Source organism: Nocardia sp. BSTN01 (assembly GCF_015354405.1).
In the GTDB taxonomy this organism is placed as follows: Bacteria; Actinomycetota; Actinomycetes; order Mycobacteriales; family Mycobacteriaceae; genus Nocardia.
In genome coordinates this window covers 1-57,671 of sequence record NZ_JADKYP010000045.1, presented here as the reverse complement: position 1 = coordinate 57,671, position 57,671 = coordinate 1, and the positions used below count along the sequence as shown (strand labels likewise).

Below are 57,671 nucleotides of genomic sequence, written 5' to 3'. Positions count from 1 at the left end.
CCGAGTCCCGCGTACACCCATCCCGCGGCGGTCCACGCGGCGCGCTCGAGACAGTTGCGTCCGTCGATGATGGAACGCCCGCGCACCACCGGCTCGAGGTCGCGCGGCGAGAGTGCGGTGAACTCGTCCCATTCGGTGAGAACGAGCACGACATCCGCCCGATCACACGCCTCCGCCACCGAGGTCGCGTAATTCAGCGTCGGAAAGACGCGACGGGAGTTCTCCAGCGCTTTCGGGTCGTAGACCGTGACCACCGCGCCATGCAGCTGGATCATTCCGGCCACGTTCAGCGCGGGCGAATCGCGCACATCGTCGGATTCCGGTTTGAAGGCCGCGCCCAGCACCGCCACGTTGGCGCCCAGCAGCGAACCGCCGCACGCCTTGGCCGCCATATCGACCACCTTGGTGCGCCGGCGCATATTGATGTTGTCGACCTCACGCAGGAACGCGACCGCGTGATCGGCGCCGAGCTCCCCCGCGCGGGCCATGAACGCGCGGATGTCCTTGGGCAGGCAACCCCCGCCGAAACCCAGCCCGGCGTTGAGGAATCGCCGGCCGATGCGGGCGTCGTGGCCCAGCGCGTCGGCCAGCATCGTGACATCGGCCCCGGTGGCCTCGCAGACCTCGGAGACGGCGTTGATGAACGAGATCTTGGTGGCCAGGAACGCGTTGGCCGACACCTTCACCAGTTCCGCGGTGGCGAGATCGGTGAGCAGGAACGGCACCTGCGCCGCGATCAGGTCGGCGTAGATCTCGCGCACCTGCGCTCGCACCCAGTCGGCGCGCTCGCGTTCGCCGTCGACACCGAGTACCAGCCGGTCGGGCCGCAGGGTGTCGCGCACCGCGAACCCCTCCCGCAGGAATTCCGGATTCCAGGCGACCTCGACATCGGTGCGGGCCCGGGATCGCATCCGGCGGCCCAGTTCCGCGGCCGTGCCGACGGGCACCGTCGACTTGCCGATCAGCACCGACGGCCGCTCCAGCAGCGGCGCCAGCGAATCGGCCACGGCGTGGACATATTTCAGGTCCGCGCCGTATTCCCCCTTCTTCTGCGGGGTGCCGACGCCGAGGAAGTGGGCGTCGGCATGCGCGGCCGCCTCCTCGTAGGAGGTGGTGAAGCGCAGTCGCCCGGCGTCGAGGTTGCGGCGCAGCACCGCTTCCAGGCCGGGTTCGTAGAACGGCACGACGCCGTCGGACAATTTGGCCACCTTGCCGGGGTCGATGTCCACCCCGAGCACCTCGTGACCGAGCTCGGCCATGCAGGCGGCATGGGTGGCTCCCAGATATCCCGTCCCGAATACCGTCAGACGCATAGTCGATTGATACGCGCCGGGTATGGCCGGTCCGCGTCCACGAGGCGAGGGCGCAGGCAACAGTGGGTGTACAGGGAGAAACCGCCGCCGATCAGCGCATTCGCCGACCACTTACCATCGCAGAGTGCGAAAACGGTGGTGGTTGCGCGGTGCGGTGGGAGTGGTGCTCGTGCTCGCCGTCGCGGTGGCGGCGCTGTGGCCGGTGTACGTGCGGCCGCGAACCGACGCACCGCGCCCGGCCGATGCCATCCTGGTCCTCGGCGGCGCGCACGACGGCCGCGAGGAGCTGGCGCTGCGCCTGGCCCACGACGGTTACGCCCCGCAGGTGGTGTTCTCCGATCCCTACGACCACTCCCCGCTGATCAATCGAATCTGTCACGGCGGATACAGCTTCCGCGTGAGCTGCTTCGACCCCGACCCGCGCACCACGCGCGGCGAGGGACGCGAACTGGCCGCCCGCGCGGCACGGGAGAACTGGCGGCGCGTGATCGTGGTGACCTTCACTCCGCACATCTCCCGCGCCCGATATGTGCTCGGAAAGTGCTGGGGCGGTGAGGTTCTGCTCGTCGACGCGCATCCGCGCATCGGGGTGGCACGGTGGGCCTATCAGTACCTGTACCAGTCCTCGGGATACGTCAAAGCCGCCTTCGAGGACTGCTGAACCGGCGACGCCCGTCGATCCCCGGCACCGGCTCCACGACCTCCGGCTCACTCACCGGCCGATCCGCCACCTCACCGATCGGGCCTCGGAAAAAATTGTGTAGCACCACCTTCGGGAAGCACCGGCCCGGAATGGCCGGCGATACGCACCCGCTCGTCCATGCGGTCACGGATGTGGCGGACCCGCTCGTCGACCGCGGTGCGCGGCGCGTACGCGGACACCGAGAGTGCGTAGAGCGCCGCCGCGTCGTCGGACTCCGCCCGGCGTTCCTGCAGCGCCACACCGAGATCCGTACCGTAGCCCAGGTCGACGGCCGCCCGGTCGGCCCGGTAGTCGATGCGGCGCACGACCGGCACGAGAGCGCAGGCCGCCACCTCCGGAGCGATACGCAGCAGCAGCGCGGCCGGAAGCCCCACGATCACGGTGGTCGCCGCGATCGCCGGGCAGGCGACCAGCACCCGGCTGACCGCACTCCAGCCGATACCGAAGATCCGGGCCGCCGGTGGTGTCATCCGCCGCGTCAGCCATGCTCCGACCGCGGCAGGGCCCGAGAGCAACACCCGCTCCAGCCACACCAGCGGCAGATTGAAGTACCGGAACACGAACTGGCACAACGCCACCCGCCCCTCGGACCGATACCCGAGCTCGCGGGCGAGCACCGCTTCGAGTTCCCGGGGCGGCGCACCGAGTACGGCCGCGGGGACCGCGATCATCCGCCGGGGCAGCAGCAGTTCACGCTCGCTCTCCCGGATCCACAGCGAATGAGACGAGGAGGCGATGCCGGATCGCCGGGACACCCGCTCCCACGCCGTCGTCAGCGCGTGCCGCTCGCCGGGGGTGGGCGCGCGCACTCCGAAACGCGCCGACACCCACCGCCGCTCGGCGCCCAGGAAGCACACCACCGCGACGAGCACACACACCACCAACCACACGATGGCGAGAATGCCGAGGGTGCCGAAGCCCATCGCCAAACCGAGCCCGTAGAGCACCACCGTGAGGATCGCCGCGGTGGGTGCGGCGGCCAGTACCAGCGCCGTCCAGGAGCGGATCCGGTCGGTCGCTGAGGGCCGGATGGCCGCGCCCGCACCGGGGTCGTTCGCCTTCGCTGTCGAGTCAAAGGTCATGCACCACGGTAAAGGGAGAGCGCAAAACCGCACGTCGCGGGGCGTTACACGGCGGTAACCGAGCGGCAAAACGGACACCACATCGGGCCTGCACCCTCGAAAGGCCGCGCCGAGCGCGGGAACGATGAGGAGTAGATCGTGGTTGATGTGCAAACCCGTCCGGCGACCGCCGCCGCCGCGACGAAGGAAACCCTCGAGGACTACACGCTGCGCTTCGCGCCCCGCAGCTATCGCAAATGGAGTCCGGCCGTGGTCGGCGTCTCCGCGCTGGGTGGTATCGCCTATCTCGCGGATTTCTCCATCGGCGCCAACATCGGTATCGCGAATGGCACCGGAAATGCGTTGCTGGGCATCGGCATCTTCGCGATCATCATCATGATCACCGGATTTCCGCTGGCCTACTATGCCGCCCGCTACAACATCGATCTGGATCTGATCACCCGCGGCAGCGGATTCGGTTACTACGGTTCGGTGATCACCAACCTGGTGTTCGCCTCGTTCACCTTCATCTTCTTCGCCACCGAGGGATCGATCATGGCGCAGGGCCTGAATCTGGGCCTGCACATTCCGCTGTGGCTGGGTTATCTGCTCTCCACGGTGCTGATCTTCCCGCTGGTCGTCTACGGCATGAATACGCTGGCGAAACTACAGGTCTGGACGACGCCGCTGTGGCTGCTGCTGATGGTGTTGCCGTTCGCGTTCCTGCTGATCCGCCACCCCGAATCGATCGACTCGTTCTTCGCCTACGGCGGTAAGGACGGTGCGGGCGTGAGCCTTTCCGGTGCGCTGCTGGCCGCTGGTGTCTGTCTGTCACTGATCGCGCAGATCGCCGAGCAGATCGACTATCTGCGGTTCATGCCACCGAAAACCCCGGATAACGCGCGCAAATGGTGGGGCTGGATGCTGCTGGCCGGCCCGGGCTGGGTGGTCTTCGGCGCCGTCAAACAGGTCGTCGGCCTGTTCCTCGCCGTCTATCTGATCGCGAATCTGCCGGGAGCACAGGACATCGCGAATCAGCCGGTGCATCAGTTCCTGGAGATCTATCGCGATATGGTTCCGTCCTGGCTGGCGATGACGCTCGCGGTGGTGCTGGTGGTCATCTCACAGATCAAAATCAATGTGACCAACGCCTATTCGGGCTCGCTGGCGTGGACCAACTCGTTCACCCGCGTCACCAAGACCTATCCGGGCCGGCTGGTTTTCCTCGGGGTGAATCTGGCGATCGCGCTGATCCTGATGGAAGCCAATATGTTCGACTTCCTCAACGACATCCTCGGCTTCTACGCCAACTGCGGTATCGCCTGGATCGTCACCGTCGCAACGGATATCGCGGTCAACAAGTATCTGCTGAAGCTCTCGCCCAAACAGCCCGAATTCCGGCGCGGCATGCTCTACAACTTCAATCCGGTGGGCCTGGTCGGCTTCGGATTGTCGGCGGTGCTGTCGATCATGACCTTCTTCGGCGTCTTCGGTGCGGCGTTGAAACCGTATTCGCCGATCGTCGCCGTCGTGATCGCCTTCGTCGCCACCCCGCTCACCGCCGTCCTCACCCGGGGTAAGTACTACCTGCGCCGCGGCGACGACGGAATCGAGCTGGACATGTTCGACGAACACGGCAACCCCTCCGGTGAAACCCTCACCTGCCACGTCACCGGAATGGACTTCGAACGCCCCGACATGATCGCCTCCGCGGTCCCCGGGCCGGAGGGCGAAATCCAATACATCAGCTCACTGGCATTGTCGACGGACAAGTCGGGCGCGCACGTGCTGCCGCCGAGCTGACGCCCGGCCCGGTCGGCGACATGCCCGCCGATCCGGGTTCGGCATGGCTGAATCAATCGTGCAAACCTCACCGATTCCGACGTTTTTCGCCGATTTCCGGCGAGGTTTGCACGAAAAGTTCAGGCCCCAGCCCAACCACGCTTCCAGCAAGGGTGCTGTTCAGGACTCCGCGGGTTGCGGAATCGAATCCTCCGGCAGCGGGAAGTTCATATACGCCCGCGAGGGTGTGGGCCCGCGCTGACCCTGATATTTCGAGCCGGCCGCCGCGCTGCCGTAGGGGTGTTCCGAGGGGCTGCTCAGGCGGAACAGGCACAGCTGGCCGATTTTCATCCCCGGCCACAGCGTGATCGGCAGATTCGCGACATTCGACAACTCCAGCGTGATGTGACCGCTGAAACCCGGGTCGATGAATCCCGCCGTGGAATGAGTGAGCAGGCCGAGCCGGCCGAGGCTCGATTTACCCTCCAGGCGTCCGGCCAGATCGTCGGGCAGGGTGCAGACCTCGAGCGTCGAACCGAGGACGAATTCGCCCGGATGCAGGACGAACGGTTCACCCTGGTCGGGTTCGACCAGGGTGGTCAGTTCGTCCTGGCGTTGCGCGGGATCGATATGGGTGTAGCGAGTGTTGTTGAACACTCGAAACATTCGATCCAGCCGCACATCGATACTCGACGGCTGAACCAATTTCTCGTCGAACGGTTCCAGCCCGAGCCGCCCGGCGGCCAGCTCGGCACGGATGTCGCGATCGGAAAGCAGCACGGCGGTCAGCCTAGTAACCCGTGTTCGCGGGCCCGCACCCGCACAGCGAACCGCGCCGCGCCGCCTCTCTACAACCGCGCCGATTCGCGGTCGTCCTCGCTTCGCGACGCCCCCACATACGCCCGCCACAGCGCCGCGTAGGTTCCGTCCGCGCGCAGCAGTTCCGCGTGCGGGCCGACCTCCGCCAATCGGCCGCCCACCATCACCGCGACGAGGTCGGAATCCGCCGCGGTCGCCAGCCGATGTGCCACCACGATCGTGGTGCGGCCGGCGGTAAGCACGTCGATGGCCGCGCGGACCCGGGCCTCGGTGGCGAGGTCGAGGGAGGCGGTGGCCTCGTCGAGGATGAGGATGTCGGGTTCGACGAGTTGCGCTCGGGCCAGGGCGAGCAGTTGCCGCTGCCCGGAGGACAGCAGCCTGCCCTGCGGTCCGATCGGGTGGTGATAGCCGTGGTCGAGTCCGGCGATCATCTCGTGGGCTCCGACCGCCCGGGCCGCCCATTCGATCTCCGCCGGATCGGCGTCCGCTTTTCCGTAGGCGATGGCGTCGCGCACGGTGTCGCCGAACAGGTACGGCTCCTGCGGCACCACGCCGAGTCGTTTGCGGTAGTCCTCGAGCCGGAACTCGCGAATATCGGTGCCGTCCACCAGGATTCGCCCGCCGCTCGGGTCGTAGTAGCGGGCCAGGAGTTTGACCAGCGTGGACTTTCCGGCTCCGGTCTCGCCCACCAGCGCGACCCGCTGCCCGGGTTCGATACGCAACGTCACGTCGTGCAGGACGGCGGCGTCCTCGGGCCGGTACCGGAAGCTCACGTCCCGGACCTCGATCGCACCGTCGACGCGGTGCACCGCCTGCGGCCGCGCCGCCTGCGGGGTGGCGACCTCGACCGCGAACAACCGGCCGAGCCGATCGACACCCACGACCGCCTGTTGATAACTGTCGAACACCTGCGAGAGCTGCTGAATCGGGGCGAAGAGCAGATCGATGTAGAGCAGGAACGCGATGAGCGTCCCAGCGCTCAGCGCCGCGCCGCGCACCTGATGCACGCCCACGGCGAGGACGGCGGCCGTCGCGACCACCGACAGGAATTCGATGAACGGGAAGAACACGGCCATCAGGGTCTGGCTGCGTAGCCGCGCGTCGCGGTACTCCCACGACAGCCGGTCGAACCTGGCCTGGTTCAACCCTTCCCTGCGATAGGCCTGCGTGACCTTGATGTTGTCGACGTTCTCCTGCAGATAGGCGTTGACCGCGCTGACCTTGTCCCGCGCCGTGTTGTAGGCGGGCACCGACAGCCGGCGGAACCACACCGTGGCGGCGAGGAGGATCGGCATCAGCGCCAGCACCACCACGGCCAGCCGGGCGTCGATCACCAGCAGTGCGATCACCACGCCGCCTATGGTCAGCGAGGAGGTCAGCGCGGTCGACAGTCCGGTCTGCAGGAAGGTGGACAGACCGTCGACATCGGTGGTCATGCGGGTCATGATCCGGCCACCCAGTTCGCGTTCGTAGTACTGCAGGCCGAGCCGTTGCAGCTGGGCGAACGTCTTCACCCGCAGGCCGAACAGCAGCCGTTCCCCGGCTCGCCCGGTCACCCGCACCTGCGCGACGCTGATCGCCCAGTCGACGAGTACCACCGCGGCCGCGAGCGCCGCCGCGCCGAGCAGGACGTCCCGCGCGCCGACCAGAACACCCCGATCGATGCCGTAGCGCACCAGGACCGGGATCAGAATCTGCGCGATCGCGTCCAATGCGACCAGGCCCAGGCCGGCCAGCAGCGGACCGGCGAACGGCCGCAGCAACCGGCGCAGCCCGAAATCCGGATCGGCTGTGCGAGTGAATGTTGCGGACACCTCGGGTTCACCGGTTACCGGTGGCAGCGCGTCGATGAGGGCCTGCACATCACCGCTGGGCGGTGCGGAGGTCATCATGCCGCCGCCGCGCGCGAAACCGCCCGCCCCGGCCGCATGGTGGGAGAACGCCCGCGCCATCTGCTCCAGGGTGCGGCTCTCGTCGCCGTACTCGGCGGGTTCGGCCCACAGGATCTCGGTCGGCACACCGTCGGTCGTACTGCGCAGTGTCGCACCGATGTCCGCGACATCCGGCGGTGTGAACAGCGTCGCGAACAGGGCTCCGGATTCCTGGAGCTCGGCCAAGGTGCCCGATTCCGCGACCCGGCCCTCGTCCAGTATCACCACCCGATCGGCCAGGGCGAGTGTCGACACTCGGTGTGCCACAACAACTGTCGTCCGGTGTTGAACCTCGGCGGCGATGCGTTCGAAGATGGTCTGCTCCACCTTCGCATCGATCGCGGACGTCGCATCGTCGAGCACCAGCACGGGGGCGTCGGTGATCAGCGCCCGCGCCAGCGCGAGTCGCTGCCGCTGCCCGCCCGAAAGTCGTTGCCCCCGTTCGCCGATCGGGGTGTCGAGCTGTTCGGGCAGCCGCCGGACGAAGTCGTCGGCCGCGGCCAGATACAGCGCGTGCCAGACCTGATCGTCGGTGGCCTCCGGACGGCCGTAGGCCACATTCGCCCGGATGGTATCGGCCATCAGGTGCGTGTCCTCGAAGACGATGGCCACCCGGCCGCGCAGATCCGGCATCTCGCGCACATCCACGCCGTCGAGCCGCACCACCCCGGCATCCGGATCGATCAGCCGCGGCAGCAGTGCGGTCAGAGTCGATTTCCCGGATCCGGCGCCGCCCGCCAGCGCCACCGTCGCACCGGCGGTGATGGTCAGGTCCAGGTGGTCGAGAACCGCGGTGTCGCCGATTCGCACGCTCACCCCGGACAGGTCGATCCGCGGCGGCGCGGCGGCCGCGGCGATCGGGGGGACCACGGCCGCCTCCCGGCCCGGGCCCGCATCGATGACCTCGCGCACCCGATCCAGTGACGCCTTCCCCTGCTGGCTCACCGTGAGCAGTGTCGAGAACTGCCGCACCGGGCTCACGAACGAACCCAGATACGTCATGAACGCCAGAAACGTGCCCAGGCTGATGCTCTGGTGGAGGGCGAGCAGACCTCCCACCACCAAGATGAACACCTGGCCCAGCGCCGGCAGCGCCGCCATCGCGGGCGTGAACCGGCTGGTGAGCCGCACGACGCGCAGCCGTGACCGGAACAGGTCACGGGCGCGCCGCTCCAGCTCACCGGTCTCCCGGCGCTCCTGCCCGAACCCCTTGACCACGCGGACACCGGCGACCGCGGACTCCACCCGCATCGCCACCTCCGCCGCCTGGGCCTGCGCGTCCCAGTTGGCGGGGAACAACTCTCGCTGCGAGCGCCGGGTGACGAACCACAGGGCCGGCAGCAGCACCAGCGCGATACCCGCCAGCGGCAACGACATCGTCGCCATCAACACCAGTGCCGCCCCCAGCAGCGCGGCGTTGCCGGTGACGATCGGAATCAGTTGCAGGAACATCTGAATCAGCGTGATGTCGCTGATCGCGCGGCTCACCACCTGTCCGGTGGACACCGCCATCTGTTCGCGCCCGGGCATCCCCACGAGCGCGGCGAACAGATCCGACCGCAGATCGAACTGGACGCCCAGCGACAGCGTCGACGAGCACACCCTGCGCAGCATCGACAGCCCGAACCGGAGCACACCGATGACGATCAGGACGGTGACGGCGGCGGCCAGCGGTACCCGGGAATCGCCCAGCGTATCGACGACGTGGCGCACCACCAGAGGAAGTGCCGCGGTCAGCACGGCACTACCGAGGGCGCCGGCGACCGCACCCGCGACGGCACGCGGATGCGACAGACATCGATGCAGCAGATATCGCACCCACCCCTGATCGGCAGCCGAATCCGTCCGGCTCACTGCGCGATCGCCGCATCGGCGGCCACGGCGAACCGGTTCTCCGGACGCGCCAATCCATAGTGCCCGCGCAAGGTGGTCGCCTCGTATTCGGTACGGAACAGGCCGCGTTCCTGCAGGATCGGCACCACCTCGTCCACGAACCGCTCCAGCCCGGAGGGCAGGGCGGCCGGCATCACGTTGAATCCGTCGGCGGCGCCGTCGGTGAACCATTCCTGGATGGTGTCGGCGACCTGTTCCGCGGTGCCCGCGAAGGTCCGGTGCCCGCGACCGCCACCGAGGCGCGCGATCAGCTGACGGACCGTGAGTCGTTCGCGGCGAGCGAGGTTGACGATCAGCGTGAACCGGCTCTTCGCGCCCTGGATCTCGTCCTCGGTCGGGAGATCCGCGGGCAGTTCGCTGTCCAGATCCAGCGCCTCCACCGGCAGCTTGAACCGCTCGGCGAGGGTGCGGCGCTGGTATTCCGGCTGGATGAGGCGGGTCAGTTCGTCGTCGAGTTCCCGCGCGTGCGCTTCGGTGTCGCCGATCACCGGGACGATGCCCGGCAGGATCTTGACGGTGTCGGGGTCGCGTCCGAGCCGGCGCGCCCGCTCCTTCAGATCGGCGTAGAACTGCTTGCCGTCCTCGAGGGTCTGCTGCGCGGTGAAGACCGCCTCGGCGTAGCGGGCGGCGAACCCCTTCCCGTCCTCGGACGAACCGGCCTGCACCAGAACGGGATACCCCTGCGGCGACCGCGGCACATTGAGCGGCCCCGCCACCCGGAAGAACTCGCCGATATGGTTGATCTCGCGCACCTTGTCCGGGTCGGAGTGAATGCCGAGTTCCTTGTCGCCGATGAAGGCGTCGTCCTCCCAACTGTCCCAGAGCTTTGTTGCCACATCGACGAATTCGGCGGCCTTCTCGTAGCGCAGCCGGTGGTCGGGAACGTCGTCGAGGCCGAAGTTGCGGGCCGCGTCGGCACCCGCGGTGGTGACGATATTCCAGCCCACCCGGCCGCCGGACACCCAGTCCACCGAGGCGAATCGCCGCGCCAGATTGTAGGGATCGTTGTAGCTGGTCGAGGCCGTGGCGATGAGGCCGATGCGGCGGGTGCGCAATGCGATCGCGGTCAGCAGAATCGTCGGCTCCAGCTTGCCGACCGGCCGGCGGCCGGGATCACCCTGCAGCACCGGCGAATCCGCGAAGAAGATCGAGTCGAAGAGGCCGCGCTCGGCCGTTTCCGCCAGATGGATGTAGTGCTCGATATTCAGGTGCGCCAACGGGTCCGATTCCGGCAGCCGCCACGACGCCTCATGGTGGCCGGTCGACATCAGGAATGCGTTCAAGTGCAGGGTTCTGCTCATCGGGGTTCGACAGTCTTTCCGGTAGTGGATGATCGGCGCTCAGGCCGCGATCGGATCGGCGCCCAGCGCGCTCAGCAGCGAGCGGCGGATCCGCTGGAACTGCGGTTGCGCCGGATCGCGCGGGCCGTCGATATCGATATCGATATCGACGTCGATGCGCCCGCGGTCCAGAATCAGCACCCGCTGCGCGAGGGTGATGGCCTCGTCGACGTCGTGGGTCACCAGCAGCACGGTCGGGCGATGAGCCGCGACGAGGCGGCGCAGCAGGGCGTGCATGCGGATGCGGGTCAGCGCGTCCAGGGCGCCGAAGGGTTCGTCGGCCAGCAACAGTTCCGGCTCGCCCACCAGGGCGCGAGCCAGCGCGGCACGCTGCTGCTCGCCGCCGGAAAGCTCGCCCGGCCATGCCTTTTCGCGTCCGGCGAGGCCGACCTCGCCGAGCAGCGCGGAGGCCGCGGCCCGACGGGAACGGGGCTGACCGTAGAGCACATTGGGCAGCACCCGCTTCCACGGCAGCAACCGGGAATCCTGGAACACCATGGACGTCCGGTCCGGCACCCGCAACAGGCCTTCGCCCGCCACACCGTGATCGATGCCGGCCAGCGCCCGCAGCAGCGTGGACTTGCCGGATCCGCTCTTGCCCAGCAGCGCCACGAATTGGCCCTCGGGGATGGTCAGATCGACGGTGTCGAGTACGGCTCGGCCGCCGAATCTGCGAGTCAGCCCGTTCAGTTGCACCCCCGCACCGGGGTCGGGGGTCAGTCCGCCAGTGTTTGCCGCCACGACAGCACCTTTCGCTCCAGGATCCGGATTCCGGAATCGCATGCCAGGCCGAAAATTCCGTAGACGGCGAGCGCGACGAGGATGACGTCGGCCTGGCCGTAGTTCTGGGCGTCCTGCATCATCTTTCCCAGACCGTCGGTCGCGTTGACCGACTCGACCACCACCAGCACCAGCCACGACGTATTCACCGCGAGCCGCAGTCCGAGGAAGAACCCCGGCAGCGATCCGGGAATCACGACCTGCCGGATGAAGTCGAAGCGGGAAACGCCCTGGATCTCCGACAGTTCGACGAGCCGCCGGTCGATACCGGTCAGTGCGGAATGCGCGGGCACGTAGAGGGTCACCGCGGCAGCGAGCATGATCAGCACGATCTTGAAACCGTTGCCGATACCGAGCCAGAGAATCATCAGCGGAACCAGGCCCAGCGTGGGAATCGAGCGTTTGAGCTGAACCACGCCGTCCACCAACGAATCTCCGACCCGCGACAGGCCGGCGATCAGCGCGAGGGTGGTGCCGATCAGAATGCCCAGGAACACCCCGGTGGCCACGCGCTGCATGGACACCGCGATATCGGTGAGCAGTCGACCGTCGGTGAGCAAGTCCCACCCGGTCGTCACCACCGTCCACGGGGCGGACAATTTGCGTGGATCGAGGAGTCCGAGATAGGCCCCCGCCGACCAGGCGGCGAGCAGCAGAACCACACCGACCAGCCGCGCGAACGGGATCTGCCGGCGCAGGCCGAGACGGCGGCGCGCGGGCCGGGCGGTGAAGCCCGCGGCGACGGCGGGGCGCGCGCCGAGAGCGGGAAGATGTGCGGAGACGACGGTCATCGGGTCACCCCTGTGCCTTGGTGCGATATTGCGGAGCCACCGCGTCGGCGGCGATCTTCTCGAATCGCCGATCGAACAACTGATGGGCGTCGAAGGATTTTCCGAAGGCACCCGAGGAGGTGATCAAGTCGATCGTCTGCTGTTCCCAGTCGATCGACTTGTCCCAGTTATCCGGGAAATACGGCCGTTCGGTCGTGGCCATGATGCGGCGGCCGTCGGCCTCGCTCACGCCCTGATTCTTGACGTAGTAGTCGGCGATCCAGCGGTCCTGGTTCTCCCATTCCCAGACCTTCGCGCGCGCCCAGAATTTGACGAATTCCGTGACGGCCGCGAGCTTGTTGTCGTCGGCCAGCACCGCGGTCGGCGCCCAGAGAATGCTCAACGCGTCGACCGCGTCGGACGGCACCGTCCCGGCACCCTCGGATCGATACTGCGCGAGGTATTTCGTCAGCGACGGCTCGGCCAGCGGCGCCACATCGACCTGTTTGCCCTGCAGCGCGGTGAGGAATTGCGGGCTGTTGAGCTGCACGAGTGTGACGTCGGAGGTTGTCAGCCCGGCCTGCTGCAAAGTCCGCAGCACCACACCGCCCTGGGCTTGGCCGGGTGAGAAGGCGATCTTCTTACCGCGCAGGTCCTGCAGGCTGTGGATAGTGCTGCCCGGGGCGGTGGCCAGGCCGTAGTTGGGGGTGCTGCGCCACAGCACGGCGACGATGCGGGTGTCGAGGCCCTGCGCGTGTGCCTGGATGGACGGTATTCCGGCATTACTGGCCAACTCGACCGCGCCGCCCTTGAAGGCCTGGATCACATCCGGGCCGGCGGAGACATTCGGCCAATCGGGCACGGTGAAGGGCAGTTTGTCGATCTGGCCGCTACTGGTCAGGGCGACCTTCATATCCGTGGCCGAGATCTTCAGCGAGGTGCCCGGCGGCACGCTGGTCGGTAGCGGTTTGCTGAAGTCGGCGGACCCTCCGGAGGTCGCACAGGCCGACGAGGCACAGGCGGCGACCAGCACCACGAACGACGCCGCACCGACCCTGCGGGTGAGGCGCATCCTACGCGTGGACGGTCGCGTTTCGATGAGCTTTCTCATCTATCGATCGTCGCGAATTCTCTTGCGGCCCACAATATTCGGTCTACTTAAAATTACCGAGACTCGAACTGCGGTGACTCGAACCGCGACCCGGACTCCTCCTTCCGGTGCGCACCGAACCCGTCCGGTGCGACGGCGAGCGGATCGGCGTAGAGGCGATGCAGCAGCACCGCCGCGGCGGCGGTCTCCAGCGAGCGGTCGGGAAACGACGTGCCGATGATGCGGTGCCGCGCGGAACGCACCTGCGCTCGCGCGGCGATCGCGTCGAAGTAGGTGGCGCGCACCGCCGGCAGGCCGGTGAAGGCCCGGTCGGTGATGATCAGCGTCTCCGGATTCAGCACATCGAGCAGCGCGGCGGCCACCGCGGCCAGTCCGCGAGCCCGATCCTCGAACAGGGCATGGGCCCGTGGATCGGTTTCGGCGGCGGCGATGAGCGCCGGAATCGTGGGCTGCGCAGTGAGCCCCAAACCGGCCGCGCGCCGTTCGAGCGAACGGTCGGAATAGGTGTCGAGCGGGCCCGGGCCATCCGGACCGAGGTCGGACGGTACGAGCGTGGCCAGCGAGCCGGCCGAGGAACCGGGGCCGTAGTGGACCCGGCCGTCGACGGCGAAGGCCGCATCGATGACATTGCCGACGAACAGCACGGCGGCCGAGGCATCGAAATCCAGAGCGCCGAACAGTTGTTCCGCGTGCACCATCGCGCGGGCATGGCTGTCCAGTTCGACCGGCAGGCCGGTGAGCCGCACCAGCACGTCCCGGACGGGCGTGTCTTCGAGCCGCAGCAGCGGGTGCGAGAGCACCACGCCGGCTTCCGGATCGACCCAGCCCCCGGTCGCGACGCCGACCCCGGACAGGCGAGTGCCCTCCGGAAGATCGCGGCGCAGCGCGGCGAGTGCGTCGGCGGCGTCGGCGACCAGATCCGCTCCCTCGAGCGTGCGATGCGGGACCAGCGCACCGGCGACGATGGCGCCGGCGATGTCGACTACCGCCACCCGGGTCTGGGTGGCCGCGAAATGGATGGCCGCCACCGCATTCCGGCGATCGAGCTCCAGCGGCGAATGCGGCCGGCCCACCCGCTGCGAGCGGTCCACCGGGGGCGATTCGCGCAGCAGACCCGCCTCGAGCAGCGCCCGGGTCTGACTCGTCACCGTCGCCGGGGACAGCCCCGCGTGGGCGGCGACGACCGAACGCGATGCGCCACCCAATCCCAAGATCGCGCGGAGTACCGCGCCCGCGGCCGTCGGCCACCCTCTCGCCGGTCTCATAGGCCTCGGTCCCGTCTGGTCCCCATACGTCTCCGGCCGACCCTACGAGACCGGGCGACGTTCGGCACCGTTCCGCATCAGCGTGATCCGAACTAGGACAAATCGGCCGAGCAGCGCGCCGGGATGCCATTGTAGAACCGCCCGGAATTTCTTTGCCGGGAAAAATAAATAACGCGGATATTTGAAATCACGGCGACGGCAACAAGTGCGGCGGAAGTGGTTCCGAAATTATCATCGGAGCCGTCGTGGGGATCGGAAATCATTGCGCCCCACGATATCTCCCGCACCAATGGCGACTCCCGGCCCGGTGCATCCGAATGCGATGGAGTGTAGTGACATGACACTGGCTGTCGAAAAGAACGAAACGACCGAAAGTAATGACGGCGCCTTCACCGTGCAACGGGTGGCCGGGCATATCGGCGCGGAAATCGGTGGATTGGATCTGAGCAAGCCACTCGACGACGAGACCGTCGCGCGGCTGCGCCGCAAACTGCTGAAGTACAAGGTGCTGTTCTTCCGCGACCAGCACCTCGGCCACGCCGAGCAGATCGAGTTCGGCCGCCGCTTCGGCGAGCTCACCCACGCGCATCCGCACGAGGACGCGCCGCCCAGCGATGCCCCGCAGATCCTGACCATCGATCCCCAGGTCTACGAGCGGCGCTACGGCTCGGCACGACCGGACTCCCAGGAGCGCCAGTACAGCTACTACAGCGGCTGGCACACCGATGTGACGGCCTCGGTGAACCCGCCGGCCATCTCCATCCTCCGCTCGGAGGTGGTTCCGGAATTCGGCGGCGACACCACCTGGACGAATCTCGTTGCGGCATACGAGGGTCTGTCCGAGCCGCTGCGGGCGTTCGCCGACGGACTCACCGCGGTGCACCGGTTCTCGGCGGGCCGCAAGTTCGACGACAACGAGGCCTACGCGCGCCGGATCAACGACAATCTGCTGATCTCGGAACATCCGGTGGTGCGCGTGCATCCCGAAACGGGTGAGCGGGCGCTGTTCGTCAACCCCGGCTTCACCGACCACATCGCCGGGGTCTCTCCCGTCGAGAGCGCCAAGATCCTCGAGCTGTTCTTCGGCCACCTCAGCAGCCCCCGGTACACGGTCCGGTTCCGCTGGGACGCCAACAGCGTCGCCGTCTGGGACAACCGCTCGACCGCCCACCTCGGCCCCCAAGACCTCGGCCACCTCGACGTGACCCGGACCCTGCACCGGGTGACCGTGGTCGGCGACCGCCCGGTGGGCCCGGACGGCTTCGTCTCGCAGATCATCGCGGGCGAGGAGTTCACGACCGAGGCCAACGTCAAGGTCTCCTGAGGAATCGGCGGCCCACCCCGCCCGGTGGGCCGCCGCAGCCCCGCATCCCGGCGGATGTTTCGTGCGCCGTGGGCGGGTAGCCACCCCTTGACACCGGCCGACACCGACCGGGTCGGCTTCCGTCGTACGAGGAGTGGTGACCGATGACATCGACCAACGTCCAGCCGATGAGCGCCTCGGGTCCCGACGCCGAACCGTTCGAGACGATCGACGCCTATACCGGCGAAACCCTCGCGGAACTGCCCTATCTGGCGACCGAGCAACTCGATGCCCTGCTCGAACGCGCGGACCAGGCGTACCGGTCGTGGCGCGCGACACCGGTCGAGCAGCGCGCTCGGGTGGTGTCCGCGGCGGCCGATCTGATGCGCGAACGCAAGGACGACCTCGCCCGGCTGATCACCCGCGAGATGGGCAAACGTATTTCCGAGAGCGAGTTCGAGGTCGACCTCGCGGCGAGCATCCTGCAGTACTACGGCGAGAACGGACCGCGAATTCTGCAGCCCACCGCGCTGCCGGTGGACGAGGGTGAAGCCCAGGTCGTCAACGCGCCGCTGGGAGTGCTGCTCGGTATCGAGCCGTGGAACTTCCCGCTCTATCAGGTGGTGCGGTTCGCTGCGCCGAATCTGGTGCTGGGCAACACGATTCTGCTCAAACACGCGAAGATCTGCGCCCTCACCGCGATCGAGATGCACAAGATCTTCACCGACGCCGGCGCACCCGAAGGGGTCTACACCAACGTCTTCCTGCGGATCTCGGATGTCGAGCACGTCCTCGCCCACCCCGCTGTCCAGGGGGTATCCCTCACCGGCAGCGACGCCGCCGGTGCGTCGGTGGCCGAGATCGCCGGGCGGCACGTCAAGAAATGCGTGCTCGAACTCGGCGGCAGCGACCCGTTCATCGTGCTCGATGCCGACGATCTGGACGACACGATCGATGCGGCGACCACCGGGCGAATGGCGAACACCGGTCAAAGTTGCGTCGCCGCAAAGCGTTTCATCGTTCCGGACGAACTCTGCGACCGCTTCGTGGCCGGTCTGGCCGAACGGTTCGGCGCATTGCGCCCCGGCGATCCGTCGGATCCGGAAACCACACTCGGACCGCTGTCCTCGACGAAGGCCGCCGACGACCTGCTGGAACAGGTTCAGGATGCGCGCGAGAAGGGCGCCACGGTGGTCACCGGCGGCGGCCGACCGGACGTACCCGCGCCGGGGCGGCGGGACGCCTTCGTCGAGGCGACGGTGCTGACCGATGTGACCCCCGAGATGCGCGCCTATTCCGAGGAGCTGTTCGGCCCGGTCGCGGTGGTGTACCGCGTCGGCGGCGAACGCGAGGCGATCGAGCTGGCGAACACCTCGAAGTTCGGTCTCGGCGCCACCGTGTACAGCAGTGACCCGGACCGCGCGCGAGCGGTGGCCGAGCAGATCGACAGCGGCATGGTGTGGATCAACCATCCGACCTCCTCGCAGGCCGATCTGCCCTTCGGCGGGGTGAAGCAGTCCGGTTTCGGCCGCGAACTGTCCGAACTCGGCATGTTCGGCTTCGCCAATCGCAAACTGATCCGCTCCTTGCCCCGCAAGGCCGCATCCGCCGGTGTCGCGGGCTGACCGTTCGAAGGAGGAGATGCGCATATGCGTGCAGCGGTGCTGCGGGAATTCGGTGGTCCGGACGCGCTGGCCGTTCGGGACGTCGACACGCCGCGTCCGGGACCGGGTGAGGTGCTGGTGCGAGTCCGGGCGTCGAGCGCGAACCCGGTGGACGGAATCATCCGCCGCGGACTGGCGAATCCGAACCTGGCGCTACCGGCCGTGATCGGCAGCGATGTCGCCGGCGAGGTGGAACAGGTCGGCGACGGAGTCACCGACGTGGCGGTCGGCGATGCCGTGTACTACACGTCGGAACTGGCCTCGGGCGGCGGCGCCTATGCCCAGTACCACGTGGCGTCCGCGGCGATCGTGGCGCCGAAACCCACGACCCTGTCGTTCGCGGAGGCCGCCGCGATTCCGCTGGCCGGCGGCACCGCATGGGAGGCGATCGTGCGCCGGCTCGCTGTGCGCCCGGGACAGACGGTGCTGGTCCACGGTGGATCCGGCGGTGTCGGCACGTTCGCGGTGCAGTTCGCCCGCGCGGCCGGCGCCACCGTGCTGGCCACCGCGGGAGCCGATCATCATGGGCTGCTGCGGGATCTCGGCGTAACCCCGATCGACTACAAGAGCGAGGATTTCGTCGAGGTCTCCCGTGCGCACACCGACGGCCTCGGCGTCGACGCGGTTCTCGACACCGTGGGTGGTGAGAATGTCGGCCGCAGTTGCGCCGCCACCCGCGGCGGCGGGCGCATCGCCACCATTCTGGGACCGGAAGGCCGGCTCGACGATCTCTACCAGCGCAACCAGACGCTCTACGGCATCTTCCTCAGCCGTGAACGCCGTCGGCTCACCGAGATGACGCCGCTGTTCGAGCGCGGCCTCGTCCACCCGCGCATCGCGAAGACGATGCCGCTCGACGACATCGTCGCGATCCACGAACAGCTCGACGAGGGGCACAACGCCGGCAAGCTCGTCGTCGACGTGCCGTGACGGCTCCCGCAGCACACCCTGTGTCCCGTGTCCCCGGCGAGGAGCCGACCGCGTGTCCTCAGTTCTGACGCGGCAGCAGTTCGGTGACAAACCGGTCCACGAATTCCGCCGATATCGTGCCGTCGGCCGGCACCACCACGAATTTGCTCAGTCCGGCCGTGAGATACCCGTCCACGAGCCGGTGCAGGTCCGCCCAGCTCCCGGCGATCACATCGCCCGGATCGGCACCCGGTCGCTGCGCACGGATCCGTGCCGCCAGTTCGGGCGGGATGCCGTTCTCCGCGAGCAACAGCGTGATGCCGAAGTGGTCGGCTTCGATCTCCCGGCCCGCCGCGGCCGCCGCCGCGTTGATCGCCGTGACTCCGGCCGCCGCCTCGGCCGGGGTCACGAAGCTGCCCAGCCAGCCGTCGCCGTATCGGCCGATGCGGCGGAAGGCGCCCGGCGCGCGACCACCGAGCCAGATGTCGAGCGGGCGGGCCGGCCGCTTTCCGACCGTCGCCGCGCGAACGGTGAAGTAGTCACCGTCGAAATCGACCTCGTCGGCGCGCAATACGTCTCGCAGCAGGCGCAGCGATTCGTCGAAGACGGCGCCGCGCGGCCCCGGCACCGGGAACAGTTCCTTCTCCCCGGGCCCCGCGGGCTGTAACCCGAACACCGGCAGCACCCGCTTCGGAGCCAGGACGGCCAGGGACGCCAGCTGCTTGGCGACGAGCACGGGATGGCGACCGGGCAGAATCGCGACCGAGGTACCGACTTTCAGACGGCTCGTGCGGGCCAGCGCGAACGCCATCCCCACCGTCGGATCGACGGCCGGCGCGAAGACCAGTTCGGAGAACCACAGCGAGTCCACCCGCGCCGCCTCGAGCCGATCCACCAGCGCCGCCAGATCGTCCGGATCGGCGGCCGCACCCGTCCCGACCCCGAACCGGATCTTCACCTCGCCATTGCTCACAACCCTGCACAACAGCCGCTGCCGGACCGATATTTCGGCCCGCAGCGGTGGACGATCAGCGCGGCCCGAAGCGCCGCCGACCCCGCGCCGATATCGCGCGCATCGCCGCCTCCATGAAGCCGAACTTGGACGGGGAGTACGGGAACCAGAGCATTTCCTTCTTCTGGGTCGGCAGCGACGGCGCGGTGATCGCCTTCGCGCGGCAGTACTTGCGCAGGCCGTTCGCGCCGCCCCAGCGGTAGCCGGTACCGGACTGTCCCCAACCACCGTGCGGGATGGTCGGATTGAACAGATTGATGACCGAATCGTTGATGTTCACCGCACCGGCCTCGAGCTCGCGCGCGATGCGTTGACCGCGGGCGCGATTTCCGGTCCACACCGACGCCGACAGCCCGAAGATCGAATCATTCGACAGCCGAACGGCTTCGGCCTCGTCGGCCACCTTCACCACCGGAATGGTGGGTCCGAAGGTTTCCTCGGTGATGCACGACATCGATTGGTCGACGTCGACGAGGACCGTCGGCTCGAAGAAAGTGCCTGTGCCGGTGGGCTTTCCACCGGTCAGCGCGGTCGCCCCGGCGGCGATCGCCTCGTCCACGTGCCGCTTCACGATCTGCATCTGGGCGGCCGTGGCGAGCGGGCCGAGATCGAAGGAGTTGCTGCGATCGTCCTGGCCCTGACGCAGCTCCTTCACGTGGGCGACCAGCTTGCCGACGAATTCGTCGTGGACCGCCGCCTCGACGTACACCCGCTCGATCGAGATACACAGCTGCCCGCCGTTGACCAGCGCGCCGTAGGCGATGCCGTAGGCGGCGCGGTCCAGATCGGCGTCCGCGAGCACGATCGCCGGATCCTTACCACCCAGCTCGAGGCTGTAGGGCGTCATCCGCTCGGCGCAGGCGACGCCGATCTTGCGGCCCGTGGGCACCGAACCGGTGAACTGCACGTAGTCGACATTGTCGATGAGGGCCGCACCCGTGGCACCGGCCCCGGAGACCACGGCGAGCACCGCCGGCGCACCGATCTCGGACCAGCCGCGCTGCAGCACCAGCGGCGTCAGCGGCGTGACCTCCGAGGGCTTGTGCAGGACCGCGGCGCCGGCCGCCAGCGCGGGCACGACGTCCGCGATGCCCATGCCGAGCGGGAAGTTCCACGGCGTGATCACACCGACGACCTGGTACGGCTGGTACACCGTGGTCAGCTGCTTCACCCGCATCAGCGGCGTATGCGGGGGCGCGGACTGGTCGGCGAGGAATTTCGCGGCGTTGCGCGCCCAGTATCCGAGTTGGTCGACGGTGAAGGCGATTTCGACTCGGGCGTCGATGCGCGGCTTGCCGGTTTCGGACTGGATGGCGTCGGCCAGTTCCTCGGCGTTGTCGATCACCCAGTCCTGCAATTTCAGCAGCCACTTCTTCCGGCCGCCCGGACCGATGGCCTCCCAGGCCGGCTGGGCCCGGCGCAGCGCCCGGGTCGCCTCGGCCACATCCTCGGCCGACGCGATCGCCACCGTTCCCACCAGCTCACCGGATGCCGGATTCCGCACTTCGATTTCGGTCGCGGGTGTCGCCGGCGCCTTTCCGTTCACACCGTCGACCCCGGGCGTGGCTTCGATCTTCGACACGTCTGCTCCTGTGCGCCATATCGCGGGCAATCGGCTCGGTCCTCGTAGCCGTGCCGTTCGGGCGAGCCTGGCATGGATGCGCGGACATCGGCTTGGATGAATCGGCCCAATTCCGGGCGCCGATCTTGGACTGAAGGCACATGCCTTCACACGGGAGTCGCAGCTTGGTAAGCTGCCTGACATTCGAAAGCGAGTCCCGCACACTCCTTTCGGCAATGGCTGCTGCGAGCCGGTTCGCATCGACACGACTCGCGGATGGGGGTGTGATGACCGGTGCGACGATCGGACGCGAGGCCCGCGCATGGCTGGACAGCCTGATCCCGGACCTACTCGATCACAAGCAACTCGAGTCGATCGTCGCCTACACCGACGGCCACATCCTGCGGGACGTGCCGGAGATGGATACGCCCGCGCTGCGCGCCAATCTGCACGCGAGCACGCTGGCCCTGGGCCGGATCATGCTGCCCAACCTCGCGACGGGCGCCACCCCCACCGAACTCCCGGACGAGGCGTACGTGCTCGCGGAGTCGATCGCGCACAACGGCATGGACCTGCGGGTCCTGCTGCGCATCTACCGTTCCGGACAGCAGGCGATGATCCGGGTCCTGACCGATCAGATCAGCCTGGCCTCCCTCGACGCCGACGCCACCCGTGAGCTGGTCCGGCACGCGGCCGGATGCGTCACCGACTGGGCAGGCACCTGCGTCGAACAACTCAGCCCGACCTTCGCCACCCAGCACGCCCCCGACCAGTCCGGCCGGTTCGCCCGCCGCCGCGAGACGGTGCGCGCGATCGTGTCCGGGTCGGTCATCGATCCCGCGGTGGCCGAACTGCGGCTCGGATATTGCCTCGACGACGTCCACCTGGCCTATCTGCTGTGGCTCGACGACGACGCGCCCGGCAGCCTCGCCGACCTCGAACGGGCCGCCCAGCGCATCGCGGCACAGCTCGACGCGCGCGGCAGTTTCGCCCTGGCGGGCGGAAGCCGCACCGTGTGGGCCTGGGCCCGCACCAACCGGTGCGCCACCCCGGAGTTGTCCGGCCTGGCCGCGACCGGTTCGATGCGACTCGCCTTCGGCCGCCCCGCGTCCGGACTGGCCGGATTTCGCCGCAGTCATCTCGAATCTCTGGCGGCGCAACGCATTCAGCGTATGCGGCGACGCACCGGCCGGATGGTGCTCTACGACTCGGTCGAACTCGACTACCTGGTCAGCCAGGACGCCGAGGCGATGCACGCCTTCGTCGAGCGCGAACTCAGTGCCCTGTCGGGGCCGGGGGCGGCGCTGGCCCGGCTCCGCGAGACCCTCGGGTGCTATCTGGAGCGGATGTGCAGTGTGGAATCCACCGCCCGCGAACTGGGGGTGCATCGCAACACCGTCCGGTACCGCCTCGAACGCATCGAACACCTACTCGGTCATCCCATCGAGGCGCGGCGCCTGGAGCTCGAGGTCGCATTGCGATGCGCGGCATCGCTGGGCATCGACGAATCCGCCGGCGACACCGGCCCCGGATAGCGATGCATCACGGAAAAGACTGTGGCACTGGATGTTCGGTCCAATAACGCGGCGCGCGGATCGGCCGACTCCGCCATGGCGCCGCCCACGCCGCGGCCGTAGCGTCGCCGCCCATGGATGTGAACACGGTCGCCATCGTGGGATCCACCGGCCGGCTCGGTAGTGCCGTCGCCCGCGAATGCGCGCGGTGCGGGCTGCCGATCGTGGCCGAGGTGTGGTCCCGCGGCCGGCGGATCGGCGTCGAGCGTCCGGATGTCGTCGTGGACGCGAGCAGCCCTGCGGCACTGGATGTTACGGCGGAACTGTGCCGGCGCACCGGTTCTCCCCTGCTGTACTGCGTCTCGAATCCCGGCAGTGAGCGGCTGCGCCTGCTGCGCGAACTGAGCGCCGAGATTCCCGTCGCCCTGGCCACGAATCTCAGTCCGCTGCACTGGATTCAGATGCGGACGGCGGCGTTGGCGGCGCAGCTGGCGGGGGCGATCAGCGACGATATGGAGACGACGATCCTCGATCGTCACCCCACCACCAAACGCGATGCCCCGTCCGGAACCGCACGCCTGCTCCGGGAGACGATGGGCGGGCACGCCGACATCACCTCCGTGCGGTATGGACCGATGGTCAGCGACCATCACGTCGTCTTCACCGCGGGCCCGGAAACGTTGGAGCTCAACCATTCCGTGCGCGACATCCGGGCGGCGGCACTGGGGGCCTTGCGGCTGGCCGGGGAGTTGGTGCGGCTGCCCGCGGGCTGGTTCACCGCCGCACAACTCTACGAACGCATCGCCGAGCGGCCGTCCCCGGAATCGGCGCCCGACTCGTCGGCGGCCTCCCCCCACATCCCGACCCGATCCAGATGAGCGAGCAGGCGCTGAGCCGCGTCGGCGAACAGCACCCGCGTCTCGGCGTCGATTTCGTCCATATCGGCGCGCCGTATCGCGGCGACCAGCCGCTCGTGACTGGCGACGGCGAACTCACCCCAGGAACGATCGGCCGAATACAGGCGATGCGGTGCGTACCAGCCCATCTTCAATTGGAACGACGCCAGTTTCGGCGCGCGCGCCAGATGGTTGAGTTCGCGGTGGAAGGCGAACTCGGCATCGGAGATCGCCTCGGCATCACCGCCGGCGACCGCCGCGCGCAACGAGCCGATCCGGTCGTCGAGCCGTTGTGACACCTCCGGAGTGAGCCGGCGCGCCGCGCGGCGGGCCAATTCGTTCGCGATCTGCCGCTGCAGCCAGAACACATCCATGACGTCGTCGCGGCTGAGTTCGCTGACGACGAAGCCGCGGCGCGCGCCGGGTTCGACGAAACCCTCGCCGCGCAGGGTCAGCAGCGCGTCGCGCAACGGTGTGATGCTGACGTCGAGTTCGGCAGCGGTGTCCTCCAGGTGGATCGCGTCCCCGGGGCGCAGCGTGCCCGCCATGATCCGGGCCCTGAGTTCGTGAGCGACCTGGTCGGAGAGCTGGGATCGCTGCCTGCGGGACCTGCCCGGCGAGCCCTCACTGCGTACTGCCGCCACCCACCGTTCTCCTGTCCGGTTCCACCGCTCGTCCGACAACTGCCTTCAGCCTAGAGACCGGGGCATGCGGTCTTCGTTACCGGCGGTGCTGGATAGTTCGTCCAGCGGACCGGACGCCGGTTCGTTCACAAGCGACGAGCGGGGCACGGCCGGGGGCTTCGAGAATGGCTGTGATTCGAAGGAGGGAACGATGCCCACCGCGTCGGCAGACCACCATGAACTCACCGCGTTCCGCATTCGTCGCCGTACCGCCGGAACCGGTGACGCCGGGGACCGGATCAGACGTTATCTCGCGCACGAACGCGCGGCCGGTTGGCCCCGGCCGCTGGCGCAGGGGGCCGAATGGTGTGAACTACTGGACGAATTCGCCTCCGGCCCCGAGTTGGCCGATGTCCAGACCAGAGCCTGCTGGATGGGCGGGTACTGGTCCGTCATCGGCACCAAACTGCTCGGCGTCCGCAGGCACGCACCCCGCTGGGGCCTGCTGCTGGCACGCACCGATCCGGCCGCGACCGGATACGACGGCCTCACCTGCTTCATCTGCGATATGACGGCACCCGGCGTGGCCGTCGCCAAGGCCAGGGCCACCCCTCGGGCCGATGTGGACACCGTCCTTCTCGACCGCGTGGAACTTCCGCGCGACTATTGCCTCGGCGGGGTCGGCGACGGCTGGCGCGTACTGCAGGCGATCGGCCGCGACGGCGGTGGCCCCTCCCGCCTGGCGGGAGGAGCCTGACCGCCGCCGATCAGACGCCGACGGGCGCGTTCGCCATGGCTGCCCGCAACTCGGCGCGCCGAGCGGATCCGGCGGTGGCCGCTGCCAGGGATTTCTCGACACCCGCGTGCCAGCCGCGCAGTGCCGGTGCCACCTCGCGAGCGAAGGCGCGCAGACTACGTTCCAGCAGCGGGTTCGGCACCCACCCCGGCACGAACAGGATCAGGGTGTCGAGACCGCCCAGCCGCGTCGACAATTCGGTGATCCGCTCGACACAGCTCTGCGGCGGCCCGACGATGAAGGCCCCGGCGTCGATCAACGCCTCGAGTGCGGACCGGCCCGCGCTCTCCGATCCGGGCACCGGCATGCCGAGCGTGCCCCGGTACAGCTCGAGGCGCTGCCGCATCCAGCCCTCGAAGATCTCGTCGATACCGCTTTCGCGCGAGTCGCTCACGTGCACGAAGACATTCAGGCGGATCGGCCCCGCCGCGCGTTCTCGCAGCACCGACAGTCGCTGTGCCAGTTGACCGATCGGATCGCCGACCATACCGGCCCGCAGCGCACCCCACGGCGGCGTCAGATTCACCAGCGGGTGCGTGCCGGTGCCGGCCAGCTGTTCGATCGCGGGGTCGCCGAGCGAACTCGCCACGACGACCTCGACGGGTTCGCGATACGGCCGCAGCTGCAACTGGGCCTCTCGTGCGGTGAACCATGGTGTGTGCACGTCGACCGTCTCGCCGCGCACCAGCGCCGTCACCGTTTCCAGTGCCGCGGCGAAGTGCGGCCGCACCTGCGCCGGGTCCACGCCGATCATCTCCATGTCCTGCACGAAGGCTCCCGGGCCGCAGCCGAGCAGCGCACGTCCGCGAGTGAGGTTGTCCAGCAGCAGGATTCGTTCGGCCACGTGCACGGGGTGGTGGTACGGCAGCGGCACGACCCCGGTTCCCAGGCGGATGGCGCGGGTTTCCCGGGCGAGCGCCGCGATCAGCAGGTCGGGCGCCGTCAAGGTGCCCCACCCACCGGCGTGGTGCTCGCCGATCCAGATCTCGTCGAAACCGAGATCCTCCGCCAGCAACACCAGGTCGATATCGTCGCCGAGCGAGTGGAAGGGGTCCTGCCGGGGCGGATGGAATGGCAGGGTGAAACATCCGAAAGAGGTGGGCAGCACCGTTGGCTCCTAACGTAATTGCGCCGCGATGGCGATCTTCTGGATTTGCGGCGTGCCCTGAACCACTTCCAGCAGATGCGCTTCGGAAGCCCACCGCAGGACCGGTTCGGCCGCGTCGAAGGCCCGCGAGCCGAGGGTGCCGATGGCGGTGTCGGTGGCCCGCCGGGCCGTGCGGGTCGCGTGCAGTTTCGCCTGGGCGGCAAGCACTTGCGCGTCCGGACGTTGATCTTCGACCGCGGCGCACGCCGCCCGTAGCAGCGCCGCGCTCGCCGCGATATCGGTGCTGATCTCGGCGAGCGGAAACGCGACGCCCTGGAAATCGATGATCGGACTGCCGAATTGGTGGTGTTCGGCCGCATAGGCGCCGGCCCGGCCCATCGCTGCGCGAGCCAGGCCGACCGCGCAGGAGGCCACCCCCAACCGGCCCTGGGTGAACAGGCTCTCGCCGGCGAGCATGCCGCGGTTCACCCGGCCCACCACGCTGTCGGCCGGCAGCGTGACCGAGTCGAAGCGGATATCACCGGACGGGAGGCTGCCGGCGCCGGTCGTTTTCGGGCGGTGCGTGACCGTGATACCGGGCGCATGCGCGTCCACGAGAAAGCAGGTGATCCCGCGCAGACCGCGATCGGCGGTTTTGGCGTAGACGAACAGCAGGTCGGCGATCTGGGCGTGGCCGATCCACTGTTTGGTGCCGTCGAGGACGTAGTCGCCGTCGTCGGTGCGCCGGGCCGAGGTCCGCATCGCCGCCAGATCCGAGCCCGCCCCCGCCTCGTTGAAGCAGTTCGAGGCGATCAGCCGGCCGCGGCACATGGCCTCGAGATAGCGTGAATGCTGGTCGGGCGAGCCCGATTCGGCGAAGGCGCAGATCGACAGCACCTGGTAGTGAATGGATTCCGCCAGGCCGACCCAGCGCTGCGCGAGGTCGGAGATCGCCGAGCAGAAGGCCCAGCGGTCGCCGGACCCCGGCGCACCGGCGATGACGAGTTCGGCAAGCCCGGTGTCGAGCAGCGCGCGGAAGAGTTCGCCCGGGTGGGCCCCGGCGGCTTCCTGGGCGGCGACCTCCTCCGGGTTCAGCGTATCGGCGATGGTGGTGAAGGCCTCGCGGTCGAAGCCCACCTCAGCGCCCCGCTTCGACGAGCCCGGCGCGAGCCCGGAAGAGCCCGGCGAGCACCTGGGGCGAGATCTCGACATCGAGCGCGCCACCGGTGGACGCACCACCACCGACGAACTCCTTCGATACGGTGAAACATGAACCGTAGGAGCGGATTTCGGCATCGCACAACTCTTCCAAGCCGAGGCACGACCCGGTGGACTCGACGTAGTCGGGCGCCGCCATCCGCAGGGCGTCGAAGGCCGCGGCCAGCACCTGGCCCAGGGTGACGGTCCGCGCATTGGTCACGTGGACGACCGGGGCGCCGGCCCCGGAATCGCGGGAGGCGGTGACGATCGCGGCGACCGCCGCATCGACCGGAACCAGATTCAGCTCGAGTGCGGGATCGAGCGCGATCGCCATGGCGCGCATGCTCATCAGCGAGCCGACCAGGGCTTCCACCCCGTGCTTGGTGCGGGCGATCGCGTCCAGCAGACCGTAGAACGGCGAGGTGCCCACGGCCTCGAAGGTGCGGCTGTGACCGGTCACGATGCCGGTCCGCCAGATGCGGCTCGTCAGCGCCGACGCACCCGCGAGCTGTTCGATCGTGATCTGGCTGCGTTCGAATTCGTTACCCGACCCGGACACATAGGCCGTGCCGAGCAGTTCGAACCGGGCCACTCCGGCCGCCTCGGCGGCGGCGAGCAGCGCGCGGGCCGCCTCGACGTCGACGGCGACATTCCCGCCGGGCAGTTCCTCCTCGACGACCACACGCTGCGGGCAGTGCCAGACCTCGCCGATCGTCCCGGAGGCGAGCGCGGCCTGTGCGCTCTCGGCGATATGCAGCCGTTCCGCGTGGCGATCGAGGAAACCGTCGCCGTTCTCGCCGTCGTATCCGTATGCGCTCGCGGCGGCCCGCAACACCGTCGCGACGTCACCGGTATGCGGTGCGGCCGCGGCATGGACGGGCCGATCCGTGCTGTCCAGCAGTTCCAGAATCAATGCGGCTCCGAGCAATTCGGTGGCGCCGTCGACCAGATATCCGGTCACGATGTTCTCCTCAGCGTGTCGTTCTTCGTCGTCAGTTGATTCGCGGTGCCCAAGGCGATCGCCATCAGCGGCGTGATGGTGTGGCCGAACACCGTCGACAGCCGTTCGTCGTCGAATCCGCCGACCACCGTGTGCCCCACCTCCGCGCGCACGGCGAGCAGTTGCAGCGTGGCGGTGAGCAGGCCGATCTGCAGCAGACAGGTGCGAAACATCGCGACGGCGTCTTCCGCACTGTCCGAACGCATTCCGGCGATCAGGAACAGATCGGCGTCGGCCATCAGCGCCTGGCCGCCGAACAGGTCCGCCACGGCCGAATCGGAGAGGTGGCCGATGCCGGCGACTCGCACCGGCTCCGGCACCGCCCGCCGGACGGCGGCCGTCCGGGCCCGCTCATCGCGTACGGCGACACCGACGACGATGCTGTCACGCAATCGTTGCGGCCAGTCCGTCAGCGCCGCGCCGATCGCGCGGAACAGCGGTGCGCAGCGTTCGTAGTCCAACTGCCCTCGCCGCAGGCCCCGGGCCGAACGGCGCCGGGCCAGCAGATCCTGAAGATCGGCCGGGACCTCGGCGGCGGCCGCCACGGGCACCAGGCAATCGTGCGGCGACTCGGCCACCCGCATGGCTCGGTCGAGCCGGATCGTCCGCTCCAATTCCGCTGCCAGCATGGGTGATTGCTGCCAGACGGCCGGCCCGGTGACGATATCGGGGTGCTGCTCGACATCACCGGCCGCCGCCGTGGCGCAGTCCACGACCGCCGCGCAGGCGACGATCTCGCTGTCGGGCAGGGCGAGCGATTCGTGGATCTGCGCCAGCGACCAGTTGTCCGGATAGCTCACCGTGCGCCGCTCGGCGCCGCACACCTGGGCGAGGGTGCCCATCACGATCCCCGCGTCGAGCAGGCAGTAGCGGTAGCCGCGAAATCCGTAGCGTTGCAAGGTCCGCCACAGCGTGCTGGTCACCACGACGATGGCCTGATCGTCGCGGGCGGCGCAGACGGCGGTCACGATATCGCGGTCGATGCGGGCCAGTTCCCGGAAGAGCCGGCGGTGGAAGTCGTAGGCGAGTGCCGTCCAGTGCCCCTCCAGGGCGACGACGCAGACCACCTCGGTCGGATACAACCCGCCCGCGGAGGGCGCGCGGCGGCGGATCCGGCCGCCCTCGGAGGTCGTGCAGCCGTATCCGGATTCCAGCAGTCGCTGCAGCGTCCGCAGCCGGTCGTCACCGGGCGTGCGCACGGCCGGCCCGCGCAACGACGCCGACCGCACCCGCCCGAAGACGGGCCGGACCTTGGAGGCGGAACTGTCGAGCTGTTGCCGGCGCAGCACCCGTTCCATGCGGATCACGGCGCCACCACCCAGTCCCGCACGTGCGGGTGGCGCTGTTCCATCGCCCGCACCCCGTAATCCCAGTAGCTCTTCACCGCGATATCGCTGTAGATGTAGTCGTTTTTCGCGTCGATGTCGCTGCCGGTCGAGCTGAAGAACTTCACCCCGGTGGCCAGGGCCTTCAGTTGCAGTTCACAGGCGCGTTCCAGCAGTTGCGCGGCGACCACGGCATGGCGCAGCGTGCGCCCCACGATCACGCCGCCGTGGTTGCGCAGGAAGGCCGCCGGGGCGGTGCCCAGCGCCTGCGCGACGGCCCGGCCGGTCTCGATGTCGAGAATGGTGTTGCTGGTCGACGTGAATCGGGGGCAGCGGTCGACGAACGGCGCGGCGTCATGCGAGAGTGCGGCCAACTCCACATCCAGAGCGCCGAAGACCAAGGTGTTGGGCGCGTGGCTGTGCACGATCGCGTTCACGTCCGGCCGGGCGCGGTAGATCGCCTGGTGCAGGGGAAGTTCCGGCGGCGCCATGCGATGCACCGGCCGTTGCGGATCGACGTCGGCGAGGATCATGTCCGTCGGCGTCGCCTCGCTGAAGCCGCACAGCGCGCTCTTGATCAAGAAATGGTCGGTGCGGGGCAGGCGGGCCGATATCTGGCCCTGATTGAAGTCGTCGTGCCCGGTATCCGACAACTGCAGACTGCCGAGGGCGAGATTGACCGCCAGCCGCTGTTGCGCGGGCGTTGCGCTCGATGTCATGGCGATTCCTGATTTCGGCTCGGTGGGCGGGTCAGGCCGGGATGCCCAGCTTGTCCGCGATGTGGTCGCACATCACCTGCACGTCGCTCATGACCGCCTCGTCGACATCGTCGTCCCACTCGATGCCGAACTCGTCCTCGACGGCCACCAGAATGCGCAGGGTCGCCAGCGAATTGAGTCCCAGGCGGCGCAGCGATTCGGGGCCGCCCTGAATATCCGACTCGTCGATCTGCCCACCCGACTCCTTGACGATCAGGGATTTGAGAGTGCTCATGATCTCTGCGTGGTTCATCGCGAAGCTGTTCCTATCGCTGCCAGTCCGGCGGACATGATCTTGCCCGCGGAGGATCGGGGCAACACCGGCACGATCGACCAGCGCTGCGGAAACTTGAAGGGGGCCAGGTATTTCCGGCAGTGCTCGACCAGCTCGTCGCGCGTCACGGCGGCGGATTCCACATACGCGCACAGCACGGTGTCCGATCCGGCGCCCTCCCCGCGGACCAGGGCGCCGGTGACGGCGGGATGGCGCTGCAGCACCTCCGAAATCTCGCCGGGATCGATCTTGCGTCCGGCCATGTTGACGATCCGGTCGGCGCGGCCGGTGACGAAAAGGTCGCCGTCGGCGAGGTATCCGAGATCCTGGGTGCGGAAGTAGCCGTCGGCGTCGAGATGGCTGCCGAATTCCGGCGGCCGGGGATCGAGGTACCGGGTGGCCATCGACCGCGTCCGGACCGCGATACGCGCGGACGGGTCGTCCGCGCCGCCGGTCCGGTGGGTGGCGATGTCCACCCCGGGCAGCGCCCGGCCCAGCGCTCCCGCGGTCCGGCCGTCGTTGAAGGTCACCGGGCCGACTTCGGCCAGCCCGTAGTAGTTGCACACCGGCCGTCCCACCGCCTCGGACCACCGGCGCTCGACATCGGCCGACAGCGGTGCGGCCGAGCTCACCAGCAGGCGTAGCGAGGTGAGCGCGCTGAGATCGCGTTTCGCGAGCACCTCGTAGATGAACGGAAATGCCACCAGCACCGACGGCGCCGCGTCACGCAGCGCGCTGCGCAGCTGTGAGGGAATCGGGCTCACGCCGGGCAGGATCAGGGTGGCGCCCGAGGCGAAGACCGGTAGTAACGACGTGTTGAAGGCGAGCCCGTTGTTGAGCGAGGCGAAACACATCACCGAGTCGTCGGCGTCGAGCCCGGTCGCGGTGCGCCATGCCGTCGCGGCATTGATCATGGCGGCACTGCCGAATCCCAGACAGCGCGGCGCGCCGGAACTGCCGGAGGTGAAGCGGCCGAAGTCGATGTCGGTCAGATCGTGTGTGGCACAGTCGTTCTCGCCGGCACCGGGCCGCACCGTACGGATCGCACCGCCCCGGCAACGGTAGCCGGGCAGGTTGTCACCGTGCCGTCCCGAGATCACGACGGACGCGCCGGTGCGGCCGGCGGTGTCCTCGATCTCGCGTTCGCTCCACGCCGGATCGCCGATCAACGGGACCAGGCCCGACCGCAGGGCGCCCAGCAGGAATGCCACGTCGTCGGGCGTATTACCGGGCAGGAGCAGAAACGGCGGACGCGGCACGACGCGGTGCAGCCAGGCCGCCGCGTCGCGAGCCGCCGCATCCAGATCGCGATAGCTGTATCCGCCCGAGACGCCGTCGCCGACCGCCGTGCGGTCACCGAAATCGGCGGCCCACCCGGTCAGGAGGGTGTCGAAAGTAGTCATAATTCGACCTCGGCCGCGACGGTCAGCGGGCGAGTGTCGCGCGGACGAACCGGTCGATCGAGGCCTCGAATTCGGCGGTGGCCTCGAAGTACGGCGCGTGGCCCGAATTCGGGATCACCTCCACTTCGGCATCGGGCATGATGGCCGCCACCTCGCCCATCATCGCCGCGGAGGTCTGGAAGTCGTTCTCGCCGGCGGAAAGCAGGACCGGACAGGCGATCTGGCGCAGGCGGTCCGGTTCGTCACTGACCGTCAGCGACGTCTTCAGGTTGGTGATCAACTGCTGCTGCGAACTCAACGCGATGAATCGTTCCTTCAGCGCGAGATAGGCGGGCGAGCCACCGAATTCGACGGTGTGGTGCGAGTAGATGAGTGGATACATCTCGTTGAACAGCGCCGTCGGGCCGACGTTCGTCACCGTCGACAGCCACGCCTGGATCAGCCGGCGCCGCCGCCGGCCGCCGATCGCGTTGAAGACCGGGCCGTACAGCGCGAGCCCGCCGACCTCGTCCGGATAGGCCAGGGCGTACTCCCGGGCCAGCAGCGTCGAGTCCGACGAGGCGACCAGATAGGGCCGCTCGACCCCGAGGTGGGTGAGTACGGCGCGCAGGTCGTGGATGTGCCGCTCGAAGTCCACCACCCCGTCGACCTGCGTCGACGCCCCCTTGTTGCGCATGTCGTAGGAGACGACGGAGTACTTGGTCGCGAGCTCGGCGCTGAAGTTGCGCCACAGGGGGGCGATCAGGAAGAGGTTCGGGATGAGCACGATCGTCGTCGGCGATTCGATGCCGTAGCGCTCGTAGTAGATGTGCACGCCGTCCTCGGTCTCCAGCCTGCTGCCGGCGATATATCCGAGGTCGTAGGCGTCGATCTTCTCCGCGGTGACCGCTTCGACCATCAGCTTCTCCATTCTGGAACACGATGCTACAAATAACTTATAAGTAGGAGAGACTTCCGGAATGCTACTGACGCCCCGGCGGGCGTGCAACCCGCCGGAGCCCGCCCCGCAACCTTTGGGAGCCTTATGTTCACCCGCCTGGCGGCGGTCGTACTGCGAGCGCCGCGCATCACCCTGATCGCCGCATTCCTGTTCCTGCTGCTGGCCGGCGGCTTCGGCACCTCGGTGCTCACACAGCTACCGGCCGGCGGTTACGACCCACCCGATGCCGAATCCTCCCGAGCCGAGCGGATCCTGTCCGATCGCTTCGGCGCCGGCGGTTTCTCCCTCGTGTTCGCCGTCACCGCGCCGGACGGTGTGGACAGCGCGCCCGCCCGCGACCGGGCCGGGGCGATCCTCGCCGCATTGCATCAGTCGTCGCAGGTCAACCAGGTCGTCTCCTACTGGGACGAACCGGCGCAGCAACGGTCGGCACTGGCCGGCCGGGACGGACGCACCGGGCTGATCGCCGGTCTGGTGGCGGGCACCGACAAGGACGCCATGCAGCGTGCCCACGACATCGCCACCCCCCTGATCGGCGATCGCGACGGCGTCACGGTCACCGCCGGTGGTCAGGCGGTCTCGCTGTACGAGCTGAACCACCAGTCGCAGGTGGACGCGGTGAAGATGGACATGATCGCCATCCCGCTGACCTTCATCGTGCTGGTGTGGGTGTTCGGCAGCGTCCTGGCGGCCGCGGTGCCCCTCGCGATCTCGATGTTCGCACTCGCCGGATCGGTGGCCTGGTTACGAATCCTGGTGTCGTTCACCGATGTCGCGGTCTTCGCGGTCAACGTCGCGCAAGCCCTGGGCCTCGCGCTGGCCATCGACTACACGCTGTTCATCATCAGCCGTTTCCGCGAGGAGAAGGCCGCCGGCCTGACACCGGAGCAGGCGCTGATCCGCACGCTCAACACCGCGGGGCGGACCGTGGCGTACTCGGCGCTGACCGTCGGCATCGCCATGTCGGTGATGCTGGTGTTCCCGATGTACTTCATGCGTTCGCTGGCCTTCGGCGGTCTGGGCGCCATCGCGTTCTGCCTGATCGGCGCGCTGGTGGTGGCGCCGGCGCTGATCGTCGTACTCGGCGACCGGCTCGACGGCCTCGACGTCCGGCCGCCGATCCGGCGGCTGTTCGGCCGCTCCGGCGCGACGGCTCCCGAGGTGGTGCGCACCGCCTGGTATCGGGGCGCGATGTTCGCCATGCGCCGGGCCGTCCCGGTGATCGTGCTGGTGTCCGGACTCCTGGTGATCCTGAGCCTGCCGCTGCTGGGAGCGCGGTTCGGCTATCCCGACGACCGGGCGCTGCCGGGCAGTACGCAGTCGCGACAGACCGGTGACGTGTTGCGCGCGCAGTTCCCGGTGGACAGCCAGGGGCGAACCCCGATCGTGTTCCCGGACGCCGCCCCGCCCGCCACCGAGCTGACCGCCTACGCCCAGCGGTTGTCTCTGGTCGACGGGGTCGTCGCCGTGCAATCCCCCGGCGCCACCGTCGCGAAGGGGCAGGTGGTCTCGACCCGGGCGACGGATGCGGCCGCCCATGCGGATGCGGCGTATCTGACGGTACAGACGACGAAGGACCCGTTCTCGCAGGCCGGGCGCGACCAGCTGGCCGAACTCAAAGCCGTTGCGGCGCCGGGCGAAACCTTGTTCGGCGGCCTGACCCAACGCGATCTGGACGCGGTGCACGGCATCAGCGACCGGCTACCGCTCGCGCTGACCCTGATGGTGCTGGCCACCGCCGCACTGCTGTTCATGATGACCGGCAGTGTCGTGCTGCCGTTGAAGGCCATCGTCATGAACGTCCTGTCGCTGACCGCGGCGATCGGCGCGATGGTGTGGGTGTTCCAGGATCACCACCTGGGCGGGCTCGGCACCACCGCCATCGGGCGCACCGTGGTGACGATGCCGATTCTGCTGGGCTGCATGGCTTTCGGCCTCGCCATGGACTACGAGGTGTTCGTCCTCTCCCGCATCCGCGAGGAATGGCTGCGCTCGGATCGCTCCGACGCCGGGAGCAGGCAGGCCGTCGCGGTGGGGCTCGCCCGCAGCGGACGGATCGTGACGGCCGCCGCCACCGTCATGGCCATCGCCTTCGCCGCGATGATGGTGTCGCAGGTGTCGTTCGCCCGCGGCCTCGGCTTCGGCTTGACGCTGGCCGTGCTGACGGACGCCTTCCTCGTTCGCATACTTCTCGTGCCGGCCTTCATGAAGGTGATGGGGCGCGCCAACTGGTGGGCGCCGAAACCGTTGGCGCGCTGGCACAACCGTCATCAGTGGCGGGAAGAGGGCCCGGTGCGGCGAGCGCCGGGCAGCATCGAATCGTCCGATCCACGTCAGCTCTCGGAGGAACCACGTTCATGACGACATATGGGGTACTGCTGTTCGAGGACGTCGAGGAACTCGACTTCGCGGGGCCGTGGGAGGTGTTCATGGTCTCGGCGATGCTGCGCGAGTACCAGGACCGCGCGGTGCTGATCGCCGAACGCACCGATCCGATCCGCTGCGTCAACGGCATGCGCGTTCTGCCGGACCACACCTTCGACGACCACCCCGCCCTCGACGTGCTGCTGGTGCCCGGCGGCCAGGGCACCCGCGTCCAGGTCCACAATCCGGCCCTGGTCGACTGGATTCGCACCACCTCGGCCGGGGCGGACTGGACCGCGGGCGTGTGCACGGGGGCGTTCCTGCTGCACAAGGCGGGTCTGGCGACCGGACGGCGCATCACCACGCACCGCCTGTTCCACGAATCGCTCCAGGCCCGCGGCGACGTCACCGTGGTGACCGGGAGCCGGTACGTCGTGGACGGCGATCTCGTGACCTCCCAAGGCATTTCGGCGGGCATCGATATGGCGCTGTGGCTGATCGGGGCCCTGCACGGCCGCGATCACGCCCGGCGGGTGCGTGAACACATGCAGTACGAGCCGGCCCCGCCCTACCTCGCGGACGAGCCCAACGTGCGGTGACGGGTTTCGGTGCCGGGCCGGGAGCAGCACGGCCTCGCACCGCTTCGGTCGAGCGCGGGTGACGATCCGCGTTCGACCGGCCGTTACCGCGGGACCCGGGCTACGTGCCCGCCTGCTCGGGCGCCTCGTCGAGCAACTCGCGCAGATGCGCGCGCGACCAGGTGCACAGCTGGTGGACCGTGGCGAGCAGGTCTAGCCCGGCCGCGGTCAGCGAATAGTCGACGCGCGGATTCGCGGTGTGGTGGTCGTAGCGGGCGACGATGCCGTCGGCTTCGAGAGTGCGCAACGTCTGGGTCAGCATCTTGTAGCTGATGCCCTCGACGGCGCGGTGCAGTTCGGCGAACCGGCACTCCCGGTCACCGATCGCCTCCAGCACGGCCAGCGCCCACTTGGTGGACAGGGTTGCGAAGATTCGGCGTGCGACAGCCGCCGCCTGCTCCTGCTCGGTCCCGCTCACCGCCTACCTCTCACCTGGAAGTGCGTACTTACCCAGCGTAGGGATCGACCGTAGCGTGCGAGGCGTGCGAATTCTCGAGACCTACGCCCGTCTGTTCGTCGCGGATATGGATGCGGCTCTGCCGATCTACGAACGACTCGTCGGCGCGCCGGCCGACCTCGGCTTTCATTTCGAGGAGGCCGAAATCGCCGCTGTCGGTAGCTTTCTCGTCGTCGCGGGGCCGGACGCGGCGATCGACGGATATCGCGGCACCGTCGGCCCGGTGATCGTGGACGATCTGGGCGCGCTCCCGGACTTCCTCGCCGAGGTCGGCGGCTCGATCCTCGGCGAGCCGGTCACCTCCGCCACCGGCGAGGTCGTCTACGCCCGCCACCCCGACGGGACGCGGGTCGAGTACGTGCAATGGACCGACGAGGTGCGCCTCCACGTCCTCGGCAGCTGAATCGCCGGTGTCAGTTCTTGTCGTCGAGACTGTCCATGGTCGTCAGAATAGCCTCGACCGGAATGCGACCCGCCGCGACCGTTTCGGCGCCGTTGCGTCGCAAGGCCACCGACAGCGGTGCGGCCCAGGTGTTTTCGTAGATCAGAACGGCGGCCGAACGCCCGGGGTGCAATGCGGCGCCCGCCTCCCGCAGATCGCCGTCGTCGAGCACACCTGTCGTCTCCTCCGCGAACAAGGCCACGCTCGCTTCGCACTCGAGTCCGATATCGGCGATATCGATGCCGGTCAGCGACCCGTCGCCCTCCTTCCGGAGAAACGCCAGATTCAGTACCCGGATGATGCCCCGGCCGACCAGATCGCGCAGCACCGGCAATGCCGAACCGTCCGGCGGGCGGCCCGCGGGGAACTCGATGACGAGATAGTCGATCGGTCCCATCCCATCGATTCCGGCAGCACTGGTCATCCGAGCACCTCATCCGTGGCCGGATCACCGCGGTGATTCGGCGAGACAGCAGCTGACGTCACGCCGTCGCGACGAACACCTCTGCCACCGGCGTAACACCTAATGATTCGAAGCCGGGCCGCTCGCGGATAAACCAGGAATCGATTATCGGGACGCAGGCAGTCGGACACGGTGTCTCGTTCACGTGTCCGTCCCGCCACTCGTTCCTCGGCGCGGCCCGCGGAGTTTCGCTCACGGTGAGTCTGGATGGTGGCAAACCGGGTGTGGCGGCGAAGAATTCGCGTGACCGCGGTGTGGAAGGGGTAGTGGTGACGACGTCCGTGCCTGTGCGACTCGAGCACGCGAAAGATATTCATCCGGGCGTCGACGTGCCGCTACTCCGCGATGCCGTGGTGGCCGAGCGCACGCTGTGGACACCGGCCGAACTGCACGAGCTCACCGCGGTGGTGGCGAGCGAACTGGCGACACCGCTGCTGGATATCGTGCGGTTCGACACCACGCGGCGCTGGTGGACCCGGCTCGCGCTGACGATGGGCGTGGAACTGTGGCTGCTGTCGTGGGCGCCCGGACAAGGCACCGAGCCGCACGACCACGGCGGTGCGTCGGGTTCGTTCACCGTCTCGATCGGCGAACTCGACGAGGACTATCGCTACCCCACCGGCCCGGTACGCTCGGCCGGTCGCCGCGCCGGCGACACGATCGCGTTCGGCCCCGAACGCGCCCACCAGCTGCACAACCGCAGCGCTCGGCCGGCCACCACGGTGCACGCGTACTCGCCACCGCTGCGACCGGTCCGCGAATACCGGTCGCTGCGGGATTTCACCGGTGTGTGACCATGCCGGTAGCCCCTTCATCGCCCGATCGCCGAGGAGTGACGGTATGAGCGCCGAGGATCTGCTCGCCCGGGCACGCGCCGGATTGAACCGCGTCAAGCCCGTCACCGCCGCGCACCGGGCGGCCGAGGGCGCCCTCGTGGTGGATATCCGCCCGTACGCCGACCGCCTCGCCGAGGGTGAGATCCCGGGCGCGGTCGTCGTCGAGCGCATCGTGCTGGAATGGCGGCTCGACCCCGGCGGTGCGCATCGGCTCCCGGACCTGACGTCCGATACCGAGGTCATCATCGTCTGCAACGAGGGGTACGCCTCCAGCCTGGCCGCCGCGGACGCACAGCGTCTCGGACTGGGCCGCGCCACCGATCTGATCGGCGGGTTCCGGGCCTGGAAGGCGGCCGGCCTGCCGGTAGCTCCCGGCGGCACCCCCGCCGTTCCGTAGCACCGCCGGCACCTCCCTCGCAGCACCGCGCCTACCTCACGGTTCCCGGAATTCTTTCACCTGCAAACGATCTGGCTGAGAATGTAGACGGGCAAACGGAATTACGAGGAGTGCGATGACCAGGTGTGCGCATTATGTCGGAAGTGTTCCAGCCGAGTTGATGACCGGGGATGCTGCGGTGCTGCAGTGGTTCGCCGATCGCAGTGCGGGCCATCCCGTGACCGGATTGCCCTGTGATCTGGATCCGGACTGGATCCTCGACTACCTCCGCCGGCGCAGAGAGCACGAGGACGTCTTCGATGTCGTCCGCACCGGCGATTACGCCGACTACAGTGATTTCCCGAGTTACGGCTTGCGCCCGGGGGCGAAGCTGGAACCGCGGCACGTGGCGATGGACCGGCTCGACCGCATCGGCGCCGTGGTAGCCGCCTTCGACGAGGTGCGCGCCGGACGGCCCGAACTGGACGGGACGAGATTGCAACTGAGCCAACCCAATCCGCTGGATCTGGCGATGTTCGTCTTCGCCGGTGCGGCGGTGTCGAACGGTTTCCCGCTCGGTCCGGCACTGCGCCGCTCCGATCTCATCGCGGCCGCGCTGCGGCATCTGCCGGTGTTCACCGAGGCCGCACTGCACGAGATCGCGGAGGTGAACGCGCGCTACGGCGATCGCGTGGTCTGGCAGGTCGAATCACCGTTCGCGCTGCTGGGCATGGTCAAGGCCGACCAACTGGGCGCGAAATGGGCGGCGGGGCCGCTGCTGGCTCGCCAGCTGGCCGGGGTACTCACCGGCATACACGAGATCGGGGCACAGGCGGTGGTCCACCTGTGCTACGGCGATTACCAGCACAAGGCGCTGCTCAGCCCGCGTTCGCTGGCGCCCGCGGTCACCCTGCTGAAGCACACCGCCCGCCGCCTGCGCGCACACGGCACTCCCTTTCCGGCGGTGCACATTCCGTGTGCGTTCGGTGCCGAACCCGCGCCGCGGGACGCCGCGTTCTATGCGCCCCTGCGCCGGTTGGACCCCGACTGGAACGTCATCGCGGGGGTGGTGTCACCCGATTCCGCCGACGACAGCGCTCACGCTCTGCAACTGTTCGAACAGGCGGCCGGGCGCACCGCGTTCGGCGTCGCGACCGCGTGCGGTCTCGGCCGCTGCAGTGTTGCGGACGCGCAGCGCGCTGCCGAGACGACCGCAGCACTGACCGCCGAGACGACCACCGGTTAGCGCCACCGGCACGGGTCGCGGTGCCGTGTGTCAGCGCCCTGACGCACGGCGACCGCGGCCCGGCCCGGGTGCCCGTCAGGTCGCCCGCATACCGCAATCTCGTTCGGCCCCAACGATTCTGCGTCACATACCGCGCGACCAGGGCGTACCTGGACGGGAGACGCCGGAATCCGGCGGATGCCACGCGGGAACCGGACACAGGCCTTACTCTGGATGAGTCGGTGGAAGTGGGGTGATGCCGGATGTGACCGAACTGGGACCGCTGCCCCGTCTCGGGCCGTCGTCACCGCCCCTTTCACTTTGCTCGCCGAAAACGGCACTCACGTAACGCAACGTCGCGTCCCCTGTCGTGACCCCCGGCCGCGCATCACAGACAGCGGCATTTTCGTATCGTCAGCAGCTATTTTCTAGCTACTCCAAACCGATATGAACTTGCATCGAAACTTGCTGTTTCCCTTGAGGATTCAAGTACTACTGATAAACTGATTTCCCGTGTGCCGAGTTCGAGTTAACAAGCGGCTACGGAGGTTTCGGGTTTTGTCGTAGGACATGCCATCCGGACCCGGTCCGGTAGCCGTTCCGGCGCACCGTCCGTTCGTACGCAGTTCCAGGGAGTTGCTATGGGGAACAACGAAATTCCGCGCGTTCTGGTGGTAGGCGGCGGCCCGGCGGGGTCCACCGCCGCCGCACTGCTCGCACGGTCCGGCGTGCAGGTGACCCTCCTGGAGCGGGATACGTTCCCGCGCTACCACATCGGAGAATCACTGCTGGCCTCGTGCCTGTCCACGCTGCGGATATCCGGCGCCTACGACAAGGTCGCCGCACACGGCTTCCAGATCAAACGCGGCGGCTACTTCCAGTGGCAGAACGACACCTGGCTGCTGGACTGGTCCAAGCTCGTCGATGCCGAGGCATGGTCCTGGCAGGTCGACCGGGCCGCCTTCGACGACCTCCTGTTGCGCAACGCCGCCGACCAGGGCGCGCAGGTCATCGAACAGGCGACCGTCAAGAACATCCTGTTCGACGGTGAGCGTCCCACCGCGGCGGAATGGGTCAAGGCCGGCGACGACACCGTCCACACCGCCGAATTCGACTTCCTCGTCGACGCCACCGGCCGAGACGGGTTGCTGGCCAAACACTTCGGCATGCGTCGCCAACATCCCGCCTTCCGCAACGTCGCGGTCTGGTCGTACTGGAAGGGCGCCCATCTGCACCCGGACAGCCCGGAGGGCGCGATCAACGTGGTGTCGACCCCGGAGGGCGGCTGGTTCTGGAACATTCCGCTCGCCGACGGTCGTACCAGCGTCGGCTATGTGGTCTCGGCGCGGCTGGCCGCGGAAAAGCTGCGCGCGCACGATTCGCGCCAGTCGTACTACCTGGAGACCATCCGGGAGAGCAAGCCGATGTGCGAAATGCTCGAGGGTGCGGAGCAGATCGCCGACGTGCGGGCCGAACAGGACTATTCCTATGTCGCCGACCGGTTCTGCGGACCCGGCTACGTCCTCGTCGGCGACGCGGCGTGCTTCCTGGACCCGTTGCTGTCCACCGGAGTCCACCTGGCGACCTATTCCGGGCTCGTGTCCGCGGCGGCGATCGCGACCACACTGCGCGGTGAGATGTCCGAGACCGATGCGCTGGCGTACTACGAATACACCTACCGCCGCGGCTACACCCGGTTCCTCTCCCTGGTCTCCCGGATGTACGAGCACTACATCGGTTCCGAGGAATACTTCGCGCACGCGCACAAGCTCACCGACGTCCACGACGGCGATTCACCCGAGCAGTCGTTCACCCGGATCATGGCCGGTCTGACCGATGTCGGCGAGACCACGGGCGATCAGGACCGTACCGGCACCGAGGTCATCGTCTCCGAGGCGGAGCGCCTGCACACCGCCCCGGACACCGACGGGGTCAACATCAAGTACATGGGCGGACTGGATATGTCGCCGGTCTGGGACCACTGGCGTGATCCGCTGTCCGACACCACGATGGGCGAGATCCGCATCACCACCGAACCGGTGTTCGGCCTGACGAGCCGCCCGCGCTCCGACGCCGAACGCGAGGCCGTGGCGCTCCCGGTCCAACCGCCCCGCAAGGGCGCCGGCGCCGCACTGTAGCGGTGACGTCACCAGGACTCCCGGTGCGAACCGAGACGTGGAGTCGACAGTGACCGTCACAGGATCCGTCCCCGGCCCACTGAGCGAACCGACGCCCAGCGGGCCGGGATTCCGGACGAACCCGGCCACGCAGATCGAGCGATTCCACCACCCCACGACCCGATCCCTGCTGTCGGGCGAGGGCCTCACGACGACGGCGCTCGAACACATCCTCGAGACGACGTTGAGCGTGCACGTCCTGCGCCAGCACCAGGTTCCGCCCCGAACACTGCCCACATTCATCATCGACGAACTCCGGCTGCGGGATGCCGAGGGCGCGCTGGTCCGGCGCTCCCGTCTGGTCACCCCCGCGCTGGCGACCGTGTCGATCAATTACGTTGTGGCCGTGCCACAGTCGGCCGCCGCCAGCGGCATCGACGATCTCCGGATGCCGATCGGCCACGGCCTGCTCACCCGCGGCCTGCCCCAGCGCCGCCGCCTGCTCTGGGCGGGCCTGCGGCCGTGGCCGGACGGCCGGCCCAGTGCGTCCAGGGCATACATCATGACGCTCGGCCGCCATCCCGTGTGCTATATCCGCGAAGTTTTCCATCCCGCGGTCGTCCCACCCGCACACGCGACCGGTCCGCAGCCGGAACCGGCTCTGCCCGATGATGCCTTCGAGGAGATCTGAGTGCCCGCTCCCACCATCACGGTCCTGCTCGACTTGGTTCTCATCATGGCGGCCGCACACCTGCTCGGTCGGCTCGCCGAAAAGATCGGGCAGCCACCGGTCATCGGCGAGATCGCGGCCGGAATCCTCGCCGGTCCCACCGTCATCGGACATCACCTGTCCACCACCCTGTTTCCCGAAGCCGGACGCTCGTATCTGTCGCTGCTCGCCAATATCGGGGTGGCCGTGTTCATGTTCGTCGCCGGCCTGGAACTCGATCGGGAGATCTTCCGCGGTGCCCGCCGTTCGATACCCGCGGTGTCGGCGGCGGCCTACGCGATCCCCTTCGCGCTGGGAAGCGCGGTCGCGGTCACCGTCCTGGCACGCCACACCACCGGCAACCGGCTTCACTTCGCCCTGTTCGTCGGCTGTGCGATGGCGGTGACCGCTTTCCCGGTTCTGGCGCGAATCCTGCACGACCGCAATCTGGTTCGCACCGAGATCGGACAGCTCAGCCTGGCCTGCGCGGCGCTGGTCGACGTCGTGGCATGGTCGGTCCTGGCCGTCGTGCTCGCACTCGCACACCCGGGTGGCGCCGGGTGGCGGCTCGTCCTGCTCCTCCCGCTGGTCGGCCTGCTGTGGTGGTTCGTGCGACCGTTGCTGGCCCGGATCTCGGAATCGGGCACCCAGCAGACGATGCTCGCGCTCGGCGTGGGTGGTGCACTCGGGCTCGCCGCGATCACCGAATGGATCGGATTGCACCTGATCTTCGGCGCTTTCGCCTTCGGTGTCATCTTCCCGCGCGAACGCCGCCGGACGGTCGAGTCCGGTGTGCGAATTCTGTGCCTCCTGCTGATGCCCGGCTTCTTCGTGATCGCCGGGCTGGCCGTCGATCTCGGCTCGGTCGACGCGACCTCGATCGGCGAATTGGTCGTGGTCATCGGTGTGGCCGTGGTGGGAAAGGTCGGCAGCGTCTACGTCGCAGGCCGGCTGACCGGAATGCGGTCGCGGGCGGCCGCCGCCGTGGCAGCGCTGCTCAACACCCGAGGTCTGACCGAACTGGTGATTCTGAACGTGGGCTTGACCACGGGCCTCATCGGCACCCAGTTGTATTCACTGCTGGTGATGATGGCACTGGTGACGACCGCCTCGACGGCGCCGATGCTCCGTCTGCTCGGCATATCTCGCGGCGGCGACCTGTCGTCCCGTCCGCCGCACACACCGGACTCGGAGCACCTCCCGGATCCGGGCGCGGCGGTCGCGGCGGTGCAGACGCCGGATATGAGCGGAAAGCACTGACCCACAAGCACATCCGATCGACTCCCGACGCCGGCGGCGGCACCCTACTCCCACGTTCGCAGACACCGTCGCCGCGTCGCTGCTATGTTGCTTGCGTGGGCGAACCGCCAGGCACCGCACGACAGGTCATCGAAGTCTGCAGATCTGTGGGCGTCGAGACGGTCCGGCACACAGTCTTCCTCGTACCGCCCATGTGAGTGCGTCACGTGCCGCACCCGCCGAGCTCTCGTCGAATTTCTGTTCCATCCGTCTGGAGTCCCGTCTTTGACCACACCACAGTCACCCCTCCCCGAGCCTTACACCACGGCGACCGGAATATGCCCCGTGCAGCACGGCTCGCCCTTCGATGCCGACGACGACCGATTCCCGATGTACACAGCCGAATTCGTCGCCGATCCACACGCCGCCTATCGCGAGATGCGAGGGCAGTACCCCTCCCTCGTTCCCGTCGAGCTCGCCCCCGGCGTGGCTGCCACCCTGGTCATCGACTACTCCGTCGCGGTTCGCATCCTCAACGACCCGGACCACTTCCCCTCCGATCCGCGCACCTGGCAGAAAACCATTCCGCAGGATTCACCCGTGCGCCCGATGATGGAGTGGTACCCGGCGGCCCGGTACAACACCGGTGCGTCCCATGCCCGTTACCGCGCTCCGTCGGTCACCGCGATCGACCACATCGACCTCCACAGCGTGCCCGCGATCGTGGAAAGGGTTGCCGTTCCGCTGGTCAACTCCTTCTGTGAGCAGGGATCCGCCGATCTCGTCATGCAGTACTCGTTCCCGCTCGTCCTCGAGGTCCTCAACCGGATGGTCGGCTGCCCCGCCGACATCGGGACCCGAGTCGCCAACGGCATGGCCGCCCGGTTCGACACCGTCAGGGGTCAACAGGGTATGGACATGCTCAAGGAAGCGCTCATGGAACTCATCGCGTTCCGGCGCGAGCAGCCCGGCGACGACGTCACCTCACACCTGGCCCATCACCCGAACGGCCTCAACGATGTCGAGGTGTTCGCCCAGTTGATGTCCTTCTACGGCGCGGGCTTCGAGGCCCAGCGCAACCTCATCAACAATGCGCTGATGCTCATCCTCACCGATGAGCGATTCCGGTTCGGCGACATCCTGGGCCGCAACCTGTCCACCACCGACGCCCTCGACGAGATCCTGTTCAACGACCCGCCGATGGCCAACTTCTGCACCACCTATCCCCGGCAGCCGATCATGATCGACGGCGTGTGGCTGCCCGCCAACCAGCCGGTTCTGATCAGCCTCGCGGCGTGCAACAACGATCCGAAGATCCGCGGCGACGCAGGGAGCAGTATCGGCAACCGCTCGCATCTGGCCTGGAGCACCGGACCGCACGCCTGCCCCGCCAAATCGGTGGCCTATCTGACGGTCCAGAACGCCATCGACCAACTCTTCGACGCACTGCCGGAGATCCAGTTGGCCGTCCCGGCCGCACAACTGGAATGGCGGCCCGGCCCGTTCCACCGTGCGCTGTCCTCGTTGCCGGTCGTCTTCCCGAAATCACCGCCGCTGCCCGTGATGTAGCAACCGCATCGCCCGGTCCGGGCGGCCGCCGCGACGGCCGCCCGGCCTGGTGGCGACTCGGCCCATCGGGGGCGGGCCGTTCTAGGTGGGAAGTTGTGACCTCGGGGACGGCCTCTGCTATCTTCTCTGCAGTGCCTCACGCACCAGCCGGTGTAGTTTAGTGGTAGAACATCAGCTTCCCAAGCTGAGAGTGCGGGTTCGATTCCCGTCACCGGCTCTCCCTTCTCCTCCGCGATAGCGCCCGTCGGGTGCGCGCCCCGCCCATCCAGACGAATTCCCTTGCCTCTCTTGCACTTCGGCTGCCGGTGAACCACCAGCGGCCGATCTCCGCGGCCGGGGTCCGCGTCAGCTGACGCCGAAGTCGATGCCGGACGGTCACCTCGATCCACCGCTCGGCGAGATACCTCCGACCGCGGCGAGCGAAACGCCGGAGGACCCCGTACGGTACCGATTCCGGCCGAGAGGTTAGTCGAGGCGAATCGTGGCTACCCCTCCCGAGGTGCTGGGTGCCGTGGACGTCAGGCGGCCGGGTAGGAGGGCCGGTCCGCGGCACGGATCCATCGCACCGACCGTGACCTGTGACGACGGCGGAAGGAAACCGGACAGATGCTCATGATCACGCCCACTGCCATCGAGGCCGTTCGCACCATCACCTCCGCGGACGGGATGCCCGACGATGCTGGACTACGCATCTCCACCACCGACGGCGCCGAGACACTGCAGCTCGCAGTAGCCGCGGGGCCGTCGGACCAGGATCAGGTGCTCAATGCGGAAGGCCCGCGGGTCTTCCTCGACGAGCATGTCGTCGACTTCCTGGACGACAAGATTCTCGACACCGGACTGGGCCCGGACGGGCAGGGCACCTTCGTGCTCGCCCAGCAGGACCCGAACACCGCGGGGCACTAGGCCGACGCCGATTCGGCTCGATCGCGGCCGAATCGGCGCCCTCCCCGCCGACGGCCGGCTAGTCCGGCCAGATCGGCGTGCGCTTGTTCAGAAAGGCATCCATACCCTCGCGCGCACCGGGCAGCTGGGACGCGGCGGCCATGACCTCGAGCGCGATCGCGTAGGCGTCGTCCTCCGGACGGTCGAGCTGGGCGTACAGCGTCCGCTTACCCAGCGCCTTACTCGCCCGGCTGCCCCGGGTGGCCCTGGTGAGCAGGTCGGCGACCGCCCGATCGAGATCGGCGTCGGGGACGGCGCGATTGATCAGGCCCCAGTCGGCGGCGGTGCGAGCATCGATCGGATCGCCGGTGAGGGCGAGTTCCATCAGGCGTTTGCGGCCGATCGCCCGGGCCACCGGAACGGCCGGGGTGTGGCAGAACCAGCCGCCCTTACCGCCCGGGAGAGCGAAGCCGGCCGATTCGGCGGCCACGGCGAGATCGCAGGAGGCCACCAGCTGGCATCCGGCGGCGGTCGCCAGGCCGTGCACACGCGCGACCACGACCTGGGGCAGGGACTCGACGGTCGACATGACCTCGGTGCACAGGGTCAGCAGGTCGCGGACACCGAGCAGGTCACGGGCGGCGACATCGGCGAAATCGTGCCCAGCGGAGAAGACGGGACCGTTCGCGGCCAGAACGATCCCGCTGGCATCACTGCCGCCCGCCCAGCGAAATGCCGACAACAACTCCCTCAGATGCTCGGCCGAGAGCGCATTGCGCCGGTCCGGCCGATTCATCGTGATGCGAACGGTCTCACCGTTGCGCTCGACGAGCAGGTGCTGGTACTCCGCTGTGGCCATACCCCACGGTAGATCGGTCCGGAGGCGTTCGGGCGGTCGAATTCGTCGAGCGATCGGTGATCGGCGCGCGGTACTACTGCGGCGCCGCGACGCAGGTGGTCGCGATCTTCTGGGTCGCCGCGCGCGCCTTGTCGGAGTCCTCCTTGCTCAGGCCACCCATCGAACCGTCGGCCACCTGGGCATTGCTGCCGGGCTTGGTCATCTTGCGCAGGCCGTCCTGCGAAATACCTTCGTCCACATACAGTTTGGCGGCGCAATCGGCGAGTTTCGCATCCTTGAGGCCGCTGGACTGCAGGGATTTCGACAGGTCGGCCTGGGTGACGGTCGGCTCCGAATCCTTGTCGGAGCCGCACGCACCCAGCAGCGGCAGGGCGATGCAGACGGCGGCGATCAGCGAAATCCTCAACTGTTCCTCAATTCTCAGGCGTATCAGCTATGGCGCGCTCCGGCGGAACCGGACACGAACCGCGCAGGTGATACTGCCGCATCACGCGGCCGGACAACAGTCCGAGTGTCGCGAACACGGAGCCTTCACAACGGCGCCCCGCACAGATCCAGCGCCCGCGGGTCTGCGACCCCTGTTGGCATTGCGTCAATGATTGCTAGGGTGTCCCCGTTCCTCGTCGGCGTCCGAGTCTCGGTGCGGGAGTTTCGAATGATGTTGAACCATCACCGGGTCGGCACCGGTGAACCACTGGTCCTGATCCACGGCGTCGGCAGTCGCTGGCAGGTGTGGGAACCGGTCATCGACTCGCTGGCAGCCCATTTCGACGTGATCGCGGTCGACCTTCCCGGTTTCGGCGGGTCCGACCCGCTACCGCACACCACGGTCGACACCCTCACCGACGCCGTGCACGCATTCCTCACCGAGCAGGGCCTGGAACGTCCCCACCTCGCCGGCAACTCCATGGGTGGCCTGATCGCGCTGAACCTCGGCGCCCGCGGTGTGGCGAGTTCGGTGACCGCGTATTCACCGATCGGCTTCTGGTCCGACGCCGGGCGCATCTGGTGTCAGCAGGCGCTCGGCCGCGCGGCCACCCTGGGCCGGGGGCTGCGCAAGCAACTGCCGGCCATCCTCGGCACGCCGGCCGGGCGGACCGCCTTCCTGAGCATCGTGTTCGGCCGGCCGTGGGCGCTGGACACCCGGACCGCGGTGGCGACCGTGGACGGCGTCCTCGGCGCCCCCGGATTCCGTTCGGCCCTGGCCTCTTTCGATCACGCGCGGCTGCGCGACGGTGGGCGCCTCGCCCGCATTCCGGTCACGATCGCCTGGGGCAACCGCGACATCCTGCTCACCTATCGGACGCAGAGCCGCCGGGCGCGGCAGTGGCTTCCCCAGGCCCGGCACGTCACCCTGCCGGGCAGCGGCCACACCCCGTTCTACGACGACCCGGCCGGTTGCGCGAAGATGATCCTCGAGCAGATGCCTACCCACGGGTAACCACGGGAGGCCGACCCGATCAGTACGGAGTGAGCGATGAGCGACGTATCCCTGACCTTCGACGGTGATCGTGCCTACGTCGAACTCGACCGGCCCGACAAACACAACGGGCTCACCATCGACATGTTGAACGATCTCGTGCGGGTGGCACGGGTGATCGGAAAACGCGACGAGATTCGCTCCGTCATCCTCGCCGGCAACGGGCCCAGTTTCTCCAGTGGTCTGGATATCGCGAAGGCGACCGGCGACCCGCTGAGTATCGTGCGCAATTTCCTGCCGCTACCGTGGTTGGGCACCAATACCTTTCAGGAGGCGTGCTGGGCGTGGCGGCGATTGCCGCAGCCGGTGATCGCGGCGGTGCACGGCCATTGTTTCGGCGGCGGACTGCAATTGGCGTTGGCCGCCGATATCCGTTTCGCCACACCGGATTCCGATTTCGCCGTGATGGAAGTCGCGCACGGCCTGATCCCGGATATGTCGGGCGCGGTCACGTTGTCCCGCCTGATCGGCGCGGACAAGGCGCTCCTGCTGACCATGACCGCCGACCCCGTCGACGCCGCCTATGCCGCCCGCATCGGATTGATCACCGAGGTCAGCGAGGATCCGCGCGCCGATGCCGAGACATTGGCCGATCGCATCGCGGCGCGCCCGGCGCCCGCCGTCGCCGCCGCCAAACAATTGTTCGAGCGCACCTGGCATGCGGGCACCCGACGCACCCTGGGAATCGAACGGGCCACGCAGATACCACTTCTGGTCCGGCAGGCGCTCGGCCGTCGGTAGATCCGACAAAGGGACACACGGCCGACCCGGGAATTACCCGAAAACTCGAGCAGAAAACCCCTTTAGCTGCGATTCGCTGTTAGCATTTTCACACTTTGCCAGCGAAGCCGGTGAACGGGGGCGCATCGGCGAGAACGGGAAGGGCTGCATTTGTCCAAGACCGTATCCGTCCTGCTGTCCGCGATAGCGGGCGCCTCGGCCGTACTTCTGACAGTGACCGCGCCCGCGGCCGCCAACCCGAATGCCATCAATCCTATTCCGGTTCTCAACGGCACCACCGGATTACCGAATCTGGTCGGCCGTTCGCGAGCGATATTCCAGGTCACCGGAATGGCCAGCCCGAACGCCACCGAGAACTACAACGTCCTCGGCACCGACCTGGGAATCATGTGGGACAACGGCCGCGGCGAGATGCTCACCGCCTTCGGCGATACCGCCGGCGTGGGGTTGCCGAATCTGCTGGCCGGCAGTTTCTGGGCGTGGCGCAGCAATATCCTGGTGCGCAGTCACACCGAGGATCCCTCGGGCGGCATCTATTTCGACAGCGCCGTGCGCGACGTGTTCGGCCAGGCGCGGGACCTGATTCCCAGCCCCAAGATTCCGTTCATCGAGATCAGCCGCATCCCGACCGCGGGAATCTCGGTGAACGGCGTGCAGTACATGAGCCTGATGTCGGTGAAGAGCTGGGACGACGTCGGCCAGTGGACCACCAACTACTCGGGCCTGGCGGCTTCCGCCGACAACGGGGAAACCTGGGCCGACCTCGATTTCACCCGCCGGCCCAACGAGGGCGGCAATGCCAACTTCCAGATGAACGCCTTCGTGAAGAGCGGCGGCTGGGTGTACGAATACGGCACGCCGTCGGGCCGCAATCATTTCGCCTACCTCGCGCGCGTGCGGGAGAACGACATCCAGAATCTCGCCGAATACGAGTACTGGGACGGCGGCGCCTGGCGCAAGAACGATGTGAACGCCGCCCGCCCGATCACCGGCGGAGTAGCCGAGATGTCGGTGATGTGGAACGACTACCTCGGGCAGTTCGTCATGCTGACCACCGATCCGTGGAATTCGGTGGTGATGCGCCGGGCGTCGTCCCCGGAGGGGCTGTGGAGTCCGCCCGAGGTGCTGATCGATACGCGCGAATTGCCGACCGCGTACGCCCCCTCGATCTTCCCGTACCAGACCGGGCGGGACCTGTATTTCCTCACCACGGTACACAGCCAGTACAACGTCGTCCTGATGCGCACGACGCTGTAGTTCGCCTCGAACAGCCTGACGCCCGGTCGGTTCCGCCCGGCCGGGCGTCGCGCTGTCGCTGGCTAGACTCGCCCCATGGACGCCGCCGAGTGGGACGAGCGCTACGCGCAGAGCGAGTTGGTGTGGGGCGCACCGCCGAACGCGACGGTCGTCGAGCACATCTTCGGATTGGAGCGCCGCGTCCACCTGGTGCCGGACGCGCCCGGGGAAGAGCCACCGGAATTGCCGCGTGCCCTGGATCTGGCGTGCGGCGAGGGGCGGCACGCGCTGTGGCTGGCCACGCACGGCTGGCAGGTGCGGGCGGTCGATTTCTCCCAGGTCGGCATCGACAAGGGGCGCACGGTCGCCTCGCGGCTGTCGCGGTCGGTGCGCAGCCGGATCGACTGGGAATGCGCGGACGTCACCGATCTGGCCGGCGCCGGGATCGACGGCCCGTTCGAACTGATTCTCGCCGTCTACATCCACCTGCCGGCCGAACAGCGGCGCACCCTGCTGCTCTCGGCGGCCGAGCGGCTGAGCCCGGGTGGCACCCTTCTCGTCCTCGGGCACGACACCACCAATATCGCCGACGGTTACGGCGGGCCACAGGATCCGGCGATCCTGTTCACTCCCGACGACGTGGTGACGGATCTCGCTGCGGCAGAACATATCCGGGTCGACACCGCGCAGCGGGTGATCCGCGAGACCGAGGGGCGCGACGCCATCGACGCCCTCGTGGTCGCCACCGCGACCGTGCCCGATCTGGAGGAGCAAGCGACGGCCACCCCGGACGCGTGATCCGGGGTGGCGACGCCTCACAGTCCGGCGCTGCCGGTGGGTAGCGGCGCCGGTCGGTGGGACTGTGCGGGCGGATCCGCCCGGGGGTGATCGAATCGGTCCCGGCCGAATTGGTCGTATCCGGACCGGTCGTAGCCGTTGCGGTCGTAACCGAACCGGTCGTAGCCGAACGAGTCGTAGCCGGAGCGGTCGTAACCGAACCGGTCGAAGCCCGAGCGGTCGCGGCCGAACGAGTCGTATCCGGACCGATCGAAACCCGAGCGATCGCGGCCGAACCGGTCGACACCCTGGGCGTTGAACCCGTCGGAGCCGAAGCCGTCGGCAGTGCACGGCGGGGCCGCGCCACACGGAACGCTCGCCTCGGCCGCTCCCGCCCCGGCGACGGCGATACCGGTCGCGGCGAGGACAGCCAGTGCGACACCGGCCACGGGACGGCGAGCGGCGCGAATCGGGCCTGCGATCATGGATCACTCTCCTCTCGAAATCCCGACCGCAGTCGAAATTACCTCCCGGATCGCGGCACGACATCGGGGTCTTCCCGGAGCTGGGACCTGAGATTTCGTAGTCCGCAGAGATTTTCGGCTCCGCTCAATCCAGCGTTGTCCATCGGCGCAGCCACGGTTCCACCGTCTGCGCGATCAGATCGAATCCGGTGCGGAAGGAATGTGGCTGGCGAGGAACGACTTTCACCTCGGCCGCATCGGAGGGATCCGGAATGCCGAAGGGATCGCGCTCGCCGTTGATCACCAGCACATCGACGTGCGCGGACGCTGCCACCAGTTCGTCACGCCGCGTCTTCTCCGGCTTGCCGGGCGGATGCAGTGGGAAAGACAGCGCCAGTACGCCTTTCGCACCGGCTGCCACGGCGGTCCGGCAGGCGACCCGGGCGCCGTTGCTGCGACCGCCCTGGATCAGCGGTACGCCGGGTACCTGTGCCCGCAGGGCGGCGACGATCTCGAGCCAGGCCGCATCCTGCACGGTCGCCGATCCCGGCGCCCGCCGACCGGCGACTCGATACGGCTGGACCACCCGCGCGACGACCCCGCCCAGCGCTACCGCGCGATCGCGGACGGCCAGCAGATCCCCGGCCTCCACCCCGCCCCCGGAACCGTGGGTGAGCAGCAGCAGAAAACGATCGCCGGTACCCCGCTCGATCTCCACCTCGGCATCCCCCGCAGTCGTCTCGATGCGCACGTGGTCCACGGTAATCGCCGTTCAGCTCGCCGCGGCCACGCACCGGAAGCCGATATGGCTCATGCCGGTGTCGATCATCTGCGGGCGCCGCGCCGCGGGCCGGTACCGGCGGCAGTAACTGTCGGCGCAGAGGAACGAACCGCCCTTGATCACCTTGCGCGGCACCCGGAACTGCGGCTGGCGCGGATCGAAACTCCGTTCCTGGTCCCCACCGCGCGGATTGCGCGGGACGCAGCACCCGCCGCCGTCCGAATGACGTTCGGCGTACCAGTCGTCGGTCCATTCCCACACGTTGCCGGCCATATCGAACAGGCCGTAGGCGTTGGGCGGGTACGAACCGACGGCAGCGGTGCGACCGTAACCGGGGTCCGGACGCCACGGGAAGGCGCCGTGCCAGTAGTTGGCCAGTCGCGCATCACCCGCTTCGCCCTCCTCTCCCCAGGTGAATTCGGCGCCATCCACACCGCCGCGGGCCGCGGCTTCCCACTGCGCCTCGCTCGGCAGCGCCCGGCCCCGCCAGATCGCGTAGGCGGCGGCATCCTCGTGCGCGAGATGGACCACCGGGTGGTCGGGCCGGTCGACGATCGACGACCCGGGCCCCTCGGGATGGCGCCACGAGGCGCCCGGCGTCCAGCGCCACCACAGGTTCAGATGCCGCAGGTCGACCGGGCCGGAGGTCCCGGTGAATACCATCGAGCCGGGTTGCAGGTTCTCGACCGGCGCCCCCGGGAAGTCGGCGGGATCGAGCGGACGTTCGGCGACGGTGCGGTATCCGGTTTCGGCGACGAACCGTTCGTACTGGGCGTTGGTGACCTGCCGAACCTCGATGGCGAAGGCATCTACGGCCACCCGGTGGGCGGGCCGCTCCTCCGGATAGTGGCGGTCGGAACCCATGGTGAAGGTCTGTGCGGGGATCTGCCGTACGTCGGTGGCGGTCGACATGTTCACATTCACGGGCCGTTCCTACGAATCGGGTGTGAAGATCTGCGCCCAGTCATTTTTCATGCTGACCACCGTCCAGTCGTTGCGACGCGCGTGCGCGAGGGCATCCTCGGCGCCGGCGACATAGTCGAATTCACGCTCGGCGTCGTCGTGCAGGATGAGCATGCGCAGCGACGGCGCGCCCGCGAGTTCGGAGAACGACAGCATGGGCAGATCGCCGTTGGAATTGCCGACCGACAGAATGGGACGGCGGCCGATCCGGCTCCAGATTCGGATCGGTTTCTCCGGTCCGTCGTCGAAGAAGTCCATCGCGGATTTGTAGAGCAGGTCGCTGCGGCCTTCCTGTTCGCGATAGGTCAGCCCGAGCGCACTGCCGATCACTCGTTCCGGCGGCACACCGTAGAGATCACCCGCGACCGGGCGCATGAAATCCCGGTCGCCGCCGGAGGCGATGTAGGTGGTGAATCCGTTGTCACGCAGATACCACAGCAATTCGACCATCGGCGCGAAACCACAGCCGTGATACGGACGACCGAGCGTCGGGTGACCGGCGTCGGCGAAGAATGCCGCCACCCGCGCGTCGTAGTCCTCGACGGTGATCTCACCGAAAGCGCGAGTCACCGCGCCCATCAACAACTTCAGATCGTCGTCGTCACCGTGATAGTGCTTGACCATCGCCGCGCCGAGCCACTGCAGATCCTGCTCGTAGGCCGCTCGCCACGGCTGTTGCGTGCGCAATTCCGGTTCCTGCATCGCCATTTCGGCCAGTCGCCGGATGGTGAAATCGAGCTGGATCGGCATCGGTTTCTCACACCACAGCGTGCCGTCGTTGTCGAATACCGCGACACGTGCGGACGGTTCGACATACCCGGGCCCGTCGCGATCGGTGACGCGCGCGACGAAATCGACGATGGCGGAGGTGGTTTCCCCGTCGTTCCACGATTCCAGCGAGACTGCCATCGTCAATCCCGCGCGAGGAAGTCGTGCAGTTTGGCGACCGCCTGGTTGATGGTGAAGGTGGCCGGTTCCTGACGCGGCGGAAATTCCTTGAACGTGTCGAGGAACGCCGTCGCGATGGCCGACCCGTAGAAGGCGATGTAGTCGTGGTCGATGAACCAGTCCCAATAGGTGTTGGAGGTGACATCGGCCCGCTCGAACGGGTCGGTGCGCAGATTGAACAGTTTCGGTACCCGCAGCGGGGTGAACGGTTCGGCCCAGATCCCGAGCGTGCCCTGTTTGCGCTGCTCCATGAACACGATCTTCCAATTCTCGAACCGGATTCCGAGCACATCGCAGTCGTCGGAGAAATAGACCATGCCGCGCCGCGGGCTGTGTTCGGCCTCGCCGGTGAGGTACGGCAACAGGTTGTAGCCGTCGATGTGAACCTTGAACGTCTTGTCCCCCACCGCAAATCCCTGTTTCAGCTTCTCGACGACATCGGGTTCGCCGGCCGCGGCGAGCAGGGTCGGCAGCCAATCATGGTGCTGCACTACGTCGTTGGAGATCGAACGGGCGGCGATATGGCCCGGCCAGCGGATCACCTGCGGGACCCGGAACGCCCCCTCCCAGTTGGTGTCCTTCTCACTGCGGAACGGGGTGGTCGCGCCGTCGGGCCAGGTGTTGGCGTGCGGGCCGTTGTCGGTGCTGTAGATGACGATCGTGTTGTCGGCGAGCCCGAGTTCGTCGAGGGCATCGAGCACACGGCCCACATTGCGGTCGTGGTCGATCATCGTGTCGTGATACGGCGACTGCCAGAATCCGGCCTGCCCGACACTTTCCGGTTTCGTATGCGTGCGCAGATGCATGTGGGTGAAGTTCAGCCAGACGAAGAACGGGGTGCCGGCCTGCTGCTGGCGGGTGAGGAAATCCACGCACGCCTCGGCCACGTCCTCGTCGATCGTCTCCATCCGCTTCTTGGTCAGCGGGCCGGTGTCCTCGATGCGCTGCTTGCCGACGCGCCCGAAGCGGGGGTCCTCGGTGGGGTCGTCCTCATCGGTCGCCCACGAATGCAGCACCCCGCGCGGGCGTTGCAGCTCGTACAGCCGCGGATAGGTGTCCTTGTGCGGATAATCCGGTAGTTCGGGTTCCTCCTCCGCGTTCAGGTGGTACAGGTTGCCGAAGAATTCGTCGAAGCCGCGGACCGTCGGCAGGAACTTGTTGAGGTCGCCGAGGTGGTTCTTGCCGAACTGCCCGGTCGCGTAGCCGAGCGGTTTCAGCAGTTCGGCGATGGTCGGGTCCTCCGGCGACAGACCGATGCCGGCGCCCGGCACCCCGACCTTGCTCATGCCGGTGCGATAGACACTCTGGCCCGTGATGAAGGAGGCCCGCCCGGCCGTGCAGCTCTGTTCGCCGTAGGAGTCGGTGAACCGCATGCCCTCCTCGGCGAGCCGGTCGATGTTGGGCGTGCGATAGCCCATCAGGCCGTCGCTGTAGCAGCTGAGATTGGTGATCCCGATGTCGTCGCCCCAGATCACCAGAATGTTCGGCTTCGAATCCGGCACAGCGGCCTCCTTCGGCGCAGGTGAACTACCCTGCCGAAACCCTGCCCGCACCCGCCCGCGGGCACCTCACCCGGGACGGGTGATTGCGGTGAGCTGCCGTTGCCGTGTTCATCTCGTCACATCGCCCGGTCAGCGCTTTCCAAGCCCATTACTCATCGGTAATATACGGTGTAAGTTACCCGCGAGTAGACGGCGGATATTCCGTTCGCCTACCCGGTGTGGAGACACATGGGCGGGAACGGCACACACCGACCCGCACCAACTCAACGGAGAGTGAGTAACAGAGATGGGCCATTACAAGAGCAACGTCCGCGACCTGGAGTTCAACCTCTTCGAGGTGCTGGGCATCGGCTCGGTGCTGGATTCCGGCGCCTACGGTGACCTGGACACCGACACGGTCAAGAACATCATCGACGAGGTACGCCGCCTGGCCGAGGGCCCGGTCGCCGAGTCCTTCGCCGACGCGGACCGCAACCCGCCGGTGTTCGACCCCACCACCCACAGCGTCTCCATTCCGGAGTCGTTCAAGAAGTCCTTCAAGGCCTACGAAGAGGCCGGCTGGAACAAGGTCGGCCTGAACGAGGAGCTGGGCGGCCTGCCCGCGCCGCGTTCGGTGGTCTGGGCCCTCAACGAGATGATCCTGGGCGCCAACCCGGCCGTCGCGATGTACGCCGCCGGTGGTCCGTTCGGCCAGATCTTCTGGAACAACGCCACCGACGAGCAGAAGAAGTGGGCCGAGATCGCCGTCGAGCGCAACTGGGGCGCCACCATGGTGCTGACCGAGCCCGACGCGGGTTCCGACGTCGGCGCCGGCCGCACCAAGGCCATCCAGCAGGAGGACGGCTCCTGGCACATCGAGGGTGTGAAGCGGTTCATCACCTCCGGTGACTCCGACGACATGTTCGAGAACATCTTCCACCTGGTGCTGGCCCGCCCCGAGGGCGCCGGCCCGGGCACCAAGGGTCTGTCGCTGTTCTTCGTGCCGAAGTTCCACTTCGACTTCGAGACTCAGACCCTGGGTGAGCGCAACGGCGTGTTCGTCACCAATGTCGAGCACAAGATGGGCCTGAAGGTTTCGGCCACCTGTGAGGTCACCTTCGGCGGCCACGGCGTGCCCGCCAAGGGCTGGCTGGTCGGCGAGGTCCACGACGGCATCGCGCAGATGTTCGACGTGATCGAGAACGCCCGAATGATGGTGGGCACCAAGGCCATCGCGACCCTGTCGACCGGTTACCTGAACGCGCTCGACTACGCCAAGCAGCGGGTGCAGGGTGCGGATCTGACCCAGATGACCGACAAGACCGCGCCGCGCGTCACCATCACCCACCACCCGGACGTGCGCCGCTCGCTGATGACGCAGAAGGCCTACGCCGAGGGCCTGCGCGCCATCTACCTCTACACAGCCGCGCACCAGAACGAGGACATCGCTCAGCTCGTCTCGGGCGCCGACAAGGACCTCGCGTTCCGCGTCAACGACCTGCTGCTGCCGATCGTCAAGGGTGTCGGCTCGGAGCGGGCCTACCAGTACCTGACCGATTCGCTGCAGACCTTCGGTGGCTCCGGCTTC

At 67.9% G+C, this 57,671-nt stretch carries 54 protein-coding genes and 1 tRNA gene (1 of these 55 running past the window's edge); 25 read left to right on the top strand and 30 right to left on the bottom strand.

Translation table 11 applies throughout. The features are described 5' to 3' along the window. Window positions 1–1,313 carry the 5' portion of a UDP-glucose/GDP-mannose dehydrogenase family protein gene (locus IRT45_RS27460; protein WP_036506686.1) on the bottom strand. The gene continues 10 nt to the left of window position 1, outside the view, so 1,313 of the gene's 1,323 nt are visible here — the first part of the coding sequence; its start codon is at window positions 1,311–1,313; its stop codon lies beyond the left edge, outside the window. A 124-nt stretch (window positions 1,314–1,437) separates the two neighbouring features. Here IRT45_RS27460 and IRT45_RS27455 point away from each other — a divergent pair, with 124 nt between their 5' ends. Continuing rightward, complete coding sequence (locus IRT45_RS27455; protein ID WP_309241177.1) at window positions 1,438–1,974, top strand: YdcF family protein; 537 nt, start codon at window positions 1,438–1,440, stop codon at window positions 1,972–1,974. A gap of 71 nt (window positions 1,975–2,045) precedes the next feature. Here IRT45_RS27455 and IRT45_RS27450 read toward each other — a convergent pair whose 3' ends face one another. Further along, window positions 2,046–3,098, bottom strand: a complete 1,053-nt coding sequence (locus IRT45_RS27450; protein ID WP_194808748.1) for a hypothetical protein — start codon at window positions 3,096–3,098, stop codon at window positions 2,046–2,048. Window positions 3,099–3,236: 138 nt separating this feature from the next. Between IRT45_RS27450 and IRT45_RS27445 the strand changes: the two genes are divergently transcribed. Continuing rightward, window positions 3,237–4,880: a hypothetical protein gene (locus IRT45_RS27445; protein ID WP_309241176.1), complete on the top strand. Its 1,644-nt coding sequence runs from the start codon at window positions 3,237–3,239 to the stop codon at window positions 4,878–4,880. Between the two features lie 159 nt (window positions 4,881–5,039). On the opposite strand, the gene dcd is transcribed toward IRT45_RS27445, so the two are convergent. From dcd to IRT45_RS27405, 8 genes are all read right to left on the bottom strand, one after another. Next, entirely contained in the window at window positions 5,040–5,639 is a 600-nt protein-coding gene (gene dcd, locus IRT45_RS27440) for a dCTP deaminase (protein WP_194808747.1), read from the bottom strand. 68 nt (window positions 5,640–5,707) lie between these two features. Further along, window positions 5,708–9,463, bottom strand: a complete 3,756-nt coding sequence (locus IRT45_RS27435; protein ID WP_194808746.1) for an ABC transporter ATP-binding protein — start codon at window positions 9,461–9,463, stop codon at window positions 5,708–5,710. After that, a complete protein-coding gene (locus tag IRT45_RS27430; RefSeq protein ID WP_194808745.1) occupies window positions 9,460–10,803 on the bottom strand; it encodes an LLM class flavin-dependent oxidoreductase in 1,344 nt (447 codons plus the stop codon). The genes IRT45_RS27435 and IRT45_RS27430 overlap by 4 nt, the downstream gene beginning before the upstream one ends. A 39-nt stretch (window positions 10,804–10,842) precedes the next feature. Beyond that, window positions 10,843–11,583, bottom strand: a complete 741-nt coding sequence (locus IRT45_RS27425; RefSeq protein WP_309241175.1) for an ABC transporter ATP-binding protein — start codon at window positions 11,581–11,583, stop codon at window positions 10,843–10,845. After that, window positions 11,559–12,413, bottom strand: a complete 855-nt coding sequence (locus IRT45_RS27420; RefSeq protein WP_194808743.1) for an ABC transporter permease — start codon at window positions 12,411–12,413, stop codon at window positions 11,559–11,561. Before IRT45_RS27420 ends, IRT45_RS27425 begins: the two co-directional genes overlap by 25 nt. Window positions 12,414–12,417: 4 nt before the next feature. Continuing rightward, window positions 12,418–13,503: an ABC transporter substrate-binding protein gene (locus IRT45_RS27415; RefSeq protein WP_228535234.1), complete on the bottom strand. Its 1,086-nt coding sequence runs from the start codon at window positions 13,501–13,503 to the stop codon at window positions 12,418–12,420. Window positions 13,504–13,556: 53 nt separating this feature from the next. Further along, the gene (locus IRT45_RS27410; RefSeq protein WP_194808742.1) at window positions 13,557–14,768 is read right to left on the bottom strand and encodes an ROK family transcriptional regulator; all 1,212 of its coding nucleotides are present in this window, start codon (window positions 14,766–14,768) and stop codon (window positions 13,557–13,559) included. Between the two features lie 92 nt (window positions 14,769–14,860). Next, complete coding sequence (locus IRT45_RS27405) at window positions 14,861–15,031, bottom strand: hypothetical protein (protein ID WP_194808741.1); 171 nt, start codon at window positions 15,029–15,031, stop codon at window positions 14,861–14,863. 74 nt (window positions 15,032–15,105) lie between these two features. Between IRT45_RS27405 and IRT45_RS27400 the strand changes: the two genes are divergently transcribed. The 3 genes from IRT45_RS27400 to IRT45_RS27390 all read left to right on the top strand — a co-directional run bounded on the left by IRT45_RS27400 (window position 15,106) and on the right by IRT45_RS27390 (window position 18,665). Then, window positions 15,106–16,092 carry a TauD/TfdA family dioxygenase gene (locus IRT45_RS27400; RefSeq protein ID WP_194808740.1) on the top strand — a complete coding sequence of 329 codons (987 nt, stop codon included), beginning with the start codon at window positions 15,106–15,108 and terminating at the stop codon, window positions 16,090–16,092. Window positions 16,093–16,235: 143 nt separating this feature from the next. Then, entirely contained in the window at window positions 16,236–17,696 is a 1,461-nt protein-coding gene (locus tag IRT45_RS27395) for an NAD-dependent succinate-semialdehyde dehydrogenase (RefSeq protein WP_194808739.1), read from the top strand. Between the two features lie 24 nt (window positions 17,697–17,720). Continuing rightward, the gene (locus IRT45_RS27390) at window positions 17,721–18,665 is read left to right on the top strand and encodes a zinc-binding dehydrogenase (protein ID WP_194808738.1); all 945 of its coding nucleotides are present in this window, start codon (window positions 17,721–17,723) and stop codon (window positions 18,663–18,665) included. 58 nt (window positions 18,666–18,723) lie between these two features. Here IRT45_RS27390 and IRT45_RS27385 read toward each other — a convergent pair whose 3' ends face one another. After that, window positions 18,724–19,602, bottom strand: coding sequence for a TIGR03854 family LLM class F420-dependent oxidoreductase (locus IRT45_RS27385; RefSeq protein WP_194808755.1), 879 nt, complete (start codon window positions 19,600–19,602; stop codon window positions 18,724–18,726). 70 nt (window positions 19,603–19,672) lie between these two features. After that, complete coding sequence (locus IRT45_RS27380) at window positions 19,673–21,229, bottom strand: aldehyde dehydrogenase family protein (protein WP_309241178.1); 1,557 nt, start codon at window positions 21,227–21,229, stop codon at window positions 19,673–19,675. A 275-nt stretch (window positions 21,230–21,504) separates the two neighbouring features. Between IRT45_RS27380 and IRT45_RS27375 the strand changes: the two genes are divergently transcribed. Both IRT45_RS27375 and IRT45_RS27370 read left to right on the top strand, forming a co-directional pair. Continuing rightward, window positions 21,505–22,752 (top strand): CdaR family transcriptional regulator, encoded by a 1,248-nt coding sequence (locus IRT45_RS27375; RefSeq protein WP_194808736.1) that lies wholly within the window; start codon window positions 21,505–21,507, stop codon window positions 22,750–22,752. Between the two features lie 113 nt (window positions 22,753–22,865). Beyond that, window positions 22,866–23,609, top strand: coding sequence for a dihydrodipicolinate reductase C-terminal domain-containing protein (locus tag IRT45_RS27370; protein ID WP_194808735.1), 744 nt, complete (start codon window positions 22,866–22,868; stop codon window positions 23,607–23,609). Here the strand turns inward: IRT45_RS27370 and IRT45_RS27365 are convergent. Further along, the gene (locus IRT45_RS27365) at window positions 23,522–24,271 is read right to left on the bottom strand and encodes a GntR family transcriptional regulator (RefSeq protein WP_309241174.1); all 750 of its coding nucleotides are present in this window, start codon (window positions 24,269–24,271) and stop codon (window positions 23,522–23,524) included. The two genes, IRT45_RS27370 and IRT45_RS27365, sit on opposite strands and share 88 nt — an antisense overlap. Window positions 24,272–24,461: 190 nt before the next feature. Here IRT45_RS27365 and IRT45_RS27360 point away from each other — a divergent pair, with 190 nt between their 5' ends. Next, entirely contained in the window at window positions 24,462–25,007 is a 546-nt protein-coding gene (locus IRT45_RS27360) for a hypothetical protein (protein ID WP_194808734.1), read from the top strand. 10 nt (window positions 25,008–25,017) lie between these two features. Here IRT45_RS27360 and IRT45_RS27355 read toward each other — a convergent pair whose 3' ends face one another. The 8 genes from IRT45_RS27355 to IRT45_RS27320 are packed head-to-tail and all read right to left on the bottom strand — an operon-like array spanning window position 25,018 to window position 33,003. Further along, entirely contained in the window at window positions 25,018–26,154 is a 1,137-nt protein-coding gene (locus IRT45_RS27355) for an LLM class flavin-dependent oxidoreductase (protein ID WP_194808733.1), read from the bottom strand. Window positions 26,155–26,163: 9 nt separating this feature from the next. Further along, window positions 26,164–27,270 carry an acyl-CoA dehydrogenase family protein gene (locus IRT45_RS27350; RefSeq protein ID WP_194808732.1) on the bottom strand — a complete coding sequence of 369 codons (1,107 nt, stop codon included), beginning with the start codon at window positions 27,268–27,270 and terminating at the stop codon, window positions 26,164–26,166. A 1-nt stretch (window position 27,271) separates the two neighbouring features. Then, window positions 27,272–28,294 (bottom strand): hypothetical protein, encoded by a 1,023-nt coding sequence (locus IRT45_RS27345; protein ID WP_194808731.1) that lies wholly within the window; start codon window positions 28,292–28,294, stop codon window positions 27,272–27,274. Next, entirely contained in the window at window positions 28,291–29,640 is a 1,350-nt protein-coding gene (locus IRT45_RS27340; RefSeq protein ID WP_194808730.1) for a hypothetical protein, read from the bottom strand. The genes IRT45_RS27345 and IRT45_RS27340 overlap by 4 nt, the downstream gene beginning before the upstream one ends. After that, a complete protein-coding gene (locus tag IRT45_RS27335) occupies window positions 29,637–30,377 on the bottom strand; it encodes a class II aldolase/adducin family protein (RefSeq protein ID WP_194808729.1) in 741 nt (246 codons plus the stop codon). Before IRT45_RS27335 ends, IRT45_RS27340 begins: the two co-directional genes overlap by 4 nt. A gap of 31 nt (window positions 30,378–30,408) precedes the next feature. After that, window positions 30,409–30,651 carry a phosphopantetheine-binding protein gene (locus tag IRT45_RS27330; protein ID WP_194808728.1) on the bottom strand — a complete coding sequence of 81 codons (243 nt, stop codon included), beginning with the start codon at window positions 30,649–30,651 and terminating at the stop codon, window positions 30,409–30,411. A 14-nt stretch (window positions 30,652–30,665) separates the two neighbouring features. Next, window positions 30,666–32,093, bottom strand: coding sequence for a class I adenylate-forming enzyme family protein (locus IRT45_RS27325; RefSeq protein ID WP_194808727.1), 1,428 nt, complete (start codon window positions 32,091–32,093; stop codon window positions 30,666–30,668). Between the two features lie 22 nt (window positions 32,094–32,115). Then, window positions 32,116–33,003 (bottom strand): alpha/beta fold hydrolase, encoded by an 888-nt coding sequence (locus IRT45_RS27320; protein WP_194808726.1) that lies wholly within the window; start codon window positions 33,001–33,003, stop codon window positions 32,116–32,118. Window positions 33,004–33,117: 114 nt separating this feature from the next. On the opposite strand from IRT45_RS27320, the gene IRT45_RS27315 reads away from it, so the two are divergent. Both IRT45_RS27315 and IRT45_RS27310 read left to right on the top strand, forming a co-directional pair. After that, window positions 33,118–35,394 (top strand): MMPL family transporter, encoded by a 2,277-nt coding sequence (locus tag IRT45_RS27315; RefSeq protein ID WP_194808725.1) that lies wholly within the window; start codon window positions 33,118–33,120, stop codon window positions 35,392–35,394. Beyond that, window positions 35,391–35,996 (top strand): DJ-1/PfpI family protein, encoded by a 606-nt coding sequence (locus tag IRT45_RS27310; protein WP_194808724.1) that lies wholly within the window; start codon window positions 35,391–35,393, stop codon window positions 35,994–35,996. Before IRT45_RS27315 ends, IRT45_RS27310 begins: the two co-directional genes overlap by 4 nt. A 100-nt stretch (window positions 35,997–36,096) precedes the next feature. On the opposite strand, the gene IRT45_RS27305 is transcribed toward IRT45_RS27310, so the two are convergent. Continuing rightward, a complete protein-coding gene (locus tag IRT45_RS27305) occupies window positions 36,097–36,453 on the bottom strand; it encodes a helix-turn-helix domain-containing protein (RefSeq protein ID WP_194808723.1) in 357 nt (118 codons plus the stop codon). Between the two features lie 64 nt (window positions 36,454–36,517). Between IRT45_RS27305 and IRT45_RS27300 the strand changes: the two genes are divergently transcribed. Continuing rightward, on the top strand, window positions 36,518–36,895 hold the full coding sequence (locus IRT45_RS27300; protein WP_194808722.1) for a VOC family protein: 378 nt from the start codon (window positions 36,518–36,520) through the stop codon (window positions 36,893–36,895). Window positions 36,896–36,905: 10 nt separating this feature from the next. Here the strand turns inward: IRT45_RS27300 and IRT45_RS27295 are convergent, their stop codons facing one another. Then, entirely contained in the window at window positions 36,906–37,358 is a 453-nt protein-coding gene (locus tag IRT45_RS27295) for a DUF6325 family protein (protein WP_194808721.1), read from the bottom strand. Window positions 37,359–37,594: 236 nt separating this feature from the next. Between IRT45_RS27295 and IRT45_RS27290 the strand changes: the two genes are divergently transcribed. The 9 genes from IRT45_RS27290 to IRT45_RS27250 all read left to right on the top strand — a co-directional run bounded on the left by IRT45_RS27290 (window position 37,595) and on the right by IRT45_RS27250 (window position 46,374). Next, window positions 37,595–38,191, top strand: a complete 597-nt coding sequence (locus IRT45_RS27290; protein ID WP_309241173.1) for a cysteine dioxygenase family protein — start codon at window positions 37,595–37,597, stop codon at window positions 38,189–38,191. A gap of 46 nt (window positions 38,192–38,237) precedes the next feature. Beyond that, the gene (locus tag IRT45_RS27285; protein WP_194808720.1) at window positions 38,238–38,630 is read left to right on the top strand and encodes a rhodanese-like domain-containing protein; all 393 of its coding nucleotides are present in this window, start codon (window positions 38,238–38,240) and stop codon (window positions 38,628–38,630) included. Between the two features lie 160 nt (window positions 38,631–38,790). Further along, window positions 38,791–39,855, top strand: a complete 1,065-nt coding sequence (locus IRT45_RS27280; protein WP_194808719.1) for a hypothetical protein — start codon at window positions 38,791–38,793, stop codon at window positions 39,853–39,855. A 620-nt stretch (window positions 39,856–40,475) separates the two neighbouring features. After that, complete coding sequence (locus IRT45_RS27275) at window positions 40,476–41,972, top strand: NAD(P)/FAD-dependent oxidoreductase (RefSeq protein WP_063001281.1); 1,497 nt, start codon at window positions 40,476–40,478, stop codon at window positions 41,970–41,972. A gap of 49 nt (window positions 41,973–42,021) precedes the next feature. Further along, window positions 42,022–42,642, top strand: a complete 621-nt coding sequence (locus IRT45_RS27270; protein WP_194808718.1) for a hypothetical protein — start codon at window positions 42,022–42,024, stop codon at window positions 42,640–42,642. Next, entirely contained in the window at window positions 42,643–43,920 is a 1,278-nt protein-coding gene (locus IRT45_RS27265; RefSeq protein WP_194808717.1) for a cation:proton antiporter, read from the top strand. It abuts the gene before it with no gap. Between the two features lie 264 nt (window positions 43,921–44,184). Continuing rightward, a complete protein-coding gene (locus tag IRT45_RS27260) occupies window positions 44,185–45,468 on the top strand; it encodes a cytochrome P450 (protein ID WP_194808716.1) in 1,284 nt (427 codons plus the stop codon). 146 nt (window positions 45,469–45,614) lie between these two features. Then, window positions 45,615–45,685: transfer RNA gene (locus tag IRT45_RS27255), tRNA-Gly, on the top strand. Between the two features lie 389 nt (window positions 45,686–46,074). After that, window positions 46,075–46,374, top strand: a complete 300-nt coding sequence (locus IRT45_RS27250; RefSeq protein ID WP_039781502.1) for a hypothetical protein — start codon at window positions 46,075–46,077, stop codon at window positions 46,372–46,374. Window positions 46,375–46,432: 58 nt separating this feature from the next. On the opposite strand, the gene IRT45_RS27245 is transcribed toward IRT45_RS27250, so the two are convergent. Together IRT45_RS27245 and IRT45_RS27240 are read right to left on the bottom strand one after the other, a co-directional pair. Next, entirely contained in the window at window positions 46,433–47,212 is a 780-nt protein-coding gene (locus IRT45_RS27245; RefSeq protein WP_194808715.1) for an enoyl-CoA hydratase-related protein, read from the bottom strand. Between the two features lie 73 nt (window positions 47,213–47,285). Further along, window positions 47,286–47,618, bottom strand: coding sequence for a hypothetical protein (locus tag IRT45_RS27240; RefSeq protein WP_063010918.1), 333 nt, complete (start codon window positions 47,616–47,618; stop codon window positions 47,286–47,288). A gap of 249 nt (window positions 47,619–47,867) precedes the next feature. Between IRT45_RS27240 and IRT45_RS27235 the strand changes: the two genes are divergently transcribed. From IRT45_RS27235 to IRT45_RS27220, 4 genes are all read left to right on the top strand, one after another. Next, window positions 47,868–48,653 (top strand): alpha/beta fold hydrolase, encoded by a 786-nt coding sequence (locus tag IRT45_RS27235; protein ID WP_194808714.1) that lies wholly within the window; start codon window positions 47,868–47,870, stop codon window positions 48,651–48,653. A 36-nt stretch (window positions 48,654–48,689) separates the two neighbouring features. Continuing rightward, complete coding sequence (locus tag IRT45_RS27230; RefSeq protein ID WP_194808713.1) at window positions 48,690–49,433, top strand: crotonase/enoyl-CoA hydratase family protein; 744 nt, start codon at window positions 48,690–48,692, stop codon at window positions 49,431–49,433. A 150-nt stretch (window positions 49,434–49,583) separates the two neighbouring features. Further along, the gene (locus tag IRT45_RS27225) at window positions 49,584–50,690 is read left to right on the top strand and encodes a DUF4185 domain-containing protein (protein ID WP_194808712.1); all 1,107 of its coding nucleotides are present in this window, start codon (window positions 49,584–49,586) and stop codon (window positions 50,688–50,690) included. Window positions 50,691–50,765: 75 nt separating this feature from the next. Continuing rightward, window positions 50,766–51,467 (top strand): class I SAM-dependent methyltransferase, encoded by a 702-nt coding sequence (locus IRT45_RS27220; protein ID WP_194808711.1) that lies wholly within the window; start codon window positions 50,766–50,768, stop codon window positions 51,465–51,467. A 17-nt stretch (window positions 51,468–51,484) separates the two neighbouring features. Here IRT45_RS27220 and IRT45_RS27215 read toward each other — a convergent pair whose 3' ends face one another. From IRT45_RS27215 to IRT45_RS27195, 5 genes are all read right to left on the bottom strand, one after another. Beyond that, the gene (locus IRT45_RS27215) at window positions 51,485–51,931 is read right to left on the bottom strand and encodes a hypothetical protein (protein WP_194808710.1); all 447 of its coding nucleotides are present in this window, start codon (window positions 51,929–51,931) and stop codon (window positions 51,485–51,487) included. A 124-nt stretch (window positions 51,932–52,055) separates the two neighbouring features. Further along, entirely contained in the window at window positions 52,056–52,661 is a 606-nt protein-coding gene (locus IRT45_RS27210) for an alpha/beta family hydrolase (protein ID WP_194808709.1), read from the bottom strand. Window positions 52,662–52,682: 21 nt separating this feature from the next. After that, window positions 52,683–53,603 (bottom strand): formylglycine-generating enzyme family protein, encoded by a 921-nt coding sequence (locus IRT45_RS27205; protein ID WP_194808753.1) that lies wholly within the window; start codon window positions 53,601–53,603, stop codon window positions 52,683–52,685. Between the two features lie 21 nt (window positions 53,604–53,624). Further along, the gene (locus tag IRT45_RS27200; RefSeq protein ID WP_194808708.1) at window positions 53,625–54,563 is read right to left on the bottom strand and encodes an HAD family phosphatase; all 939 of its coding nucleotides are present in this window, start codon (window positions 54,561–54,563) and stop codon (window positions 53,625–53,627) included. 2 nt (window positions 54,564–54,565) lie between these two features. Next, window positions 54,566–56,104, bottom strand: coding sequence for an arylsulfatase (locus IRT45_RS27195; protein ID WP_194808707.1), 1,539 nt, complete (start codon window positions 56,102–56,104; stop codon window positions 54,566–54,568). A gap of 286 nt (window positions 56,105–56,390) precedes the next feature. On the opposite strand from IRT45_RS27195, the gene IRT45_RS27190 reads away from it, so the two are divergent. Beyond that, window positions 56,391–57,671 (top strand): acyl-CoA dehydrogenase family protein (locus IRT45_RS27190; protein ID WP_194808706.1); only part of this gene is annotated, 1,281 nt, incomplete at its 3' end.

Bases quoted from the DNA above. Each gene is read 5' to 3' on its own strand.
- IRT45_RS27310 (WP_194808724.1), top strand. From the start codon at position 35,391: ATGACGACATATGGGGTACTGCTGTTCGAGGACGTCGAGGAACTCGAC.
- IRT45_RS27205 (WP_194808753.1), bottom strand. From the start codon at position 53,603: ATGTCGACCGCCACCGACGTACGGCAGATCCCCGCACAGACCTTCACC.
- IRT45_RS27285 (WP_194808720.1), top strand. From the start codon at position 38,238: ATGAGCGCCGAGGATCTGCTCGCCCGGGCACGCGCCGGATTGAACCGC.
- IRT45_RS27280 (WP_194808719.1), top strand. From the start codon at position 38,791: ATGACCGGGGATGCTGCGGTGCTGCAGTGGTTCGCCGATCGCAGTGCG.
- IRT45_RS27450 (WP_194808748.1), bottom strand. From the start codon at position 3,098: ATGACCTTTGACTCGACAGCGAAGGCGAACGACCCCGGTGCGGGCGCG.
- IRT45_RS27410 (WP_194808742.1), bottom strand. From the start codon at position 14,768: ATGAGACCGGCGAGAGGGTGGCCGACGGCCGCGGGCGCGGTACTCCGC.
- IRT45_RS27235 (WP_194808714.1), top strand. From the start codon at position 47,868: ATGATGTTGAACCATCACCGGGTCGGCACCGGTGAACCACTGGTCCTG.
- IRT45_RS27325 (WP_194808727.1), bottom strand. From the start codon at position 32,093: ATGACTACTTTCGACACCCTCCTGACCGGGTGGGCCGCCGATTTCGGT.
- IRT45_RS27315 (WP_194808725.1), top strand. From the start codon at position 33,118: ATGTTCACCCGCCTGGCGGCGGTCGTACTGCGAGCGCCGCGCATCACC.
- IRT45_RS27335 (WP_194808729.1), bottom strand. From the start codon at position 30,377: ATGACATCGAGCGCAACGCCCGCGCAACAGCGGCTGGCGGTCAATCTC.
- IRT45_RS27230 (WP_194808713.1), top strand. From the start codon at position 48,690: ATGAGCGACGTATCCCTGACCTTCGACGGTGATCGTGCCTACGTCGAA.
- IRT45_RS27430 (WP_194808745.1), bottom strand. From the start codon at position 10,803: ATGAGCAGAACCCTGCACTTGAACGCATTCCTGATGTCGACCGGCCAC.
- IRT45_RS27320 (WP_194808726.1), bottom strand. From the start codon at position 33,003: ATGGAGAAGCTGATGGTCGAAGCGGTCACCGCGGAGAAGATCGACGCC.
- IRT45_RS27370 (WP_194808735.1), top strand. From the start codon at position 22,866: ATGGATGTGAACACGGTCGCCATCGTGGGATCCACCGGCCGGCTCGGT.
- IRT45_RS27420 (WP_194808743.1), bottom strand. From the start codon at position 12,413: ATGACCGTCGTCTCCGCACATCTTCCCGCTCTCGGCGCGCGCCCCGCC.
- IRT45_RS27390 (WP_194808738.1), top strand. From the start codon at position 17,721: ATGCGTGCAGCGGTGCTGCGGGAATTCGGTGGTCCGGACGCGCTGGCC.
- IRT45_RS27415 (WP_228535234.1), bottom strand. From the start codon at position 13,503: ATGAGAAAGCTCATCGAAACGCGACCGTCCACGCGTAGGATGCGCCTC.
- IRT45_RS27215 (WP_194808710.1), bottom strand. From the start codon at position 51,931: ATGATCGCAGGCCCGATTCGCGCCGCTCGCCGTCCCGTGGCCGGTGTC.
- IRT45_RS27250 (WP_039781502.1), top strand. From the start codon at position 46,075: ATGCTCATGATCACGCCCACTGCCATCGAGGCCGTTCGCACCATCACC.
- IRT45_RS27220 (WP_194808711.1), top strand. From the start codon at position 50,766: ATGGACGCCGCCGAGTGGGACGAGCGCTACGCGCAGAGCGAGTTGGTG.
- IRT45_RS27275 (WP_063001281.1), top strand. From the start codon at position 40,476: ATGGGGAACAACGAAATTCCGCGCGTTCTGGTGGTAGGCGGCGGCCCG.
- IRT45_RS27360 (WP_194808734.1), top strand. From the start codon at position 24,462: ATGCCCACCGCGTCGGCAGACCACCATGAACTCACCGCGTTCCGCATT.
- IRT45_RS27330 (WP_194808728.1), bottom strand. From the start codon at position 30,651: ATGAGCACTCTCAAATCCCTGATCGTCAAGGAGTCGGGTGGGCAGATC.
- IRT45_RS27375 (WP_194808736.1), top strand. From the start codon at position 21,505: ATGACCGGTGCGACGATCGGACGCGAGGCCCGCGCATGGCTGGACAGC.
- IRT45_RS27395 (WP_194808739.1), top strand. From the start codon at position 16,236: ATGACATCGACCAACGTCCAGCCGATGAGCGCCTCGGGTCCCGACGCC.
- IRT45_RS27295 (WP_194808721.1), bottom strand. From the start codon at position 37,358: ATGACCAGTGCTGCCGGAATCGATGGGATGGGACCGATCGACTATCTC.
- IRT45_RS27200 (WP_194808708.1), bottom strand. From the start codon at position 54,563: ATGGCAGTCTCGCTGGAATCGTGGAACGACGGGGAAACCACCTCCGCC.
- IRT45_RS27400 (WP_194808740.1), top strand. From the start codon at position 15,106: ATGACACTGGCTGTCGAAAAGAACGAAACGACCGAAAGTAATGACGGC.
- IRT45_RS27405 (WP_194808741.1), bottom strand. From the start codon at position 15,031: ATGATTTCCGATCCCCACGACGGCTCCGATGATAATTTCGGAACCACT.
- IRT45_RS27245 (WP_194808715.1), bottom strand. From the start codon at position 47,212: ATGGCCACAGCGGAGTACCAGCACCTGCTCGTCGAGCGCAACGGTGAG.